At 66.7% G+C, this 54,722-nt stretch carries 58 protein-coding genes, 1 tRNA gene and 1 other RNA gene (1 of these 60 running past the window's edge); 34 read left to right on the top strand and 26 right to left on the bottom strand.

Translation table 11 applies throughout. The features are described from left to right. The 17 genes from QA609_RS00300 to QA609_RS00220 all read left to right on the top strand — a co-directional run. Positions 1 to 315 carry the end of an AIR carboxylase family protein gene (locus QA609_RS00300; protein WP_278300582.1) on the top strand. 318 nt of this gene lie to the left of the window's left edge, so 315 of the gene's 633 nt are visible here — the last part of the coding sequence; the start codon falls outside the window, past its left edge; its stop codon occupies positions 313 to 315. A gap of 306 nt (positions 316 to 621) precedes the next feature. Continuing rightward, positions 622 to 1,035 (top strand): NADH-quinone oxidoreductase subunit A, encoded by a 414-nt coding sequence (locus QA609_RS00295; protein ID WP_278300581.1) that lies wholly within the window; start codon positions 622 to 624, stop codon positions 1,033 to 1,035. Then, positions 1,032 to 1,739 (top strand): NADH-quinone oxidoreductase subunit B, encoded by a 708-nt coding sequence (locus QA609_RS00290; protein WP_278300580.1) that lies wholly within the window; start codon positions 1,032 to 1,034, stop codon positions 1,737 to 1,739. The genes QA609_RS00295 and QA609_RS00290 overlap by 4 nt, the downstream gene beginning before the upstream one ends. Further along, positions 1,736 to 3,400: an NADH-quinone oxidoreductase subunit D gene (locus QA609_RS00285; RefSeq protein WP_278300579.1), complete on the top strand. Its 1,665-nt coding sequence runs from the start codon at positions 1,736 to 1,738 to the stop codon at positions 3,398 to 3,400. Before QA609_RS00290 ends, QA609_RS00285 begins: the two co-directional genes overlap by 4 nt. Continuing rightward, on the top strand, positions 3,397 to 4,482 hold the full coding sequence (locus tag QA609_RS00280; RefSeq protein WP_278300578.1) for a complex I subunit 1 family protein: 1,086 nt from the start codon (positions 3,397 to 3,399) through the stop codon (positions 4,480 to 4,482). Before QA609_RS00285 ends, QA609_RS00280 begins: the two co-directional genes overlap by 4 nt. After that, positions 4,479 to 4,940 (top strand): NADH-quinone oxidoreductase subunit I, encoded by a 462-nt coding sequence (locus QA609_RS00275; RefSeq protein ID WP_015320303.1) that lies wholly within the window; start codon positions 4,479 to 4,481, stop codon positions 4,938 to 4,940. The genes QA609_RS00280 and QA609_RS00275 overlap by 4 nt, the downstream gene beginning before the upstream one ends. A 40-nt stretch (positions 4,941 to 4,980) precedes the next feature. Then, the gene (locus QA609_RS00270; protein ID WP_278300577.1) at positions 4,981 to 5,262 is read left to right on the top strand and encodes an NADH-quinone oxidoreductase subunit J; all 282 of its coding nucleotides are present in this window, start codon (positions 4,981 to 4,983) and stop codon (positions 5,260 to 5,262) included. Beyond that, positions 5,259 to 5,687, top strand: coding sequence for a hypothetical protein (locus QA609_RS00265; RefSeq protein WP_278300576.1), 429 nt, complete (start codon positions 5,259 to 5,261; stop codon positions 5,685 to 5,687). The genes QA609_RS00270 and QA609_RS00265 overlap by 4 nt, the downstream gene beginning before the upstream one ends. Further along, positions 5,684 to 5,989 carry an NADH-quinone oxidoreductase subunit NuoK gene (gene nuoK / locus QA609_RS00260; protein WP_005553423.1) on the top strand — a complete coding sequence of 102 codons (306 nt, stop codon included), beginning with the start codon at positions 5,684 to 5,686 and terminating at the stop codon, positions 5,987 to 5,989. The genes QA609_RS00265 and nuoK overlap by 4 nt, the downstream gene beginning before the upstream one ends. Before the next feature lies 1 nt (position 5,990). Beyond that, positions 5,991 to 8,027, top strand: a complete 2,037-nt coding sequence (gene nuoL, locus QA609_RS00255) for an NADH-quinone oxidoreductase subunit L (RefSeq protein WP_278300575.1) — start codon at positions 5,991 to 5,993, stop codon at positions 8,025 to 8,027. Next, the gene (locus QA609_RS00250) at positions 8,024 to 9,550 is read left to right on the top strand and encodes a NuoM family protein (protein ID WP_278300574.1); all 1,527 of its coding nucleotides are present in this window, start codon (positions 8,024 to 8,026) and stop codon (positions 9,548 to 9,550) included. The genes nuoL and QA609_RS00250 overlap by 4 nt, the downstream gene beginning before the upstream one ends. Continuing rightward, positions 9,550 to 11,079 (top strand): NADH-quinone oxidoreductase subunit N, encoded by a 1,530-nt coding sequence (locus QA609_RS00245; RefSeq protein WP_278300573.1) that lies wholly within the window; start codon positions 9,550 to 9,552, stop codon positions 11,077 to 11,079. Before QA609_RS00250 ends, QA609_RS00245 begins: the two co-directional genes overlap by 1 nt. Before the next feature lie 91 nt (positions 11,080 to 11,170). Further along, positions 11,171 to 12,652 (top strand): DHH family phosphoesterase, encoded by a 1,482-nt coding sequence (locus QA609_RS00240; protein ID WP_278300572.1) that lies wholly within the window; start codon positions 11,171 to 11,173, stop codon positions 12,650 to 12,652. 43 nt (positions 12,653 to 12,695) lie between these two features. Further along, positions 12,696 to 13,502: a CBS domain-containing protein gene (locus QA609_RS00235; RefSeq protein ID WP_278300571.1), complete on the top strand. Its 807-nt coding sequence runs from the start codon at positions 12,696 to 12,698 to the stop codon at positions 13,500 to 13,502. 64 nt (positions 13,503 to 13,566) lie between these two features. Next, positions 13,567 to 14,304, top strand: coding sequence for an NAD(P)-binding oxidoreductase (locus QA609_RS00230; protein ID WP_278300570.1), 738 nt, complete (start codon positions 13,567 to 13,569; stop codon positions 14,302 to 14,304). Positions 14,305 to 14,350: 46 nt separating this feature from the next. Then, positions 14,351 to 16,051, top strand: a complete 1,701-nt coding sequence (locus QA609_RS00225; protein WP_278300569.1) for a methylmalonyl-CoA mutase family protein — start codon at positions 14,351 to 14,353, stop codon at positions 16,049 to 16,051. Positions 16,052 to 16,122: 71 nt separating this feature from the next. Further along, positions 16,123 to 17,037 carry a cation diffusion facilitator family transporter gene (locus QA609_RS00220; protein WP_278300568.1) on the top strand — a complete coding sequence of 305 codons (915 nt, stop codon included), beginning with the start codon at positions 16,123 to 16,125 and terminating at the stop codon, positions 17,035 to 17,037. On the opposite strand, the gene QA609_RS00215 is transcribed toward QA609_RS00220, so the two are convergent. The 3 genes from QA609_RS00215 to QA609_RS00205 all read right to left on the bottom strand — a co-directional run bounded on the left by QA609_RS00215 (position 17,038) and on the right by QA609_RS00205 (position 19,193). After that, positions 17,038 to 17,319, bottom strand: coding sequence for a hypothetical protein (locus tag QA609_RS00215; RefSeq protein ID WP_278300567.1), 282 nt, complete (start codon positions 17,317 to 17,319; stop codon positions 17,038 to 17,040). It abuts the gene before it with no gap. Positions 17,320 to 17,401: 82 nt separating this feature from the next. Continuing rightward, positions 17,402 to 17,782 (bottom strand): hypothetical protein, encoded by a 381-nt coding sequence (locus tag QA609_RS00210; RefSeq protein WP_278300566.1) that lies wholly within the window; start codon positions 17,780 to 17,782, stop codon positions 17,402 to 17,404. A gap of 346 nt (positions 17,783 to 18,128) precedes the next feature. Beyond that, positions 18,129 to 19,193: a polyprenyl synthetase family protein gene (locus QA609_RS00205; protein WP_278300565.1), complete on the bottom strand. Its 1,065-nt coding sequence runs from the start codon at positions 19,191 to 19,193 to the stop codon at positions 18,129 to 18,131. A gap of 168 nt (positions 19,194 to 19,361) precedes the next feature. On the opposite strand from QA609_RS00205, the gene QA609_RS00200 reads away from it, so the two are divergent. Further along, complete coding sequence (locus QA609_RS00200; RefSeq protein WP_278300564.1) at positions 19,362 to 20,672, top strand: M28 family metallopeptidase; 1,311 nt, start codon at positions 19,362 to 19,364, stop codon at positions 20,670 to 20,672. 43 nt (positions 20,673 to 20,715) lie between these two features. Further along, the gene (locus tag QA609_RS00195) at positions 20,716 to 21,486 is read left to right on the top strand and encodes an ATP-NAD kinase (RefSeq protein ID WP_278300563.1); all 771 of its coding nucleotides are present in this window, start codon (positions 20,716 to 20,718) and stop codon (positions 21,484 to 21,486) included. A 136-nt stretch (positions 21,487 to 21,622) separates the two neighbouring features. Here the strand turns inward: QA609_RS00195 and QA609_RS00190 are convergent, their stop codons facing one another. Both QA609_RS00190 and nth read right to left on the bottom strand, forming a co-directional pair. Continuing rightward, a complete protein-coding gene (locus tag QA609_RS00190; RefSeq protein WP_278300562.1) occupies positions 21,623 to 21,868 on the bottom strand; it encodes a hypothetical protein in 246 nt (81 codons plus the stop codon). 88 nt (positions 21,869 to 21,956) lie between these two features. Then, complete coding sequence (gene nth, locus QA609_RS00185; RefSeq protein WP_278300561.1) at positions 21,957 to 22,640, bottom strand: endonuclease III; 684 nt, start codon at positions 22,638 to 22,640, stop codon at positions 21,957 to 21,959. A 120-nt stretch (positions 22,641 to 22,760) separates the two neighbouring features. On the opposite strand from nth, the gene mvaD reads away from it, so the two are divergent. Beyond that, positions 22,761 to 23,738 (top strand): phosphomevalonate decarboxylase MvaD, encoded by a 978-nt coding sequence (gene mvaD, locus QA609_RS00180; RefSeq protein ID WP_278300560.1) that lies wholly within the window; start codon positions 22,761 to 22,763, stop codon positions 23,736 to 23,738. Between the two features lie 115 nt (positions 23,739 to 23,853). On the opposite strand, the gene QA609_RS00175 is transcribed toward mvaD, so the two are convergent. The 3 genes from QA609_RS00175 to QA609_RS00165 form a co-directional block, all read right to left on the bottom strand. Further along, positions 23,854 to 24,159: a hypothetical protein gene (locus tag QA609_RS00175; RefSeq protein WP_278300559.1), complete on the bottom strand. Its 306-nt coding sequence runs from the start codon at positions 24,157 to 24,159 to the stop codon at positions 23,854 to 23,856. A gap of 259 nt (positions 24,160 to 24,418) precedes the next feature. After that, complete coding sequence (gene fen / locus QA609_RS00170; RefSeq protein WP_278300558.1) at positions 24,419 to 25,396, bottom strand: flap endonuclease-1; 978 nt, start codon at positions 25,394 to 25,396, stop codon at positions 24,419 to 24,421. A gap of 303 nt (positions 25,397 to 25,699) precedes the next feature. Continuing rightward, the gene (locus tag QA609_RS00165; RefSeq protein ID WP_278300557.1) at positions 25,700 to 26,266 is read right to left on the bottom strand and encodes a GNAT family N-acetyltransferase; all 567 of its coding nucleotides are present in this window, start codon (positions 26,264 to 26,266) and stop codon (positions 25,700 to 25,702) included. A gap of 164 nt (positions 26,267 to 26,430) precedes the next feature. Here QA609_RS00165 and QA609_RS00160 point away from each other — a divergent pair, with 164 nt between their 5' ends. Further along, the gene (locus tag QA609_RS00160; protein WP_278300556.1) at positions 26,431 to 26,718 is read left to right on the top strand and encodes an amphi-Trp domain-containing protein; all 288 of its coding nucleotides are present in this window, start codon (positions 26,431 to 26,433) and stop codon (positions 26,716 to 26,718) included. Between the two features lie 261 nt (positions 26,719 to 26,979). Here the strand turns inward: QA609_RS00160 and QA609_RS00155 are convergent, their stop codons facing one another. The 3 genes from QA609_RS00155 to QA609_RS00145 form a co-directional block, all read right to left on the bottom strand. Then, positions 26,980 to 27,450, bottom strand: a complete 471-nt coding sequence (locus QA609_RS00155; protein WP_278300555.1) for a hypothetical protein — start codon at positions 27,448 to 27,450, stop codon at positions 26,980 to 26,982. Positions 27,451 to 27,692: 242 nt separating this feature from the next. Then, positions 27,693 to 27,763: transfer RNA gene (locus QA609_RS00150), tRNA-Gly, on the bottom strand. 31 nt (positions 27,764 to 27,794) lie between these two features. Further along, positions 27,795 to 28,466, bottom strand: a complete 672-nt coding sequence (locus QA609_RS00145) for a class I SAM-dependent methyltransferase (RefSeq protein ID WP_278300554.1) — start codon at positions 28,464 to 28,466, stop codon at positions 27,795 to 27,797. A 168-nt stretch (positions 28,467 to 28,634) separates the two neighbouring features. On the opposite strand from QA609_RS00145, the gene QA609_RS00140 reads away from it, so the two are divergent. The 4 genes from QA609_RS00140 (at position 28,635) to QA609_RS00125 (ending at position 32,565) form a co-directional block, all read left to right on the top strand. Then, entirely contained in the window at positions 28,635 to 29,102 is a 468-nt protein-coding gene (locus QA609_RS00140; protein WP_005556229.1) for a DUF5793 family protein, read from the top strand. An 85-nt stretch (positions 29,103 to 29,187) separates the two neighbouring features. Further along, the gene (locus QA609_RS00135; RefSeq protein WP_278300553.1) at positions 29,188 to 30,360 is read left to right on the top strand and encodes an ABC transporter ATP-binding protein; all 1,173 of its coding nucleotides are present in this window, start codon (positions 29,188 to 29,190) and stop codon (positions 30,358 to 30,360) included. A 79-nt stretch (positions 30,361 to 30,439) separates the two neighbouring features. Then, a complete protein-coding gene (locus QA609_RS00130; RefSeq protein ID WP_008426477.1) occupies positions 30,440 to 30,718 on the top strand; it encodes a UPF0058 family protein in 279 nt (92 codons plus the stop codon). A 38-nt stretch (positions 30,719 to 30,756) separates the two neighbouring features. Further along, positions 30,757 to 32,565, top strand: coding sequence for a hypothetical protein (locus QA609_RS00125; RefSeq protein ID WP_278300552.1), 1,809 nt, complete (start codon positions 30,757 to 30,759; stop codon positions 32,563 to 32,565). 73 nt (positions 32,566 to 32,638) lie between these two features. Here the strand turns inward: QA609_RS00125 and QA609_RS00120 are convergent, their stop codons facing one another. Continuing rightward, positions 32,639 to 32,944 (bottom strand): hypothetical protein, encoded by a 306-nt coding sequence (locus QA609_RS00120; protein WP_005556221.1) that lies wholly within the window; start codon positions 32,942 to 32,944, stop codon positions 32,639 to 32,641. 329 nt (positions 32,945 to 33,273) lie between these two features. Between QA609_RS00120 and QA609_RS00115 the strand changes: the two genes are divergently transcribed. The 3 genes from QA609_RS00115 to QA609_RS00105 all read left to right on the top strand — a co-directional run bounded on the left by QA609_RS00115 (position 33,274) and on the right by QA609_RS00105 (position 35,572). Beyond that, positions 33,274 to 34,653, top strand: a complete 1,380-nt coding sequence (locus tag QA609_RS00115) for an adenylosuccinate synthase (protein ID WP_278300551.1) — start codon at positions 33,274 to 33,276, stop codon at positions 34,651 to 34,653. Between the two features lie 103 nt (positions 34,654 to 34,756). Beyond that, complete coding sequence (locus QA609_RS00110; RefSeq protein ID WP_005556217.1) at positions 34,757 to 34,951, top strand: methytransferase partner Trm112; 195 nt, start codon at positions 34,757 to 34,759, stop codon at positions 34,949 to 34,951. 15 nt (positions 34,952 to 34,966) lie between these two features. Next, on the top strand, positions 34,967 to 35,572 hold the full coding sequence (locus QA609_RS00105; RefSeq protein ID WP_278300550.1) for a hypothetical protein: 606 nt from the start codon (positions 34,967 to 34,969) through the stop codon (positions 35,570 to 35,572). A 2-nt stretch (positions 35,573 to 35,574) separates the two neighbouring features. Here the strand turns inward: QA609_RS00105 and QA609_RS00100 are convergent, their stop codons facing one another. From QA609_RS00100 to QA609_RS00090, 3 genes are all read right to left on the bottom strand, one after another. Further along, complete coding sequence (locus QA609_RS00100; protein ID WP_278300549.1) at positions 35,575 to 36,699, bottom strand: DR2241 family protein; 1,125 nt, start codon at positions 36,697 to 36,699, stop codon at positions 35,575 to 35,577. Positions 36,700 to 36,701: 2 nt separating this feature from the next. Continuing rightward, positions 36,702 to 37,604: a CbiX/SirB N-terminal domain-containing protein gene (locus QA609_RS00095; RefSeq protein WP_278300548.1), complete on the bottom strand. Its 903-nt coding sequence runs from the start codon at positions 37,602 to 37,604 to the stop codon at positions 36,702 to 36,704. Positions 37,605 to 37,714: 110 nt separating this feature from the next. Continuing rightward, entirely contained in the window at positions 37,715 to 38,062 is a 348-nt protein-coding gene (locus tag QA609_RS00090; protein WP_278300547.1) for a BsuPI-related putative proteinase inhibitor, read from the bottom strand. Positions 38,063 to 38,169: 107 nt separating this feature from the next. On the opposite strand from QA609_RS00090, the gene QA609_RS00085 reads away from it, so the two are divergent. Together QA609_RS00085 and QA609_RS00080 are read left to right on the top strand one after the other, a co-directional pair. Further along, complete coding sequence (locus tag QA609_RS00085; protein ID WP_278300546.1) at positions 38,170 to 38,766, top strand: class I SAM-dependent methyltransferase; 597 nt, start codon at positions 38,170 to 38,172, stop codon at positions 38,764 to 38,766. Positions 38,767 to 38,814: 48 nt separating this feature from the next. Next, positions 38,815 to 39,567: a DUF2797 domain-containing protein gene (locus QA609_RS00080; protein ID WP_278300545.1), complete on the top strand. Its 753-nt coding sequence runs from the start codon at positions 38,815 to 38,817 to the stop codon at positions 39,565 to 39,567. 82 nt (positions 39,568 to 39,649) lie between these two features. On the opposite strand, the gene QA609_RS00075 is transcribed toward QA609_RS00080, so the two are convergent. Next, on the bottom strand, positions 39,650 to 40,282 hold the full coding sequence (locus QA609_RS00075; RefSeq protein WP_278300544.1) for a hypothetical protein: 633 nt from the start codon (positions 40,280 to 40,282) through the stop codon (positions 39,650 to 39,652). Positions 40,283 to 40,516: 234 nt separating this feature from the next. Between QA609_RS00075 and QA609_RS00070 the strand changes: the two genes are divergently transcribed. Continuing rightward, a complete protein-coding gene (locus tag QA609_RS00070) occupies positions 40,517 to 40,876 on the top strand; it encodes a hypothetical protein (RefSeq protein ID WP_278300543.1) in 360 nt (119 codons plus the stop codon). Between the two features lie 84 nt (positions 40,877 to 40,960). Here the strand turns inward: QA609_RS00070 and QA609_RS00065 are convergent, their stop codons facing one another. From QA609_RS00065 to QA609_RS00050, 4 genes are read right to left on the bottom strand one after another with little or no spacing between them, the layout of a single operon-like run. Continuing rightward, a complete protein-coding gene (locus QA609_RS00065) occupies positions 40,961 to 41,797 on the bottom strand; it encodes a phosphatase PAP2 family protein (RefSeq protein ID WP_278300541.1) in 837 nt (278 codons plus the stop codon). Further along, positions 41,797 to 43,545, bottom strand: a complete 1,749-nt coding sequence (locus QA609_RS00060) for an ABC transporter substrate-binding protein (protein ID WP_278300540.1) — start codon at positions 43,543 to 43,545, stop codon at positions 41,797 to 41,799. Before QA609_RS00060 ends, QA609_RS00065 begins: the two co-directional genes overlap by 1 nt. A gap of 54 nt (positions 43,546 to 43,599) precedes the next feature. Beyond that, the gene (locus tag QA609_RS00055) at positions 43,600 to 44,463 is read right to left on the bottom strand and encodes a phosphatase PAP2 family protein (RefSeq protein ID WP_278300539.1); all 864 of its coding nucleotides are present in this window, start codon (positions 44,461 to 44,463) and stop codon (positions 43,600 to 43,602) included. Positions 44,464 to 44,467: 4 nt separating this feature from the next. Beyond that, complete coding sequence (locus QA609_RS00050) at positions 44,468 to 46,240, bottom strand: ABC transporter substrate-binding protein (RefSeq protein ID WP_278300538.1); 1,773 nt, start codon at positions 46,238 to 46,240, stop codon at positions 44,468 to 44,470. 159 nt (positions 46,241 to 46,399) lie between these two features. On the opposite strand from QA609_RS00050, the gene QA609_RS00045 reads away from it, so the two are divergent. The 3 genes from QA609_RS00045 to QA609_RS00035 are packed head-to-tail and all read left to right on the top strand — an operon-like array spanning position 46,400 to position 47,871. Beyond that, positions 46,400 to 46,678: a ribonuclease P protein component 4 gene (locus tag QA609_RS00045; RefSeq protein ID WP_278300537.1), complete on the top strand. Its 279-nt coding sequence runs from the start codon at positions 46,400 to 46,402 to the stop codon at positions 46,676 to 46,678. Between the two features lie 54 nt (positions 46,679 to 46,732). Beyond that, positions 46,733 to 46,981, top strand: coding sequence for a YhbY family RNA-binding protein (locus QA609_RS00040; protein WP_278300536.1), 249 nt, complete (start codon positions 46,733 to 46,735; stop codon positions 46,979 to 46,981). Next, on the top strand, positions 46,978 to 47,871 hold the full coding sequence (locus tag QA609_RS00035) for a mechanosensitive ion channel family protein (protein WP_278300535.1): 894 nt from the start codon (positions 46,978 to 46,980) through the stop codon (positions 47,869 to 47,871). Before QA609_RS00040 ends, QA609_RS00035 begins: the two co-directional genes overlap by 4 nt. 379 nt (positions 47,872 to 48,250) lie before the next feature. On the opposite strand, the gene ffs is transcribed toward QA609_RS00035, so the two are convergent. The 6 genes from ffs to QA609_RS00005 all read right to left on the bottom strand — a co-directional run bounded on the left by ffs (position 48,251) and on the right by QA609_RS00005 (position 54,655). Continuing rightward, an RNA gene (ffs, locus tag QA609_RS00030) (signal recognition particle sRNA) lies at positions 48,251 to 48,563 on the bottom strand. Between the two features lie 100 nt (positions 48,564 to 48,663). Next, on the bottom strand, positions 48,664 to 49,356 hold the full coding sequence (locus QA609_RS00025; protein ID WP_278300534.1) for a DUF2270 domain-containing protein: 693 nt from the start codon (positions 49,354 to 49,356) through the stop codon (positions 48,664 to 48,666). 94 nt (positions 49,357 to 49,450) lie between these two features. Beyond that, positions 49,451 to 51,088, bottom strand: a complete 1,638-nt coding sequence (locus tag QA609_RS00020) for a potassium channel protein (RefSeq protein ID WP_278300533.1) — start codon at positions 51,086 to 51,088, stop codon at positions 49,451 to 49,453. Between the two features lie 205 nt (positions 51,089 to 51,293). Continuing rightward, complete coding sequence (locus tag QA609_RS00015; RefSeq protein WP_278300532.1) at positions 51,294 to 51,806, bottom strand: hydrolase; 513 nt, start codon at positions 51,804 to 51,806, stop codon at positions 51,294 to 51,296. A gap of 96 nt (positions 51,807 to 51,902) precedes the next feature. Then, complete coding sequence (locus QA609_RS00010) at positions 51,903 to 54,155, bottom strand: CDC48 family AAA ATPase (RefSeq protein ID WP_278300531.1); 2,253 nt, start codon at positions 54,153 to 54,155, stop codon at positions 51,903 to 51,905. Between the two features lie 119 nt (positions 54,156 to 54,274). After that, positions 54,275 to 54,655: an Hsp20/alpha crystallin family protein gene (locus QA609_RS00005; RefSeq protein ID WP_278300530.1), complete on the bottom strand. Its 381-nt coding sequence runs from the start codon at positions 54,653 to 54,655 to the stop codon at positions 54,275 to 54,277. Between the last annotated feature and the right edge of the window lie 67 nt (positions 54,656 to 54,722).

Here is a 54,722-nt window from a genome sequence, read left to right as displayed (position 1 = left end):
GCGGGCGCGGGCGGCAAGTCCGCCGACCTGCCGAACATGACTGCGTCGATCGCCTACCCGCTACCGGTGATCGGCGTTCCGGTCCAGGAGAAGTCCGTCGACAGCGTCATCGGGATGCCTACGGGAGCGCCGCTGGTCGCGGTCGACGCTGGCAAATCGTTCAACGCCGCGTTGTCAGCTGCACAGATCCTCGCCCGACAGCACGAGCCGGTTCGGGAGCGACTCCTCGAGTACCACGAGGAGCTTCGGGGGGAGGTCGGCGAGGTCTCCCGCCGGCTCCACGACGGCGGGACTGCGCGCTTCTCGAGCGAGTGACATTCTCGGGGGCAGACGGCTCCGCTCTCGCCCGTTCGTATCGAGGGTACAACAAGTCATTCGAAATATCGGTAGTCTACACTCAACGAGCTGTATCTCGCATACGGGTGTCCATTCCCCGGATTTCTTCCGGAACGTAACTGAACGGTAACCTGTTCTTTACGGACAGATCGACCGCCGATCGGGCTCGAAGATCGTTCGGCCGAGTTTCCGAGCGGCGAAAACGGATGCTGATGCTCCTACCGGCCGAAACGGCGAGAATCAACCCTTATATGCGTGGGGTCAGAAGCTTCGGACGTTACCGAGATGAATGACTGGATCGCTATCGGCGCGCTCGCGCTCGTCGGACTGCTGATACCGTTCGGGATGATGGCGGTATCGTACCTCCTGCGACCGAGCGTCCCCGAAACGAGCAAACGTGCCACCTACGAGAGTGGCGAGGTGCCGACCGGCGGGACGCGCATCCGATTCAACATCCAGTACTACATGGTTGCGCTTCTGTTTCTCGTCTTCGACATCGAAACCGTCCTGCTGTTTCCGTGGGCGGTCGTCTACCAGGATGCGCTCGCGGCCGAGGAGTACGGTCTCGTCCACGCCCTCGGTCCGATGCTGGCGTTCGTCTTCATCCTGCTGATCGGGTTCGCCTGGGCGTGGCGCACCGGCGCCGTTCAGTGGGCACGGACGCCAGAGCAGGTCGAAGCCGGAGCTGATCGATCATGAGTAGTGACAAACCACGCCAAGATATCTACGACAGTACCGCCCCGTCGACCGACACTCGCGAGGCGCGGATGGGTGCCGGCCCCGACGACCGATTCAACTCGAAGCTTCGGGAGGCGTTCGGCGCGTCGCCGTTTATCCTCACGAAGTTCGACCAGTTCATGAACTGGGTTCGGGGGAACTCGATGTTCATGCTGCAGTTCGGGATCGCCTGCTGTAGCATCGAGATGATCCACACGTACGCGATCAAACACGACCTGGACCGCTTCGGTGCGGGCGTCCCTCGAGCGTCGCCGCGACAGGCCGACGTGATGATCGTTCCGGGAACGATCGTCTCGAAGTTCGGCCCGCGGATGAAGCGGGTCTACGACCAGATGCCCGAGCCCAAGTTCGTCGTCGGGATGGGATCGTGTACGATCTCCGGCGGCCCGTTCCAGGAGGGGTACAACGTCGTCAAGGGCGCCGAGGAGATCATCCCCGTCGACATCCACGTCCCCGGCTGCCCGCCCCGCCCGGAGGCGCTGATCTACGGCGTCGCCAAACTACAGGAGCGGATCCGCAACGGCGAGACCTCGCCCGTCGTGGTCAAACCGTACGAACTCGAGCAGTTCGGCGACCTGCCGAAGGACGAACTCGTACAGAAACTCGCCGACGACATCGACGAGGAGGACCTCGTCATGCGGTACAACTGGGCTGATTCGCCATGAGCACGGAACTCGAACGAGACCAGCAGGAGACCGGCGTCGAGGTCACCGAGGACGAACTCGAGGCGCTGATCGGTGACCGCGCGCTCAGACGCGACGATCACCTCAACGCGCCGGGGTTCGTCATCCGGCCGGACGCCGTTCAGGACGTCCTGTTCGATCTCCGGGACGAAGGAGGGTTCGACCACCTCTCCTGTCTGACCGCACAGCAGTACGAGGACCGCTACGAGTCGATCTACCACCTGAAGAAGTACGCCGACCCGACCCAGGAGGTGTCGGTCGTCGTTCCGACGTCGGTCGACGACCCGGTCAGTCAGTCGGCCGAACCCGCCTTCCGCACGGCCGACTGGCACGAGCGGGAGGCGTTCGACCTGGTGGGTATCGACTACGAGGGCCACCCGGATCCGCGTCGGATCCTCCTGCCGGAAACCTGGCAGGGCCACCCCCTCTCGAAGGACTACGATCAGGAGCAGCCACAGGTCGTCACCCTCGCCGAGCACGCCAACCCGATCCAGCCGGACCACCACGACGAGGAGTCGGATACGATGTTCCTCAACATCGGCCCACACCACCCGGCAACCCACGGCGTGCTCCACGTCAAGACGGTGCTCGACGGCGAGACCGTCGTCGACATCGACCCCGACGTCGGCTACCTCCACCGCTGCGAGGAACAGATGTGCCAGCAGGGCACCTACCGCCACCAGATCATGCCCTACCCGGACCGGTGGGACTACGTCTCCGCCGGCCTGTTAAACGAGTGGGCCTACGCCCGGACCGCGGAGGATCTGGCCGACATCGAGGTTCCCGAGTACGCCCAGATCATCCGGACGATGGGCGCGGAACTCTGCCGGATCGCCTCGCACTTCCTGGCGCTCGGAACCTTCTGTCTGGACGTTTACGGCGACTTCAACGCCGTCTTCCAGTACTCGTTCCGCGACCGGGAGGTCGTCCAGGACATCCTCGAGGACCTGACCGGCCAGCGGCTGATGTTCAACTACTTCCGGCTCGGCGGGGTCGCCTGGGACCTGCCCGAACCCCGTGACGAGTTCATCGAGAAGACCCGGGACTTCCTCGACGAGCTTCCGGCGAAGATCACCGAGTACAACAACCTGGTCACCGGCAACGAGATCTTCCAGGTTCGGTGTAACGACACGGGCGTCCTCCAGCCCGACGTCGCCAAGGACTACGGCTGTACGGGACCGGTCGCCCGCGCTTCGGGGATCGACTACGACCTCCGGCGGGACGACCCCTACGGCTACTACGAGAACCTGGAGTGGGACGTCATCACCCGACAGGGCTGTGACAACTACGCCCGTGTCCTCTGTCGGATGGAGGAGGTCGAGGAGTCCGCGAAGATCATCGACCAGTGTCTCGACCTGCTCGAGGACTGGCCCGAGGACGACCGCGAGATCCAGGCCAACGTCCCCCGGACGCTCAAGCCCGATCCGGACACGGAGGTTTACCGGGCCGTCGAGGGTGCGAAGGGCGAACTCGGTATCTACATTCGCTCGGACGGGACCGACAAACCCGCCCGGTTCAAGATCCGCAGCCCGTGTTTCCACAACCTCTCGGCGCTCGGGGAGATCAGTGAGGGTGACTTCATTCCCGACCTGATCGCCTCGCTGGGCAGCCTGGACATCGTGCTCGGAGAGGTGGATCGATGATCGAGGGGACGCTCCTCCAGGCCGGTGATACGGTCTTGCTCCCCGAGCGGATCGGCGACCTGACCGGACTCGACCAGTTCGGGCTCGCCGGAGAGCTGCTCGCGGCGTTCATTGCGGCCTTTATCATCGGCAACCTGATGCTGGCGATGACCGGCGTCGCCGGCCCGTGGGCGAAACGGAAGATCACCGCCGCGTTCACGGACCGGATCGCCGTCAATCGGCTCGGACCCGCCGGGTTGCTGATCATCGTCGCCGACTCGGTTCGACTGCTCTCGAAGGAGAACATCATCCCGGAGAACGCCGACCGACCGGCCTACGACCTCGCGCCGATCGTCGTCGCCTCCTCGGCGCTGCTCGGCTTTGCGGTTATTCCGATGGGAAGCGGAATCCACCTCGCCGACCCCGAGGTCGGCCTGGTGTTCGTCTTTGCGGTCGCCGGCATCGCGAGTCTCGGCCTGGTGATGGCCGGCTACTCGTCGGCGAACAAGTACTCGATGCTCGGCGGTCTCCGTGCCGTGGCACAGAACGTCGCCTACGAGATCCCGCTCGTCGTCACCGGGATGTCGGTCGTTATCTTCACCGGCAGCCTGCAGATGAGCGAGATCGTCGCCGTCCAGAACCAGCCGCTGGTCGACTTCGGACTGTTCGCGATTCCGGCCTGGTTCGCGATCGTCAACCCGTTCGCGTTCGTCCTCTTCCTGCTCGCGAACTTCGCAGAGGTCGGCCGCAACCCGTTCGACACGCCGGAGGCGCCGACAGAGATCGTCGCCGGCTACCAGACCGAGTACTCCTCGGTGTATTTCGTGCTGATCTACCTCGGCGAGTTCCTCCACATCTTCCTCGGCGGGGCGATCATCGCAACGATCTTCCTCGGCGGCCCCGCCGGACCTGGTCCCGAGTCGATCGGGATCGTCTGGTTTATCATCAAAATCTGGGGCGTCTTCCTGCTGACCCAGTGGATGCGGTCGGCGGTGCCGCGAGTTCGAGTCGACCAGCTGATAGAGATCGGCTGGAAGGGACTGCTCGTCCTTTCGTTTGCGAATCTCATCCTGACTGCGATAATCGTAGGGATCATCCAATGATCGGGCTACTCAAATCGATGGCAACGACGATGAAGCACGCACTGGACGGCTCGACGTTCACTGTCGAGTATCCGGAGACCGCACCGGACGTCTCCCCGCGGTTTCGGGGCGTCCACAAGTTCAGCCAGGAACGCTGTATCTGGTGTCGCCAGTGTGAGAACGTCTGTCCGAACGACACCATCCAGATCGTGATGGACGACCAGCGAAACGGCGAACAGTACAACCTCCACATCGGCCAGTGTATCTACTGCCGGCTCTGCGAGGAGGTCTGTCCCGTCGACGCGATCCTGCTCACCCAGAACTTCGAGTTCACGGGCGACACCAAACACGACCTGGTGTACAACAAGGAGCAGCTGAAGGCCGTCCCGTGGTACAAGGACATCGACCCGCTCGAGTCGCGCGAACCCGACCGGGGCGCGTGGATCGGTGAGGGTGACGGAGAGGTCGATTATCAGTAATCGGGCCGCCCGTCCCGAGAACGGGCAGACACTCACAACAATGACATATGAGCTGATCGCGTTCGCGCTGTTCGCGTTCGTCACGCTCGCCAGCGCGCTCGGCGTCGTGTTGCTTGCCGACCCGTGGCACTCGGCACTGATGCTCGGCGTGACGCTGGTCAGCGTCGCGGTCTACTACGTGATGCTGGCGGCGGAGTTCGTCGCCATGATGCAGATCCTCGTCTACGTGGGCGGGGTGCTCATCCTCATCACGTTCGCCGTGATGCTCACCCAGCGCGACGACGCGGGCGTAGACGAGACCGACGAGGTGGTACAGACATGACCAACGGGCCGCAACTCCGGCTCGGCGAGTCGCTGTTGCCCGGCATCCTCGCCGTCGCGCTGTTCGGCGTGATGGCGATGATCGCGCTCAACACCGGCTTCGCCGACGAGATGGTCGGCTTCCCCGAGGGGATCTCGGTTACCTCCGAGATCGGCTACGCGCTGTTCGACTTCACGGCACTGCAGTCGACGGAGGGGTCGATCGGTAACACCGAGCCGTTCCTCGTCTCGTTCCTGCTGATCGCAGTCGTCCTCGACGCCGCGCTGGACGCCGCGCTCGTGCTCGCGAAACGCGAGACCGAGGGCGAACCGATCGCGGCGCTCTCGAGCGTTTCGACCGGCGACTCGGCGAGCACACAACCCGCGGCGACCGATGGCGGCGCCGAGGGTGTGTCGTCCCGGTCGGACGGAGGTGAGCAGCGGTGAACGTTCCCATCGAGTACTTCGTGTTGCTGTCGATGGCGCTGTTCTCCATCGGTCTCTTCGGGATCCTGACGCGCCGAAACGCACTGATGTTCCTGATGTCCGTCGAGATCATGGTCAACGCGGCGAACATCAATCTGATCGCGTTCGCGCTCTATCACGGCAACCTCACGGGACAGGTGTTCGCGCTGTTCGTGATGGCGCTTGCGGCCGCGGAGGTCGCGATCGGACTCGGGATCATCCTGGTGTTGTACCGCAACTTCCGTGACGTCGACGTCACGGTTCCGACGACGATGAGGTGGTAAGATGGAAGGGTTATTCGACTACGCACCGGCGATCGCGCTGTTCCCGCTTGCGGCGTTCGTTATCGCCCTCGCCTTCGGGCCGAAACTCCCGAAGAAGGGGGCGATCCCGGGCATCGTCGCGACGGGTGGCTCGCTGCTGCTCTCGCTTGTGATGCTTGCGGCCGTCGCGGGCGGCGAAGAAGGGTACTATCACGAGACGCTGTTCACGTGGGCGGCCGGCGACGCCGCCGGCGAGGTCGGTGAAGGGATCGAGTTCACGTTCGGCATCCTGATCGATCCGCTCGCCGCGCTGATGCTCGTGATCGTCTCGCTGATCGCCTTCCTCGTTCACGTCTTCAGCCTCGAGTACATGAACGCCGAGGGCGAGACCGGCCTCCCGCGGTACTACGCCGGGCTCGGCCTGTTTACGTTCAGCATGCTCGCGTTCGTCTACGCGGACAACCTGCTGATGGCGTTCATGTTCTTCGAGCTGGTGGGGCTGTGTTCGTTCCTGCTGATCGGCTTCTGGTTCCGCACCCGATCGGCACCCTCGGCCGCGAAGAAGGCGTTCCTGGTCACCCGTTTCGGTGACTACTTCTTCCTGATCGGGGTCGTCGCCATCGCCGCGACGTTCGGCACGCTCCAGTTCGCCGGCGACGATTCCTTCGTCGCCGCGGCCGAGACGGCGATCGACGACGGCGGCCAGCTGTTCGGCTTCGACGCCGAGACCTGGGTGACGATCACCGGCCTGCTCGTGCTCGGTGGCGTCATCGGGAAATCCGCTCAGTTCCCGCTTCACACCTGGTTGCCCGACGCGATGGAGGGTCCCACCACCGTCTCCGCGCTGATTCACGCGGCGACGATGGTCGCGGCCGGGGTCTACCTGGTCGCCCGGATGTTCGGTTACTATGCCCTCTCGCCGACGGCGCTGGCGATCATCGCCTTCGTCGGCGGCTTCACCGCACTGTTCGCGGCGACGATGGGCGTCGTCAAAGACGACATCAAGCAGGTGCTGGCGTACTCGACGATCTCTCAGTACGGCTACATGATGCTCGGCCTGGGCGTCGGCGGCTACGTCGCCGGGGTCTTCCACCTGATGAACCACGCCTTCTTCAAGGCCCTGCTGTTCCTCGGTGCCGGCGCCGTCATCATCCTCATGCACCACGAACAGGACATGTGGAAGATGGGTGGCCTGAAGAACAAGGCACCCGTCACCTACTACACGTTCCTCGCGGGCGCGCTCGCGCTCGCCGGGATCATTCCGTTCTCGGGCTTCTGGTCGAAAGACGAGATCCTCTACGACGCCCTGATCGTCGGGACCGAGCAGCCCCTGATCATGGCAGCGTACGCGATGGGACTGCTCGCCGTCTTCTTCACCGGCTTCTACACCTTCCGGATGGTGTTCCTGACGTTCCACGGCGAGCCACGTTCGGACGTCGCCGAGGACCCCCACCCGGTCGGCTGGGCGGTGAAGTTCCCACTGATCGCACTCGGCGTCCTCGCGGTCGTCGCGGGCATCGCCAACCTCGCTCCGGTCGCGAAGCTGACCGGACTCGAGATCGAGTTCCTCAACGAGTGGCTCAGCGGCGGCGCCGAGGGGACGACCTACGCCGCCTACACCGACGCGCTCGCGGCGGTGTACGACACCGGCTACATCGGCACCGAGTCGACGACCGTGCTGATCGCGGCGGGGCTCTCCCTGCTGCTCGCCTTCTCGGGTGCCGGCCTGGCCTGGAAGCTGTACAACGTTCCGGAACCGGTCGCACACAAGGAGCGTCTCGGGAGCGTTCGCGAGACGATCGAGTCCAACTACTACCAGGACGAGTACCAGGTCTGGCTCGCGGAGGGACTGACCCTGCCGCTGGCTCGAGCCGCGGACCGGTTCGACCAGACCGTCATCGACGGCACCGTCAACGGCGTCTCGTCGGTGAGCCTGTTCGGTAGCGATCGGGTCAAACGGGTCCAGACGGGGATCGTGACTAACTACGCGGCGCTGATCGTAACCGGGTTTATCGCCCTGGTTATCGTGCTCGGCGTTCTCGGAGGCTGGTTCCTATGATGATTGAAGCGCTACTCGCGGTTACACTGATCGGCGCGCTGGCGACGTTTGTCGCGCCGAATCGTATCGCCGGCAAACTGGCCTTCGGTATCAGCCTGATCCCGGCTGCACTCAGCCTGTGGATGTTCACGGCGTTCGACGGCAGCGGCAACGCCTTGCTCGACGGCGAACTCGCCTTCGAATCCCAGTACGAGTGGATTCAGCTGGGCGACTACACCATCTCGTGGCTCGTCGGTCTCGACGGGATCAGCCTGCCGCTGGTCGTGTTGACGACGGTGCTCACCTCGCTCGCGATCATGAGCTCGTGGACGCCGATCGACGAGCGCGAGTCGCAGTTCTACGGGCTCGTGCTCTTTATCGAGGCCAACCTGATCGGCGTCTTCACGGCGCTGGACTTCTTCGTCTGGTTCATCTTCTGGGAGGCCGTGTTGATCCCGATGTACCTGCTGATCGGCGTCTGGGGCGGCCCGCGCCGAAAGTACGCGGCGATCAAGTTCTTCGTCTACACGAACGTCGCCTCGCTGCTGATGTTCGGTGCGTTCATCACGCTCGTGTTCGGCCTCGGTGACGTCACCAGCTTTGCGCTACCCGAGGTCGCCACGGCGATGCTCGACGGCGGTCCCGACGGCTTCGCCGGCCTCGGTGGCTCGGCGCTCGCCTCGGTCGTGTTCGTCGCGATGTTCCTCGGGTTCGCGGTGAAGGTGCCCATCGTGCCGTTCCACACCTGGCTGCCCGACGCTCACGTCGAGGCGCCGACTCCTGCGTCGGTGCTGCTGGCGGGCGTCCTGCTGAAGATGGGGACGTACGCCCTGCTGCGGTTCAACTTCACGATGTTCCCGGAACAGGTCGAGGCCTACGCGGTGCCGATCGCCGCGATCGCGGTCATCAGCGTCATCTACGGCGCGATGCTCGCGCTGGCTCAGACCGACCTCAAGCGGATCGTCGCCTACTCCTCCGTGTCGTCGATGGGCTACGTCATCCTCGGCCTGATCGCCTACACCCAGTTCGGAGTCGGTGGCGCCACCTTCCAGATGGTGTCCCACGGCCTGATCTCCGGGCTGATGTTCATGGCCGTCGGCGTCATCTACAACGCGACTCACACTCGGATGGTCACCGATATGTCAGGGATGGCCGATCGGATGCCAGTCGCCGTCGGCATCCTCGTCGCCGGCGCCTTCGGCTACATGGGACTGCCGCTGATGAGCGGCTTCTTCGGCGAGTTCGCCATCTTCTTCGGTGCCTTCGGCTCCGGGCTGCTGGCGTACTCGCAGATCTTCACCTCGCTGGCGATGTTCGGCATCGTCATCGTGGCGGGCTACCTGCTGTTTGCCCTCCAGCGAACCGTCTTCGGACCGTACCACCTCGAAACCGACTACGACGTGGGCCGCGCGCCGCTGCACGACGTCGCACCGATGTTCGTGCTGCTCGGCATCATCATCGCCCTCGGCGTCGCGCCCGAACTGATCTTCGACATGATTACCGACGCGGTCGATCCGATCTTAGAGAACGGAGGTGACGCCTGATGGCGGTGTTCGAGCTCCCCGACTGGGCCGCGCTCGCCCCGGCGTTGATCCTCGTGACGACAGCGCTCCTGCTGTTCGTCATCGACAGCATCAACCCGCACACGAAGAACCGATCGCTGCTCGCAGGGACGACTGCGGTCGGCTCGCTCGCGGCACTCGGCGTCGCAGTCTGGTTCATGGTCGCCGGCGTCGGCACGCCCACCGCCGCTGGCGGTCGTGGCGTCGTCGAGCTGTTCGGCGGCCAGCTCGTGGTCGACCAGATGGCGCTGTTCTTCATGACCGTCGTCTCGGTCGTCACCGCGCTCGTCGCCGTGGCGAGCTACGACTACATGGGCGACCACGCCTACCAGTCCGAGTACTACTCGCTGATGATGCTCGCGGCGACCGGGATGGCCACGATGGCCGCCGCGAACAGCCTGGTCACGATCTTCATCGCCCTCGAGCTGGCGAGTCTGCCATCCTACGCGCTCGTTTCGATCCTCAAGGACAACCGCGGCAGCGTCGAGGGGGGCCTGAAGTACTTCCTGATCGGGGCGCTCTCCTCGGCGATCTTCGTCTACGGGATCTCGCTGGTCTACGGCGCGACCGGTCACCTCCAGCTCGAGGCGATCGCCGACAACCTCCAGGGTGCCGGCGAGTACGGCGGCCTGCTCGGGCTGGGGATCCTGATGTTGATCGGCGGCTTCGCGTTCAAGACCGCCAGCGTCCCCTTCCACTTCTGGGCGCCCGATGCCTACGAGGGCGCGCCCGCACCGGTGGCCGCGTTCCTCTCCTCGGCCTCCAAGGCGGCGGGCTTCGTGATCGCCTTCCGCGTGTTCACGACGGCGTTCCCGCTCGAGCCGACGACCGCGGTGATCGGCGTCGACTGGACGCTCGCCTTCATCATCCTCGCGATCGTCACGATGACGCTGGGGAACTTCGCCGCGGCGACCCAGGACAACGTCAAGCGGATGCTCGCGTACTCCTCGATCGGCCACGCCGGCTACGCCCTGATCGGGCTCGCCGGGCTCTCGGCCGACGGCGGCGAGATCGTGATGGGCGCGGCGATGATGCACCTGCTCGTCTACGGCTTCATGAACACCGGCGCGTTCCTGTTCGTCGCGCTCGCGGAGTACTGGGGCGTCGGTCGCACGTTCGAGGACTACAACGGGCTCTCGAACCAGGCGCCGGTCGCCTGTTTCGCGCTCGGGATCTTCATGTTCAGCCTCGCGGGGATTCCGCCGCTGGGCGGCTTCTGGAGCAAGTACTTCCTCTTTACCGGCGCGATCGAAGCGGCGACGGCAAACAGCGCGATGTTGATCGTCGCCGCGGCGCTCGTAGTCAACAGCGCGATCTCGCTGTACTACTACGCGCGGCTGGTGAAGGCCGTCTGGATCGAGGATCCGGTCTCCGGGCGCGACACGCTCTCCCAGCCGACGGGTCTGTACGCGGCGATCATCTTCGCCGCCGTGCTGACCGTCGTCGCGCTGCCGGTGTTCGGCCCGATCGCCGACGCCGCGCTCGAGGCGGCAACCGTCGCGATCAGCTAACCTCGGCCGCGCCGGCGTCTCGTTCTCTCGGCCCCGTTCGCCGTCGTCCGAGCCGGTAGCTTTTACCCGACGGGGTTGCAAGCACCGACGTATGGTTTTTCGGCTCGTACTCGGGTGTGGCACCGTCGGTCGTCAGACGATCGCACGGCTGCCCGAGTGCGACGGCCGGCTGCTCGTCGTCACCGAGGACGGACAGACGGTCGAGACGTTACGCGACGAGAGCATCCCGGCTCGAGCGGCCGACCCGACCGATCCCGACCTCCTCGAGGGCGTCGAGACGCCCGACGTCGTCTTCGTCGCCGGGGATCGAACCGATTGCAACCGGCTCGCGCTCGAGCGTGCTCGGGAACGGTTCCCGACCGCGTCGATCGTCGCCTACCTCGGCGGGAAGCCGACGGATGAGGACCGGGCGGCGTTCGACGAGCTCGCGGATCGGGTCGTCGACCCCGAACGAGCGATCGGCGACGCCGTCCTCGAGGAGACGACGAGTTCGGCCGCCGACGCCGCGATCCGGCTCCGACGGCACCTCCAGGGACTCGACGGTCCGCTCGCGGTCGTGATGCACGACAACCCCGACCCCGACGCGATCGCAAGCGCGGTCGCGCTGGCCGGAATCGCCGAGTCGGTCGGCGTCTCGGCAGATCCCTGTTACTTCGGACAGATCTCCCACCAGGAAAACAGGGCGATGGTCAACGTCCTCGACCTGGACCTGCGGAACCTCGAGCCAGACGCCTCTCTCGAGGAGTACGGCGCCTTCGCGCTGGTCGACCACTCCCGGCCGGGTGTCAACGACCAGCTTCCGGAGGACCTCCACGTCGACATCGTCATCGACCACCACCCGCCGCGGGGCCCGGTGCCGAGCGACTACGTCGACCTCCGGGAACACGCCGGCGCGACGAGCACGGTGCTGACCGAGTACTTGGAGCGGTTCGAACCGGCGTTCGACCGAGCGGTCGCGACGGCGCTTCTGTACGGGATCCGCGTCGACACCGACGAGTTCACCCGGGAGATTTCTGCGGCCGACTTCGAGGCTGCAGCGACGCTGTGGCCCCACGTCGACACCGACGTGCTCCGCCGAATCGAACAGCCCTCCCTCGAGGGCGAGACCCTGGAGACGATCGCCCGCGCGATCAAAAACCGGGAACAACGGGGATCGGTCGCGGCCGCGAGCGCGGGCCGAATCGGCGACCGCGACGCGCTCCCGCAGGCGGCAGACCGGCTGCTCACCATGGAGGGCGTCGACACGTCGCTCGTGTTCGGCTTCATGGAGGAGATGGTGTTCGTCTCCGCCCGATCCCGGGCCGCAGATGTCGATCTCGGCGAAACCCTGCGGGACGCCTTCGATCGGATCGGCAGCGCGGGCGGCCACGCCGACATGGCGGGCGCCCAGCTCGAGATCGGAATCCTCGGCACCGCCGACGACGAGCAGGTCGACTCGATCGTCAGCGTCGTCGAGGAGGTCATCACGGACCGCTTCTTCGAGGCGATCGAGAGCCAGCCAGGCACGCCGGTCGGCTCCTACACCCAGACCAGCGAGGTGCTGTTCTCGCTCGAGGAGCCCGACGCCGAGTAGCGGCGACGACAGCGCTTTTGCACCGGGGTTGCGTTGGGACGGTATGGACGTAGCGTCGGACCGGACCAAACCTCAGGTCAAAGACTACATGACCCGCGACGTGGCGACGGTCTCGCCCGACACCACCGTCGGCGCGGTCGCGAACCGAATCGCCGAGACCGACAACCACAGCGGCTTTCCCGTCTGCGAGCGCCGGCGCGTGGAGGGCTTTATTAGCGCCCGCGATCTGTTGCTGGCCGACGAGGGCGACCCGATTTTCAAGGTGATGACGACGGACCTGCTGGTCGCCCACCCCGAGATGAAAGTCACCGACGCCGCCAGGGTGATACTTCGATCGGGGATCCAGAAGTTACCGGTCGTCGACGACGCGGGCAACCTCGTCGGTATCATCTCGAACGCCGACGTGATTCGCAGCCAGATCGAGCGCGCAACCCCACAGAAGGTCGGCAAGCTCGTCAACACCTTAGAACAGATCCACGGCGTCGACCTGCGCCAGGAGCGTCGAACGGTTCCCCTCGGGGAGCTCACCCCGACACAGGGGCGGGTGTACGCCGACGAACTCGAGGGCCGGCGCTACGAACTCGAGAACGGGCTGGCCGAACCGCTGGTCGTCATCGACAACGCCGGCACCCTGTTGCTGGCCGACGGCCACCACCGCGTGCTCGCGGCCGACCGCCTCTCGATCGACGAGATGGACGCCTACATCATCGTCATCGACGACCCGATCGACCTCGGGATGGCCCGCACCGCCAAAAAGGAGGGCCTCGAGCGAATCAGCGACATCGAGGTCGTCGACTACGCGCGCCATCCGCTGGTCCAGACGACTGAACGGCTCCAGGGCGAAGAGTAATCCGAACGTTTCGCTCCGTTGATCACTGGTCAGGGTTTTCCCGCTCCGGCGAGTACGCGGTTCGATGACCGATGACAGTTCAGCGAGCGTACTCATCGCGGGAGCGAGCGGCGACACCGGGACGGAACTGCTCGCCGTCCTCCGACCGACGGAGCTTACGGTTCGCGCGACGACCCGGTCGTACACGAACGTCGATCACCTCGAGCGACTCGGCGCCGACGAGGTCCTCGTCGCGGACTTCTTCGAACCCGGCGACGCAGTTGCGGCCGTCGAGGGCTGTGACGTCGTCTGCTGTGCGCTCGGGACGCCGCCCAGCTACCGCCACACCGTCGGCGGCAAGCTGGTCGATCGAACCGGCGTCAGCAACCTCCTGACGGCCGCCGTGAGCGAAGGGGTATCTCACTTCGTCCACCAGAGCGCGATCGGGGTCGACAGCTCGAAGGCGGGACTCCCGCTGCCGGCCAGACTCCTCATCCGGGGCTCGCTGAAGGCCAAGGCCGACGCCGAGACCGCGATCCGTCGGTCTGGGATCGACTACACGATCGTTCGGCCCGGGCGGCTCACGAACGAGCCGCCGAGCGCCGAAATCGTCGTCGGCGAGGGCGGCGACTCCGTCGTGGGATCCATTTCGCGGGCCGACGTCGCTCGCGTCATGGCCGCCGCGCCGTTCACTCCGGACGCGCGAAATCGGACCCTCGAGATCGTCAGCCGCGATGGGCTCTCCGGTCCGCCGAAGCGCGTCGTCGAGGTCGACTGGGCGTTCGACCGCGTCGAGGCCGACCGCGATCGGATGCGCCTGTAGGGAGCACCCGGAATCCTTAATGGATCGTCCGGCAAAAATTACGATCATGTACGACGATGAGGATCTCGAGTCGATCCGCCAGGCCGGCGAGGAGTGGGAAGAAGAAACCCTCGAGGCGACGCTCGAGGCCCACGGCGAGCGCCAGGACCGGTTCGCGACCGTCTCGAACCTCGAGGTCGATCGGCTCTACACGCCCGAGGACGTGAGCGATCTGGACTACCTCGAGGATCTCGGGTTTCCGGGCGAGGAGCCCTACACTCGAGGACCGTACCCGACGATGTACCGCGGGCGCACCTGGACGATGCGCCAGTTCGCCGGCTTCGGGACCGCCGAGGAGACCAACGAACGCTTTCACTACCTGATCGACGAGGGTCAGACCGGGCTGTCGACGGCGTTCGACATGCCGACGCTGATGGGGCTGGACTCGGACGACCCGATGAGCGAGGGCGAGATCGGCAAGGAGGGCGTCGCGGTCGACACGCTGCGGGACATGGAGATCCTCTTCGACGGGATCGACCTGGAGGAGATTTCGACGTCGTTTACGATCAACCCTTCCGCGCCGGTGATCTACGCGATGTACATCGCGCTGGCCGACGATCAGGGCGTCCCCCGCGAGAAGATCCGCGGCACCCTTCAGAACGACATGTTCAAGGAGTTCATCGCCCAGAAGGAGTGGGTGATCCCGCCCGAGCCCTCGCTGGATCTCGTGACCGACACGATCGAGTTCTCGACCGAACAGACGCCGAAGTTCCACCCCGTCTCGATCTCGGGGTATCACATCCGCGAGGCCGGCTCGACCGCGGTCCAGGAGCTTGCCTTTACGCTGGCCGACGGGTTCGGCTACGTCGAGGACGCGATCGATCGGGGCCTCGAGGTCGACGACTTTGCCCCTCGCCTCTCCTTTTTCTTCAACTGCCACAACTCCTTCTTCGAGGAGATCGCGAAGTACCGCGCCGCACGCCGGATCTACGCCCGCGTGATGGACGACTGGTACGACGCCGAGAAGGCCGAATCCAAGCGGCTCAAATTCCACACGCAGACGGCGGGTCAGTCCCTGACCGCCCAGCAGCCGCTGAACAACGTCGCCCGCGTGACGATCCAGGCGCTTGCGGGCGTCCTCGGGGGGACCCAGTCGCTGCACACCAACAGCTTCGACGAGGCGCTGGCCCTGCCCGGCGAGAAGGCGGTGCGGGTAGCGCTTCGCACCCAGCAGATCATCGCCGAGGAGTCCGGCGCCGCCGACATCGTCGATCCGCTGGGCGGGAGCTTCGCCGTCGAGGCGCTGACCGACGAGACCGAGCGGCGCGCGATGGAGTACATCGAGGAGATCCGCGAGATGGGCGAGGGCTCGGTCCGGGACGGCATCCTCGAGGGGATCGATCAGGGCTACTTCCTGCGGGAGATCCAGGAGGCCTCCTACGAGTACCAGGAACGTGTCGAACGCGGCGAGGAGGTCGTCGTCGGCGTCAACCAGTACACGATCGAGGAGGACACCAGCCCGGATATCCTCCAGGTCGACGAGGGGACGGCCGACCGCCAGCTGGGTCGACTCGAGGAGGTCAAGAGCGAGCGTGACGACAGCGAAGTCGAGGCGACGCTCGAGGCCCTCGAGGGAGCGATCGACCGCGGCGAGAACACGATGCCGTACATCGTCGACGCGGTGAAGGCGTACGCGACGATGGGCGAAATCATGGACGTCTTCGAGGCCGAGCACGGCGCCTACAGCGAGCAGATCGGCCTGGCCTGAGCGCCGTTCGGCCGCCCGCCCGCTCGACGATTCCCTGCGTTCTTAGTGATGCGCCGAGAGGTGGCTACCGGATGGTCTCGACGCGTTTCGTCGTCCTCGTCTCGCTGGTCGCGAGTACCGCGATCGCGATCGCGAAGTTCGTCGCCTACCTGCTGACGGGCAACGTGAGCATGCTGAGCCAGACGTACTACTCGCTCGCCGACGTGGCCAACCAGGGGCTGTTGTTGCTCGGCTTTCGGCTCAGCGAGGAGGGCGCGAGCCGCAAACACCCGTTCGGCCGCGGGAAGGAGCAGTACTTCTTCGCGTTCGTCGTCACCGTGCTCCTGTTCGGGATCGCCGGCTTCGCCTCGGTCCGGGAGGGGTACGCCGCGCTCGAGGCCGGCGGATCCGCCGCCGACGTCGACGTGACGATCAACTACATCGTTCTCGGCGTAGCGCTTCTGTTCGAGTCCTACGCGCTGTACACCTCCTACGGCGGCATGCAGTCCGAGCGCGAGGCGAAGGGGTTCGGCTCCATGTTCGAGACGTTCCGTCGCTCCAAGGACCCCTCGCTGCTGACCGCGGCCACGGAGAACTTCGTCGCAGTCGTCGGCGTGAGTGTCGCGATTCTCGGGATCTACCTCACCGACCGCACCGGCGCGGTCGTCTACGACGCGGCAGCGAGTATCGTCATCGGGCTCCTGTTGATGGGACTGGCGCTGGCGCTGGCCTGGGAGAGCCGCAGCCTCATCGTCGGCGAGGGCGTGACCCGCCGCGAGCGGATCGCGATCGTCGACGCGATCCGCGCGGTCGAGGACGTCGAGGAACTGCTCGATCTGCGGACGATGCATCTGGGTCCGGAGTCGGTACTCGTAGCGTGTGACGTCCGGTTCCGGTCGGATCTGGAGACGGCCGACCTCGAGCGAACGGTCGACGCCGTCGAGGACGCGATCAGGGAGCAGGTCCCCGAGGCCGACCGGATCTACGTCGAGGCCGAGTCGGCCTGATCAGTCGCCGTCCTCGAGGTGTGCGATCGACGCGAACACGAACGCCAGGGTCACCAGAAAGACCCCGACGGCAACGCCGGCGTACAGCGCTCCCATCGTCGGCGAGACGACGAACGTGATCTCGAGGACGGTCACCGCCTCGAGACCTCGCCACGCCGCCAGCGCGTAGCCGACGAGCGCACCGACGACGGCCGATGCGGCGATGAGCGCGAGTCCGAGGCCGACGACGAGACGCGGTCCTTCGAGCGGTCGGCCGCCGCGTCGGTCGGAGTCGGTAGCCACGCCCGGCGGTTCGACGGCGGACTATAGACTTTTGTCGGTTTCTCGTGTGGACACACGGGTAGGCCGCGTTCGTCGTGGACGGCTAGCCGCGACGGTACCGCAAGACGGCGGCGCCGACGATCGTCACGAGGCCGGCAGCCACGATCGCGACGCCGCGGGTCGCGAGGCCGAACGGGTCGTCGCTGCCGGCGGCGACCTGCTCCGTGCCGGCAGCGTACAGCCCCGCCCCCAGCACGACGAAGAGGGCGCCGAAGCCGATCGCGAGCGGCCATGGGCTCGAGACGTGGTCCGACTCCGTGATGAAGCCGGTGACGCTCGACGCGAAGAGCACGAGGCCGCCGATCGCGATCGGAAGGAGATCGACGAGGATGCCGACCTCCGAGAGGACGAGTCCGGTCGCGATCAGAACAGGCCAGGGGCTCGAAGTGGGCGGCTGTTCGGTTTCGATCGAACGATCGGTCACATCGGTCGTACGACCTCCTGCGTGTAGTATCTACCCGAACCGATCCGAACGGACCGATGCCGTGGGCGCGTCGTCGTCGCCCGAGACGTCCCTCCGAGCTACGTTCCGACCGAGTTCTCGTTCGTGTCGCCCTTGTACGAACTGTACGCGGTCAGTGCGAAGAGTCCGGGGGCGAATCCCGTGGAGAGTACGCCGTCCGTCCACTCGAAAACGGGCATACCGGTCGAGTTGCGAACTGGTCAAATATGCTTCTGTTGGGCTATCGTGATCGGGACTGGTGAGCTCGACCGAAAACGGGTCGGTGGTAGCTGGCCGAGTTCGGTGCTGACGGACGGGGCTCGCTTCCTCAGACGTCCCGATCGATGACGAACTCCGTAAACTCGCGGAGCTTTCGCTCGTTTTCGGGATCGAACTCGAGCCCGTCGATCGCCGCGCGAGCCTCGGCCGCCAGCTCGAGGGCGTGCTCGCGGGCGTACTCGATGCTGCCGGCCTCCTCTAAGATCGACAGCGCCTCGCCGATCTCCTCGTCGGTGTTCTCGTCGGCCTCGAGGATCGCTTCGAGCCGTGCGGCGGTTTCGGGGTCGCTCTCCTCGACAGCGTGGATCACCAGCAGCGTCTTCTTCCCCTCGCGGACGTCGTTACCGAACTCCTTGCCGAACTCCCCGGCCCGGCCAAGCGAGTTCTCGACGTCTAAGATGTCGTCGCCGATCTGGAAGGCGACGGCGGTCAACTCGGCGTAGCTGGCGACGGCCTCCTCGACGTCGGCGGGCTGGTCGGTGAGGATCGCCGCCAGCCGGGCGACGATCCGCCCCAGACAGCCGGTCTTGCAGGCGCACATCTCGAGATACTGCTCCGGCGTAACTCGCACCTCGCTCTCGTTGTGCCAGCAGATGTCCATCCCCTGGCCGAGGTGGGTCCGGTTGAGTTCGTCCATCAGCATCTCGTAGGCGGCCAGCCGCTGCTCGGCCGGCAGCTCCGCCTGCTCTCTGGTCAGGATCTTCAGCGGCAGGAAGTACATCGCGTTACCCGCGTTGAGCGCGATATCCTCGTCGAAGACATGGTGCAAGGCGGGCTCCCCCCGACGCATCGCGGCCTCGTCCTCGACGTCGTCGACGATGATCGTCCCGTTGTGCAGAATCTCCGGAATGCAGGCGTAGCGCAGGTACTCCTCGGGATCCTCGCCGAACGCGTCGATGAAGACCAGAAACAGTACGGCTCGCCAGCGTTTGCCGCCCCGATCGAGCAGCTCCCAGAGCGGGTCGGACAGCGCCCGCTGGATCCCCTCCGGGTCGTACTCGTAGGTCGGCTCGCCGAAGAAGTCCTCGAGGTACTCCCCCTCGACCTCGCGCGGTACGAGATCGGCGATCGCCTCGTCGATAGCCGGCTGCCACTCGGCAAGCGTCTCCCGCATACCACCCCCGAGTGGGAGCGAGGTAAAAAAGATTCAGTTCCTCGTGTCTCCCCACACTCGCGAACGGTCGCGCTCGTGGGAGTGCCACGCCGTGACGAAATGTCAACTAGCGTACTCGCGGTCGTCGAAGCCGATACCGTTACACGGCGGCGGGGAGACGATGCGAGCATGAGTACGTGGATCGGCGAGCTGTTTCGAAGCGATGTCGGATGGAATCACCTCGAGGACCTGGTCGACATCGGGAATCGGATGGCCGGCAGCGCGGGCGAGCGCGAGGCCGCCGAGCTGACCCGCGACGCCCTCGCCGAGGCCGGCGCCGAAAACGCCAGGCTCGAGCCCTTCGAGATCCAGGGCTGGAGCCGCGGCGAGAGTTCGATCGCCGCCGGCGAGACGACTCAGGACTGTATCGCGCTGCCGCGCAGCCCTTCCAACGGCGTCGAGGCGCCGCTGGTCGATCTGGGGTACGGCCTCCCCGAGGACTTCGAGGACGCCGACCTCGAGGGAAAAGTCGTCATGGTCCGCAGCGACATTCCCAGCTACGCGGATCGGTACGTCCACCGCCGGGAGAAGTACTACCACGCCGTCGAGAACGGCGCCGTCGGCTTCGTCTACCGGAATCACGTCGAGGGCTGTCTCCCGCCGACGGGCAGCGTTGGAACGGAAGAGGACCCGATCGGCGAGATTCCCGCCGTCGGCGTCTCGAGCGAGGTCGGGGCGCGCCTGGCCCGCCGATTCGACGGCGAACCGATCGAGGTCTCGGTCGAGGCCGGCGTCTACGATGCGGAGAGCCAGAACGTCCACGCCGAACTCGGCCCCGACACCGACGAGCGCGTGCTCGTGACGAGCCACGTCGACGCTCACGACATCGCCGAGGGGGCGCTGGACAACGGTGCGGGCACCGCGATGGTCGTCGAACTCGCGAACGCGCTCGCCGACCGGGAGGACGAACTCGAGACTCGTATCGAGTTCGTCGCCTACGGCGCCGAGGAGGTCGGACTGGTCGGTTCGAACTACCACGCCGAGACGGCCGACCACGACTCGATCGCGGCGATCGTCAACAACGACGGCGTCGTCCGCGCTCGAACGCTCGAGTTCACGACCCACGGCTTCGACGGGCTCGAGGACGCCGTCGAGACGGTCGCCGATCGGTACGATCACCCCGTCGACGTCGTCCCGCGACTCGGCCCACACAGCGACCACTGGCCGTTCGTCCAGTGGGGCGTTCCGGGCTACCACGTCATGTCCACCTCCGGCGACGTGGGCCGCGGCTGGGGCCACACGTTCGCCGACACGCTCGACAAGCTCGAGAAGCGCGACCTGCGCGAGCAGGCGATCCTCCTGACGGATCTCGTGGTCGATCTGGCGAGCGAGGACCGAACCGTCGAGCGCCGCTCGCCCGAGGAGATCGCCGCCGACCTCGAGGCACAGGATCTCGCCGAGGGGATGCGGGTGACCGGTGACTGGCCGTACGACGAGTAGCGGGAACCGTATCCTTTTGGATCGGCCGCGCGAACGCCGAGCCATGGACGTCGCGTGGGAACCGCCCGAGGACGATGCCGTCGTCGGGATCGTCGCCGAGGAAGCCGCCCGTCGGAGCGCAATCGCCGACTCGCTGAGTGGCGCCCTCGGGCGCACGGGGTCGACCGTCGTCGAAGGATCGGCGGCGACGCTGACGGAGGCCGACGCCTCGGTGCTGGTCGCCGTCGGCGAGCGCGCGCTGTCGGCACTCGCCCGCGAGCGTCCCGACGCTCCGGTACTCCCGGTCGGGGAGGACCTCGGCCTCGAGTCGGTCGCAACCGAGCGGGTCTCGGACGCACTCGAGACGATCCTCTCGGCTACCGCCCGCGTTCGCTCGCATCCGATCTTCGAGGTCGCCCTCGAGGGCGAGCGCTACCGCGGACTGTTCGACGTCACGCTGGTGACCGCGGAGCCGGCCAAGATTTCGGAGTACAGCGTCCGATCGGGCGACGAACTCATCGGCTCGTTCCGTGCGGACGGCGTCGTCGCGGCGACGCCCGCCGGTACTCACGGCTACGCGAGCGCCGTCGACGCGCCCGAACTCTCGCCCGCGCTCGAGGCCGTCGCTGTCGCCCCGATCGCGCCGTTCGCGACGCACGCTCGCCAGTGGGTGCTCCCGCCCGAACTCGAGTGGCGGGTCGAACGCGACGAAGGTCCCGTCACGCTAGTCGTCGACGACCGCTCGGTTCGGTCCGTTCCCGTGGGCTCGCCGGTCGGACTGACGTTCGAGGACGAACTCCGAACGCTGGTTCCGCCGGCGGACTGCCGGCGATAGCTCGGCTCAACCGCCTCGAGCGCCGGTCCCGGATCCGACTGCTCGAGGTAGTCAGGGATACGAATAATTTGTCGAACAACCGATTCCGGCCGAGAGGACAAAAGAAGGCAAACGTGCGAGACGGCGGAAACGAACGTTAGCTCTCGAAGGGTTCCTCGTCGCGGTGGTTGTCCGGGTTCTGGTGCTCGAGAGCGTCGTCCTCGCGGTCGTCGGACTTGTGCTCGATGTCCTGACGGCGCTGCTCCTCGTCCTGTCGTTCGCGAGCTTCCTTCTCCTCCTCGGTCAGTTCCTCCTCGTTCTCGCCCTCGGCGTCCGCGTCCTCGTGGGTCAACTCGACGTCCCGTCCGTGCTCGTCCTTACCGGTTTCGTCGTTGTCGGACATAGTGATCTCGGGCGTGGATTCACGCGGACGGCGAAAAGACGTTGGGCTTGCAACGGACGGCTGCGATCGACGGCTCCGATCGGCGCGGCTACCAGGGCTCGCCCGAGGCGAGGTCGACCTCGCTGTCACCCTTTTCTGAGGGACAGATATCCGCGAGCACGCAGTCGCTACAGTCGGGATTCCGGGCTGTACAGGTCGCTCGCCCGTGATCGATACAGAGGTGCGTAAACTGCTGCCAGTACCCCTCCGGAACGAGCTCTATCAGCTCCTGCTCGATCGCCTCCGGGCGCTCCTCCTCCGTGAGCCCGAGTCGGCGAGAGAGCCGCTGGACGTGGGTGTCGACGACGATCCCCTCGACGACGTCGTGGCCGTGCTGGAGCACGACGTTCGCGGTCTTCCGACCGACCCCCGACAGCTCGGTCAGCTCGTCCATCGTGTCGGGCACCTCGCCGTCGTGTTCCTCGAGGATCGTCTCGCAGGAGCTCTTGATGTAGCCGGCCTTGCTGTTGTAGTAGGTAATCGAGTTCAGGTCTTCGGCGAGTTCCTCCTCGTCGACGGCGACGTAGTCCTCGGCGCCGTCGTACTTCTCGAAGAGGTGCTCGGTCTCGCTGTTGACGCGCTCGTCGGTACACTGCGCCGAGAGGATCACGGCGATCAGCAGTTCGAGTCGGTTCGAGTACCGCAGCGAGATCGTCGAGTCGGGGTACTCGGCCTCGAGCCGATCGACGACCTCGACGGCCTGCTCCTCGGGGGTCTCGAGCGGGGTTCCCATGGGCCGTCTTTCGATGGCGTCCATTTCAGGGGTTCGGTTCCGCGAGCCTCGGCTCGCCACCCGACTCGGCGAGCACCCGGATGCCGTGGGTTTTAAGCGCGCTTCGGCCAGCTATCCGGTATGAAAGCGACCGCGATCGCCCACCCCATCCAGGGACTCGTCAAGTACCACGGGATGCGCGACGACGAGAAGCGCCTGCCGTACCACGACAGCATCAGCCTCTGTACGGCGCCCAGTCACACGAAGACGACCGTCGAGTTCTCGAGCGAGTTCGACGCCGACACGTTCGTCGTCGACGGCGAGACTCTCGAGGGTCGGGCCGCCGAGCGGGTCGACAGCGTCGTCGCGAAGGTTCGAGAGCAGGCTGACGCCGACCACGCCGACGATCCCGTTCGGCTCGAGAGCGAGAACAGCTTCCCGACGAACGTCGGGCTGGGCTCCTCGTCGTCGGGCTTTGCGGCCGCGGCGATGGCGCTCTCCGAGGCCGCGGGCCTCGAGGCCGACCTGGAGACGGTATCGACGATCGCCCGCGTGGGGTCGGCCTCGGCCTCGCGTGCGGTGACGGGCTCGTTCTCCCAGCTTCACACCGGGCTGAACGACGAGGACTGTCGCTCCAAGGAAATTCCGAGTGACCTCGACGAGGACGTCAAGATCGTGGTCGGACTCGTCCCCTACCACAAGGAGACCGAGGACGCCCACGACGAGGCCGCCGACAGCCACATGTTCCAGGCCCGCAACGCCCACATTCACGGCCAGATCGCGGAGATGCGCGACGCACTCCGTAGTAACGAGTTCGATCGGGTCTTCGAACTCGCCGAGCACGACTCGCTGTCCCTGGCCGCGACAACCATGACCGGCCCGTCGGGATGGGTCTACTGGCAGCCGGCCACCCTCGAGATCTTCAACCGGGTGCGCCAGCTTCGCGAGGAGGAGGACGTGCCGGTCTACTTCTCGACGGACACCGGTGCGAGCGTCTACGTCAACACTACCGAAGAGTACGTCGACCGCATCGAGGACGAAGTGAGCGACTGCGGAGTCGAGACGATGGTCTGGGACGTCGGCGGCCCGGCGCGGACTGTCGACGACCACCTGTTCTGAGCGAGCGCTCGGATCGAAACTCGGCTGTTCGACGGTCGGAGACGCCGCTTCTCGGGATCGTTCGTGTAAAGAATGGGTGAGCGACGACTACGTCGATCGGATTAGACTCGGCGCGCTACCGAGGCCGCGCGAAGCTCATCGCTCGCAGCGCCGCGATGACGAGGATCAACGCGAGCACCGCCACCGCGAGCCACTGTCCGGTGTGGGTGGCGAGCGCGTCACCGATCATACCGAGGAGGTCGGCGCCGACCGCCTGCCCTACGGCGAACAGGACGACTGCGAGACCGACGAGGATGACGACCGTCTGGACGGCGGTCGAGGCCATCCACGCCCCGGGAGCAAACCGGGAGCCGCGCGGCTGTTCCTCCGGCGGACGACTCTCGTTCGACTCGGAGCCACCGCGTTCGGTCTGTTCGGACATAGGCGTTCACCCGACCAGGGATACCGCCACGCCACGGATTATTATGTCGCAGGTAAGGCGATCCCCCCGAGCCGTCTCGAGCGACCTATCCGACTGCTAACGGCGATCCGATCGGCGAAACTATGGGATGATTGTTCCTGATGATTGGCGCGGACACCTGTGTATGTCCGGCACGTTTCGTTCGAAACCGGTCGTTCGATCATCGAAACAGTCGCCGACGAGGGACGGACGGCTCCGTCGACCCCGATGCCGCGTCGACTCACGTCCAGCGATCCAGTCCCGTCTGAGTGGCCTGCTCCTCGATGCGTTCGAAGCTGCGCTCGACCTCGTCGGCTGCGACGCCCCACTCGTCGGTGACGTACGCACGGGCGGCCTCGAGGTCCGGCTCGAGCGTCGTCTCGAGGCTGTAGTCGTCGGTGACGTTCGGCTCCCGAAACAGTTGGCGAACCCGATCGCCGTACTCGACGGTATCCCCGCGGGCCTCCAGGACGCTCCAGAGGTCGCCGTGCTCGGTGATCTCGCTGATCGCCGTCTTCGGGCCGATGCCCGAGACGCCCTCGTTGAAGTCCGTCCCGATCAGGATCGCCGCATCGATCAGCTGCTCCAGCGTGAGGTCGTGGCGTTCGAGGGTCGCGTCGAGGTCCATCAGCTCGGGGTCGCCCTTGCTCGTCAGCTGGCGCAGCGTCAGCGGCGCGCCGAACAGCAGGGCGTCGTAGTCCTCCGAACCGACGTAGTCGGCGTCGCCGCGTTTGGCCATGTGGGCGGCCTGGGCCTCGCCCTCCGCGGGGGCCTCGACGACGGGGACGTCGAGCAGCTCGAGGAGCTCGCGGCTGGTCTCCTGAATCGTCGGCGTCAGCCGCTGGGTCCGGGACTCGAGCTGGGCGATGGCGACCTCGTCGCCCTCCTCGCGGGCGGTCTCGAGCTGTTCTTCGTACGTTCGGCGTTGCTCCCGGCGGGACTCGATCTCGTCTTCCTTGAGCTGGGAGGGACCGCCGTCGAACACCATGATGGGAGTGACGTCGTGTTCGAAAAAGCGCGCGACGCCCTGGACGATGCCGATGAGGTTCGCGACCTCGGTGCCGTCGGGCGTCGTGTACTTCTCGCTGGCGGTCCACTTGACCGTCGTCGTCAGGTAGCGGTAGAGCCAGTTGTGGGCGTCGACGGCGATCGTCCCCTCGACCTCGTCGAACGGCACGTCCTCGATGACCGCGATGTCCCGCAGTGCAGCGTTACCCATTGGTGGTCGTTGGGCGCGTCGGGGTTTGAATCGTTGGCTTCCGTATCGTGGCCGTCGACGACGAACGTCTCGAACCGGTCCCTCGAGTCACACGCCCCCTCACGAGCGCGGAGGGAGGACGGACGCGGACGAGACCGCCTCGCACGGGCACGGGGAGACGGCCGCGCCCTCCCCAGCCGGCTCGCTCGCCCCTCGCGGTTCGCGGCGCGTCTCGCTGCGCTCGCCGCGCCGCTGCGCGCCAGCGAACGGGTGGTCCGTCGGCCGCAGCCACCGGGTCGGTCGAGGACTGCCTCGCGGGGCCGCTCACCCGTCGCGAGCGCCCGAATCGGGCGGGTCACGGTCCCGACGGGCCTCGAGGAACGCCTCCTCCTCGGTCGAGAGGTCGCGCTCGCGGAACTCCTCGAGTCCCGCCTGGTAGCGCTTGCGGCTCGCGTGTCCGCCGTTTGCGCCCTCATTGCCCGTATCGTCGACGGGAGCGGGGTACTCGAGGATTAGCTCCGCGATTCCGGTCGTCTCGCTGGTGTAACCGAAGCCCGCTCGGTACAGCGCTTCGTAGGCGAAGGGGTTGTTGACGGCGATCCGCAGGCGGTCGTACCCGCGCTCCGTCGCGCGGTCCCGAACCAGCCCGACGAGTTCGGGGCCGATCCCCTCGCCGCGGCGGTCGCCGGCGACCGTCACGTACCGCAGCCAGAGGGTCGCCTCGTCCGTACGGTCCTCGTTGAACGCGATCGCTGCGACGACCTCGCCGTCCTCGCGCGCGACGGCCTTGCCGGTGTTCGTCATGACGAACTTCCCGGCGTAGCTGAACCACTCGTGGTCGAGGCGCAGCTTCGGCCCGTCCGGCGGCCAACCCAACAGTTCGTACTCCACGGGTGACCGTTCGTCCACGCGACTCCTAAGGGTCACGCCTGCCTCCACCCACGCGGTCTCGATCGAGACGACCGGAGTACCCACACGGCTGCCGTCGCCTCGGATTCTAACGGTGGCGAATTCAACGGGCGGATTTTTCCGATCTCGGCGCCTCGGTACGGGTGATGACGGACGAAGAAGAAGATCACGAGGAGGAACTTCTCGAGGCGGAGCTCGAACAGTCACCCGAACAGGCCGCCGACTGGCTGCGCAACCTCGCGGACGAACTCGAGGACGGCGAGGAGCTGACGGTCTCGACCGACGACGACTCCGTAACGGTCGCGTTACCCGAGGACAACCTCGAGTTCGAGGTCGAACTCGAGCGCGAACCCGAGGACGACGACCACGACGAGATCGAACTCGAGATCGAACTCGAGTGGCTCGTCCCGAGTTCGGACGCCGACGAGGAGTAACGGACCGGTCCGCCCGGACCGCCGTGGCACCGTCTACAGCAATGACCGTTTTTTCGACACGTTGGTTCGAGACGACAGCCGCGGGTCCGTCGGTCGCCCCGTGATTCGGTACCGAACGCGATAGCCCCGGCTGTCGGATACTGAAGGTGGTTATGAAGAGTGGGAGCTCGCTACTCCACACTCGGTACGAGGGGACGTTCCCGGATATCCCTGGCCCCAAAACAGATTGGGTCCGCTTCGGCCGTCCGCGAGAGGGGCGGCTCAGAACCGGTTTCGCCAGCGCTCGCTTCGAATCACTTCGTCTTTCATCGCCGAGCAGTGTTCCTTCGCGCGTTCCTCCCCGAACTCGTCGGTCACGTCGTCGACGCAGGACTCCCAGGAGCCGCCGATCGACGACCAGAACTCGAGGACGCTGTCCCGATCCCAGCCCTCGGGCAGGTCGTCGAGTCCGTTGACGTCCTCGTCGACGACCTCGGTCAGCGCCTCGTCGTCGGTCTCCTGGGTTGCGTCCTCGTCCTCGAGGTCGCTCGCCTCGAGGGCCGACGCCCGGTAGACCGCCGAGCCGACGGCCTCGAGGCCGACGACGTACGCCGGCTGGTCGTCGTTCGCCGAGACATCGGCGAGCTCGTCCCCGTTCTGTGGGAACTCGAACGATTCGGCCAGGACGGCCGCGACGACGCCGCGTCCGTCGGGCGTCGCGACGACGTCGCCTTCCTCGTATCTGGTGCCCATACTCGGTCCTCCGACGGCCGTTTCAGTAGTGGCGGTGCCGGGAGCTGCAAGGGGTGGATTCGGGAGAGTGCTCGAGTCAGGAGCGGTCGTTCGATCGCTCGAGGTGTCGTCTTTTGGAGGAGGTGGACCGGGATTTGAACTACGCGAAGACGGTCGCGCTCGCTTCGCTCGCGCGCTGCGTCTTCTCTACTTCAAATCCCTCGTGCGATTTCTGCTGCTCGCGGAATTGCTCGCAGCAGAAATGCGCGGACCGGGATTTGAACCCGGGCCATGAGCTTGGAAGGCTCAGGTCCTACCACTAGACCATCCGCGCGCACTCTTTCGTTTTCGTTCCTCGTTTAAGGCTATTCCGTTTCGGCTCGAGAAACGCGGTCTCCGCTCGCGACCGTCGCGTAGCAGTTCCCGCTCGAGAGCTCCCACTCCACGATCTCGAGGTCGCTGTCCTCGAGGTCGCGCTCGAACTCCGCGGGGTCGTAGATGTGGTAGAAGCGGTCGACGGCCTCGCCGCCGGGGAGGGTCCACTCGACGGTCGTGTCGAACCCCTCGGTCTCGTCGAATCGGTCGTGGGCGGTCGACCAGGCGCTGACGAGCGCGCGGCCGCCGGGAGCGAGGACGCACGCGAGCTCGTCGAGGCTCGCCAGTCGGCTCGCTCGCGTCGGGAGGTGATGCAGAGTCGCGACGTAGACGGCGACGTCGACGCTGTCGTCGGCCAGCGGCAGGCTCGAGGCGTCGCCCTGGATCAGCGAGACGTCGAACTCGCGCTCGCGGGCCCGTTCGCGCCCGGTCTCGAGCAGGCCGCGGCTGACGTCGAGGCCGATCGCGCGGTCGATCCCGTCGGTGTCGGCCAGCAGCTGAGCGTGGCGGCAGTTGCCACAGCCCAGGTCGAGCCCGACGGCCCCCATCGGAGCGGGTTCCTCGAGGAAGGATTCGACCTCGGGCCAGGCGTACTCGCGGGTCGAGGCGAAGTGGGTCGCGATTCGATCGTACGTGTCGCGGACGGCCCGCCGGTGGTCCATCTCGGTCGCACGGAGAGCGCGAGCGCGCAAAAAGCGTTCGATGAGCCGAGCGTTCGCCGTCTGCAACTACGTTTGCCCACGCGAACCGGTTCCGTCGACGGATCTGTCGAAGGCCCGAGTAGTCTTGCGTTACGTTCATACGGCGGGAGTACCAAGCGAGGGTACGGAATGAGGCGCGAGCACTTCACACTGGACGTTAGCAATGTCGACTGGGTCGAGACCGACGGCGAACCGGCGAAACCGTCGGTATCGATCGACTTCACCGGTCCAGCGACGGCACTCCGTGAGCGCCTTACCGCTCCCGACGGGGACGTCCTCGAGGCGAGCGAGACCGACGCCGCCCTCCGTCTCCAGGGCCCGCTCGGAGAGGAAACCGACGGCGTCGTGAGCGTCGCCAACCGAACCACAGGCGAGTTCCTGCTGGAACTCAACGAGGACGCCGACAACGTCCTGCGGTTCATTCGGGCCGCACGCGGCTACGGCGAGAACGGAAGCGGCGACGGTCGGTACGAGATCGAGATCCTGTTCGACGGCGAGGAGTTCGTCAGCTACGACAAGGGAACGTTCCTGGTCTACGACGAGGACGGCAACCTCCTTCGCCAGCACAGTCTCATCCCCAGCGGCGTCGAACTCTAACCCGGACCGCGGGAATCGACCGGCAATTATAAGTGTTTTAGGCACGCCTAAATCGAATGTACGCCGGCAGACGCCGGAAATCGATATGGCGAACGGACAACAACTCACGTCGGCGACCGACGCAAGACAGTCGAGAACCCCATCTCCGGACTCCGTCGAAGACGTCGTGCTCGAGCTCAATGGCGTCGCGAAACGGTACGGTACCGAGGACGTGATCTCGGACCTCTCGCTGTCCGTTCGCGACGGCGAAATCCTCACCCTGCTCGGTCCCTCCGGCTGCGGGAAAACGACGACACTGCGCCTGATCGCAGGGCTGGAGCGACCGAACGCGGGCACCGTCCGACTCCAGGAGACCCCGGTCGCAGGCGAGGGTCGGTTCGTCCCGCCAGAGGAACGCGGAACGGGAGTCGTCTTTCAGGAGTTCGCGCTGTTTCCACACCTCACCGCCCGCGAGAACGTCGCGTTCGGACTGCAGGAGTGGGAGGAACCCGACCGCGAGGCGCGGGTCGACGAACTGCTCGAGCTGGTCGGTCTCGAGGCCCACGGCGAGGACTACCCGGAGGAGCTCTCGGGGGGACAACAGCAGCGGATCGCGCTCGCCCGATCGCTGGCGCCCGAACCCGAGATGTTGCTGCTGGACGAGCCGTTCTCGAACCTGGACGTCGACCTGCGCGTCGAGATGCGCGAGGAGGTTCGCCGGATCATCAAGGCCGCCGGCGTCACCGCCGTCTCGGTCACCCACGATCAGGAGGAGGCGCTGTCGATCTCCGACCGGGTCGCCGTAATGAACGAGGGCGACATCGAGCAGATCGACACGCCAGAACAGGTCTTCCAGCAGCCCGAGTCGCGCTTCGTTGCGGGCTTTCTCGGCCACGCGAGCTTCCTTTCGGGGGACGTACGGGGAGACCACGTCGATACCGCGCTCGGACGAGTGTTACGCGATAACGTCAACGGCCTCGCCGAGCAGTACAACGGAACCTCGGTCGATCTACTCGTTCGCCCGGACGACGTGACGGCCTACCCGGCCGCCGACACCGACGCCCCCGCCGACGGCACCGTGGTCTACCGCCGGTATCTCGGGCCGACCGTGCTCTACCGGGTCGAACTCGACACCGGCGAGACGATCGAGTGTATGCACAACCACTCCGATCGGATCAACCTCGACGAGCGCGTCGCGGTGCGGGTCACCGCGGACCACGAACTCGCCTGGTTCCCCGCCGGCCAGCGCGAGCGCATGCCCTCGGTCGCGGCCGACTGAGCCCCTCTCCGTCCGACGCGACGGTTTTGCGACGCGTCGCCACACAATGCTTAAACCAAAACCCTCCCTACAGGTGGGTATGCACAAGGACGAACTCCTCGAACTCCACGAAGAACTCGTCGTCATTATGGAGTACTTCTCGGAGCGCGAGGAGGTCGACGAGGAGTTGTTCGATCCGTACCGCCAGCTCGATGTCGATCCCTCACACGTCCACAAATCGAAGAGCGAGCACAAACACGCCGTCTTCGTGCTGGGCAACGCCCTGGCGAAGGCGATGAGCGAGGACGAGTTCTCGAGCGCCGGTCGGATCGGCAAACGGATGAAGGAACTCGCCGAGGACGCCGAGTCGAAGATATAGACGAAACGTATTTGTCCCGTATCCTGGTTGTTGGCGGTATGGATTCGCGCACGCAAGAGCGCGTCGAGCGCTGGGATTCTCGCCCGTTCGACGGGGATCTTCACGCGCTGGCCGGCGCCGATTTCTCCGGCGCCGTCGTCGCCGGCGACACCTGGCTATTCCTGCTCGGGGGGCGTATCGTCGGCGTTATCGGCGGCGAACTCGAGGGGGTTGCGGGCGGCTCCGGAACCGTCTACGAGGCACCCCACCGGGCGCTCCCGTTGCTCTGTTCGATGGAGGCCCAGCGCGGCGCGCCGCGGGGCCAGTACTACACGAACGAGACGCCTCTCGAGGAGGTCGACGACACCCTTCAGGAGGGAGGGTTCACCGGTTACGTCGAACTGAGCGAGAACGTCCTCAGCGGGGACTACTACCTGGTCTACTACGGCGGCCGACGGATGGCGATCGCGTACATCGGCAACGCCGAACGGCTGCTCGTCGGCGAGGAGGCCTACGAGCGAGCGGTCGACGAGGTCGGCATCTACGACGTGATCGACGTCGAGGTCGAGGTCACGGACGTCGCCGACGCAGTCGATGCGCCGTCGGCGGCCGACACCGGAGACGCCGGCGCCCTGGAAACCCATACGCAGGTCGACGAGTCGGCTCCGGAACCCGATCGCGAGCAGCGGGCGACCGTCGGCCCGGAGCCGGCTGGATCGACTGCGACAGCCGCTGCGAGGACACAGAGTGCGACCGACGACGAACCGGCCGGGACGGACGACCTCGAGGAGGACGAGACGCGATGGCAGGAGTCGCGAACCGTTCCCTCGGTTGATCCGGAAGGGGCCAGTGACGTCGCGGACGCCCCGGATACGGAGGCCGTCGCCGCCGAGGAGACGCCGGAACCGGACGCCGACGTTCCGTCCGACTCCGAGGAGCCGTCCGCGGCCGAGACGGCGACGCCCGCGGAGGCGTCCGCTCCCGGTGCCGAACGCGACGTCGAGGCCCCTGTCGAGCGCCTCGAGGCCGAACGCGAGCGACTTCGCGCGCGAAATCAGGAGCTGTCGGCGACCGTCGACGAACTTCGAACGCGGATCGAGCGCCTCGAGGCGGAACTCGAGGAGGCCCGCGGCGGCCAGTCACCCTCGTCCGGACTCGACCTCGGGATCGACGAGGCGCTCTCGCAGACGAACCTCTTCGTCCGGTACGACTCGCGGAGCCAGCCCACCCTCGGGACGGCCCACGAGGACCGCGTCGACCGCAGCGAGGTGGATGCGAACCTGCGACTCGAGTACCACACGCGGTTCGACGACGTCGGCGCCACCGTCGACGGCGTCCCCTTCGCCGAGGCACTGACCGATTCGATGGAGTTTCGGTTCCTCGAGTGGCTCACGACGGAGCTGTTCTTCGAGATCCGGGACACGGGTCGCGCGGACGCCCTCGGCGACCTCTACGAGGGACTCGCGCGGATCGACCGCGTCGAACTTCGAAGCGAGGTTCCGACCGGAACCGGCACCGAGGACGGCGCCGAAACGGTCGCGTTCGACGTCGTCGCCTACGACAAGATGGGCCACCCGTTGCTCGTGGCTGAACTGAACGACTCCCGGGAGCCAGTCTCGCGGGACCGACTCGAGGCGGTCGCGGCCGACGCCGCGGCTGTCGCCGACCACCACCCGGAGCTGGCGGCCGCGCTCGTCGTCACCCGGAGCTACTTCGAGCCCGGCGCGCTCGAGGTCGTCGAGGAGGCGACCAAGAGCGGCTTTCTCAGCCGCGGCTCGCGGCTGAGCTACGTCAACAACGCGGGGTATCACCTCTGTCTCGCCGAGTCGCGATCGGAGGGGTTCCACGTGACCGTCCCCGAGCTGTAAGTCGGGTCGTCGCTTGCCAGCAACCGTCCGCGACGCTACCGACGCTGCGAACAAAACGACGAGAAAAGAGAGACTACCCTTCGATCTCGGCGACGTCTTCGATCTTCATCCCATCGAGCTTGTCGACGATGTCGTCGATCTTGCCGTCGAGGTCGTCGACGAACTCGGCGGTGCGCTCGGTCTTGATCGCGCCCTGGCTCGAGGGCTCGATGAGGTTTTCCTCCTCGAGGACTCGCAGCGAGTAGCGGACCTTGTGGTGGGGGTAGCCCGTCTCGTTCGACATCTTGACGATCCCGATCGGCTCGTTCTCGATAACCATCTTCAGGACCTGCAGATGTCGTTCCAACATATCGACTTCCTTCTCTAGTCGGTCTATCATGGCATTTGTTAACTTGTCTTTGGGGCCTTTAAAAGTTACTCTCTGCGAGTGAAACGACCACTCTCAACAGTGTGTCAATTCCTGTCAGTAGTTAACGCTTCCGGTCGCACGTGCCCGCAGGCGGTCGCCGTCACGAACCCGTTCGGTCCGCTGAACCGGTTCGGCGGGGGAGCGGCGGCGGGCGCGCGGCCGTTGCACGGAGATGGGAGGACGATCGGCGCTCGAGCCGCTCGGTCGCGATGCCTATTCGCGTTCGTGGATATCGTTCCCGTTGATCGTCCGCACAGACCGTAATCTGTTTATCGACCGGGCAAGAATCCGCCGCTGTTATGACCGTCACAATCGTCGGGTCTCAACTCGGCGACGAAGGCAAAGGCGGGGTCGTCGACCTCTACGGGGACGCCGCCGACGTCGTCGCCCGCTATCAGGGAGGCGACAACGCAGGCCACACCGTCGTTCACGGCGGCGAGAAGTACAAGCTGTCGCTCGTTCCCTCCGGCGCCGTCCGGGGGAAAGTCGGCGTGCTGGGTAACGGCTGCGTCGTCAACCCACGGACGCTGTTCGACGAAATCGAGACGCTCCGTGAGAAGGGCCTCGATCCCGATGTTCGGGTCGCAGAACGCGCCCACGTCATCCTGCCGTTCCACCGCGTCCTCGACGGTATCGAGGAGGACGTCAAGAGCGAGGACGATCAGGAAGTCGGCACGACCGGTCGCGGCATCGGCCCGACCTACGAGGACAAAGCCGGTCGCCGCGGCGTCCGCGTCGGTGACCTGCTCGACCCCGACGTGCTCCGGGATCGACTCGAGTACGTCGTGCCACAGAAGCGCGCGCTCGTCGAGGACGTCTACGGCGCCGACATCTCGGACCTCGAGAACCCGGACGCGTTCGATATCGACGCGCTCTTCGAGGAGTTCCGCGAGATCGGTGAGCGCCTCGCCGAGGGGAACATGACCGTCAACGCGAGCGCGTTCCTCACGGACGCGATGGCCGACGGCGAGACCGTCATGTTCGAGGGTGCACAGGGAACCATCATCGATATCGACCACGGGAACTACCCCTACGTCACCTCCTCGAATCCGACCGCGGGCGGCGCAGCGGTCGGCACGGGAGTTAGCCCCAACGTCATCGCAGACGGCGAGATCATCGGCATCGTCAAGGGTTACCTCACGCGCGTCGGGAGCGGCCCGCTGCCGACCGAACTCGGCGGCGTCGTCGGCGATACGCCCGACTACGACGAACAGGGCGACGGCGAGAACGAGGAGCTCGCGACGTACATCCGCGAGGAGGGCGGCGAGTACGGGACCGTTACCGGTCGCCCGCGCCGCGTCGGCTGGCTCGACATGCCGATGTTGCGCCACTCCGCGCGCGTCAACGGCTTCACCGGCCTCGCGATCAACCACATCGACGTGCTCGCCGGTCTCGATGAGGTGAAGGTCGGCCACAGCTACGAACTCGACGGCGAGGAACTGCTCGCAATGCCACCGACGACCGAGGAGTGGGGTCGCTGCGAGGCGAACCTGCGCTCGTTCGACGGCTGGGACGACGTCGACTGGAGCGCGGTCGCCGACGAGGGGTACGAGGCGATTCCCGAAAACGCCCGCACCTACCTCGAGTACGTCGCCGACGAGCTCGAGGCCGATATCTACGCGGTCGGCGTCGGTCCCGGCCGCGAGGAGACCGTCGTCGTCGAGAAACCCTACGAGTAGAGCCGCTCGGCGTCTCGGTTCGGCGGGCGGCGCGCTCGAGGGAATCCGGCCGCCACCGAGGCGTTCCCGAAGCCTTTTGCTGTATGCGTTCGCCTGTCGTAGTATGAAGGAGTCGCTGCTGGAGATCCTCTGCTGTCCACTCGATAAACACGAACTGGAGCTCGAAGACGCCGAATACGAGGGCGACGAGGTCATCGACGGAACTCTCGTCTGTACCGAGTGTGGCGAGCGATACCCCGTCGAGGACGGGATCCCGAACCTGCTGCCGCCGGACATGCGCGACAAATCCCCCGCCTGAACGCCTCACTGAACCGTGTTCACCCCAGCGGTCACCGTCCACGTCAACCGCGACTCGCCCGAGCGCCTCGAGGCAGCGACCGCCACGTTCGAGACCGCCGAGTCGTTCACCCTGCTTCTCGAGGGCCACGACTCCCCGACTCACGTCCACTGCCGACTCGACGACGAACTCGCCCGCGTCGCCTCGCTCCCCCAGTCGAACTACTACGTCGAGACCGACGCGCGAACCCCGGTTCCGATCGACGTCGACGCGGGCGGTCTCGAGGAGTCGGTTCAGGGGTATCTCGAGGTCTCGACGGGGTACGGCGCCGAGTCGGCCGCGATCGCCATCACCGTCGAGCCCGGGCCCGATCGGGTCGAGATCGACGAATCGCTCTCGAAGCCGAAACAGTCCTCGATCGATCAGTCGCCGTCGCCGTCCGAGCCGCTGTTTGGCGATCTTGACCTTCTCGGCGATGTGGGACCGGTAGCCCTCGCCGCGATCGCGTTCGGGGCCGTCGTCGTCGCGCTCGCGTCCGCGCTTGCCGTCGCCGCCGTGGCCGGCGGAACGGCCGCAGTCGCCGTCTTCGCCATCGTCGCGGTGGCCGTCGTCGCCGCGGTCGGGTTGCGATTCCGACCGTAGTTTTACTCCCGTTTCGTCGCCTCGAGCCCGCCGTTCTCGTCGAACCGCTTCGCCCGGAGATACCGCGCCCGGTAGCGGTTCGCCCCGTCGTTGACGTCGGCCTCGCGGATCTCGTCGGTCCGGCCGTCCGCGACCGCGTCGATCAGCTCGGCGAGCTGGTTGAGTTCGCTCGTCGTGAGCTCGAGTTCGTACGTGCGCTCGGCTTCCGACTCGAGGATCGCCCACTTGCGCGCGGCCGCGACGACGAGCGAACAGGGTTCCCGACAGGGGAACGGGCCGTCGCCGCCCGGCGCCTCGAGGGCGTCGTCATCGTCGTACTCCCACTCCCGACGGCGGAGACACTGCGAGTCGACACAGCAGGCCTCGGCCATCCAGTCGACGGCCTCGCGGGGCAGCTCGTCGATCACGTCGTAGATCCCCGTCTGGCGCTCGGCGGTCTCGAGCCAGTGGTCGACGTCGAGCTCGCCGCGTCGCTCGCGGTGCCAGTTGGCGATCGTCGCCGGGTAGAAGAAGTCGACCGCCTCGACGAGCGCTCGGCCCGTGAGATCCGGGAGGACCCACCCCGACCGAAGCGTCGGTGCGGTCTTTAGCGGGCGGTAGCGCCCCTCCTCGTCGTACGTCGAGAGCTCACGGGCGTCGCGGGGATCCTCCCGACGCTCGAGCTCCTCGCGGGCGCGGTCGGCGTCGTCGACGTGGCGGAGCTCGTACCGGCGTTCGCCCTCGCCCCCGTCGGCCAGCCGGACGGCGATCCGGAGCTGGCCCCACTCCCGGACGATGCCTTCCTCGAGGGCGTCGTGGCGCTCGGGCACCTCGAGGGGTTCGTCCCCGAGTGTTTGCCCCTCGGTCGTCGCGTCGGCGATCGGCGCCCGCTCGCACCACCGGAGGAAGGTCCGCCGGGCCGTTCCCTCGCCGCCGATCGCGTCCCAGTAGCGCCAGTTCGAGACGAACGCCGGGATCGACTCGAGGGCGCGCTCGAGCTCCCCCTCCTCGAGGGTGGTTTCGCGAGCCTCGGGCGTCTCGAGAGCGTACGTCCCGTCGTCGGTTCGCTCGAGGACGAAGCCGTCGAAGTCGACTCCCTCCTCTGCGGCGGCGAGCAGGGACTCGTGGTCGGGGAGCGAGTCGGCCACGATCAGTCCCCCGCCTTCGGCTCCGACTCGTCGGTCGCCGCGCCGTCGCTTCCGGCCGTCATCGCGCGAACGCGCTCGACGGCGTCGCCCAGCTCCGCGCCGGCGTCGGCCGCCCGCTCGAGGAGGACGTCGGCCATCAGTCCCTCGGTGCCGACGGCACCGGCGTACCAGATCCGGTGGCCGTCGACCTCCGCTGGGACGTCCCACCCCAGGCGGTAGTCCTCGGTCAGCCCCATGTCCTCGGGGATGTCCTCCTGGGTGTGGTAGCCGTCGGCGACGAACAGCGGGACCACCACGACGTCGTCGCTTTCGAAAAAGTCGGTGACGTCGTCGACCTCCGGCTCCTCGTCCATGAACAGGGCCTTCACCTCGTCGAAGCGCTCGCGCTCGCGGATTCGGTCGGCGTGGTACTCGATGGCTTTCGCCGAGTTCTCGTTTCGCTCGGTGCCGTGGCCGACAACCGCGAGGCCGACACCGTCGCCGACGTCGGGGTCCTCGGTGACGCTCTCGGCGCGCTGGACGATTACGTCGGTCATCGCGTCGTGGGTACCGACCGGACCGCAGTAGTGGATCGTCTTCCCGACGTCGGTCGCCTCGAGGGTTACCTGCGAGGCGTCGGTCCCATCAGAATCCCACTTCTCGGGATCCCAGTCCTCGAGGCGAAGCTCGCGGGGGATCACCTGTTCGGTGAAGTACCCCTCGCTGATAAAGAGGGGAACGACGAACACCTCGTCGGACTCGAGGGTGCGGATCACCTCGCGGAAGTGCGGTTCCTCCTTCCAGAACGCCTCGCGGACCTCGTCGAACGCCCCCGTCTCGCGGACGGTGTCGGCGTGGGCGTAGGTCGGATCCGAGGCGTCCGGATTCAGGTGCGACCCGTGTGCCGCGACGACCAGCGCTTGCATACGCGGCCGTTAGGAGGGGTGCCGTTTATGGACTTCGCTGGGGGCGCGGGTCGCTGACGTTCCCGACGACGCGAGCGACGGCCCGTCGACCGCGAGCCGTCGGCGGTCGGCTACGGGACCGAGAACTCGGTGCGTGCCTCGCAACTCCCTTCCTGGGCGCGCAGCTCCGCGACCGCGGTGTACTCGCCGGAGCGGGGCTCCTCCCACTCGGTCTCGTAGGTCGCGGTCTCGTCCGGAGCGATCCGCTCGGAGCTGATCATCTGGGCGAACATCCGACCGTCGGTGTACCGCCACACCTCCCGACCCTCGTCCTCGACGACGAACTCGGCCTTGCAGGCGTTGGAGAACCGAAGCTCGACGGGGTCGGTGCCCGCGTTCGTCACGGCGAACTCGAACCGAACCGCATTGGCTCCCCCGTTCGACGATACGTCCGCCTCGAGTCGTCCCTCGAGTGCCATACTCGGACCTGTGCCGGCTCACCGTATAGTTCTTCAGCCAGCACCGACCGTTCGCGTAATCGACGCGCGAACGGAACGCATACGAACTGCCGGGTGCGACCTCCCGTATGGATCCGTTCCGGAACACGGGCCAGCCCGACTGGGACTGGTGGGGGAAACTCTGGCCGACGCCGGGGGCGACGCTTCGCGAACTCGGGATCGACCGCGGGACGACCCTCGCCGAGGTCGGCTCCGGCGACGGCTACTTCGCGCTGCCGGCCGCCCGGATCGTCGAGCCCGCGCCGGTGTACGCCGTCGACCTCGAGCCCGACCTGCTCGCGGCCCTCGACGACGTCGCTTCCGCGCAGGGGATCGAGAACGTCCGCACGGTCCGCGGCGACGCCCGCGACCTGGACGGGATCCTCCCCGAACCGGTCGAGACAGTGTTGCTCGCGAACGCCTTCCACGGCGTCGACGACCGCGACCGGCTGCTCGAGGCCGTCGCGAACTCGCTTCGATCCGGCGGCTCGTTCGTCGTCGTCAACTGGGCCGGCCGCCCGCGCGAGGCGACGACCGTCGCGGGCGAAGCCCGCGGGCCGCCCACCGAGCTTCGGGTGAGTCCCGACGAGACCCGCGAGACGGTCCTCGAACACGGCGCGTTCGCCGTCGACCGCGCGCTCGAGCTTCCGCCGTACCACTACGGGCTGGTCTTCGAACGCGAGTGAGGACCCGGGAACGGTACGCCTATCCGCGCCCGGCGCCAACCCCGTCGCGTGCAATTCGTCGGCTACGAGCCGAGCGGACGCGGGTCGGCGCTGCTGGTTAGCGACGCCGACGCCGTCGAGCCCGTTCCGCTCGAGCCCGGCACGGAGCTCTCGTACGCCCTCGGCTCGCGGCGCTGTGCCGGGACGATCACCGACGGCGAACACGTCTCCTGCGACCGCTCGAGGGCGCCCTACTGCGAGTACCACACGAGTACGTGGGTCTGTGCCCGCTGTACCGGGGACTGTCTCAAACCGGAGATGGACTGCTACCAGGAACACGCCGTCTACCTCGCCGCGTTCGCCCCGGACACGTTCAAGGTCGGCGTCACCAAGTCCCGACGCCTCGAGACCCGCCTCCGCGAGCAGGGCGCCGACCGGGCGGCCCACGTCCACACGGTCTCGAACGGCCGGATCGCCCGCGAACTCGAGGCCGAGATCGCCGACTGGCTGGTCGACCGCGTCCGAACGGGTTCGAAGGTCGCCTCGCTGGCCGATACCGTCGACGAGGCGGCCTGGGAGGCCGTCCTCGCGGAGTTCGACGTTATCGATCGGTTCGACCTCGAGTACGGGCTCGCACTCGAGAGCCGACCGGTTCGGGAGACGATCGCTTCAGGGACGGTCCGCGGGGTGAAGGGACGGCTGCTGGTCCTCGAGATGGGCGGGACGACCTACGCCGTCGACATGCGCGACCTCGTGGGCTACGAGATCGCGGAGGGAGAGACGAGCCGGAACCTCCAGTCGTCGCTCGGTTCGTTCGGCTGATCGAGTTCTACGATCGCACCTCCCCGACGACCCATCTCCTCCGTCGAGAACTCCTCGTCCCGCGAAACGTCTCCGTGGGCGGTCAGTACTTCAGTTTCGCGTCGCCCGTCTCGCCCCAGCGCTCGAGGCGGGCGTCCTCGACGCCGTAGTCGATGTCGTAGGGCGTTCGCTCGCTCCATCCCTCGCCGGTCAGGTGGGCCACGACGTCCGCAGCCGCCTCGCCGTACTGGGCACCCCGATGGAAGTGTGAGGAGGTCAGATCGAACACGTCGAGGTGGGCGTGGATCGCGGCCCGGTCGTCGTCGACGCGCCAGACGTGGACGTGGTCCCACTCGTCGCCCGCCTTCGGCCGCCGGTAGGAGGCCTCCGGCGGGACGAGTTCCTCCGTTTCGGGATCCCACGCCTTCGCCGTTGCGTCGGGGAGGGCGGGCGTCCACTCGAGGTTGCCCAGTCCGGTGAAGCCGTCCTCGACGGCCTCGAGCGCCGACTCGGAGCCGTCGGCGCGGGCGTGGACGTTGATCGGCAACGCGGGGTGCCACTCGCCGTTATCGTTCGGTTTGTACAGACACAGCGGGTAGTCGTTCTCAGCCTCGCGGTCGGCGTCGACGACCGCGTCGGTCGGCTGCGCGCTCGCGCTCGCACTCGCGGCGGTGCCGACGGCGACCGCGCTTCCGATCCCCGCGATCGTCTGCCGTCTGGTGGGGTTTCGGTCCACGGGTGATCACCGGCGCTCCGTGTCGACCGCGTCGGTCTTGGGATCGACGTTCGGTTGCACTCTCGGCCGTTCGGCGAGGTTCCAAAGAAGCGTTCGGCTTGAGTGTTCGTGGACGCCTCGGTGAGACGGCGTCTGCGCCGTCGTGCCGGCTACCCGGGCTCGAGGAGCCCGATAAACGCGTCGGCGATCGGTAACATGGCAATCCTTTTCCGCTGTGCTACGGAACCCGAAGGTATGGCTGACGAAAACGAACCCGACGCCGGCGACGAGGGCGAGGAGAAGTCGTTCCGAGAGCGAGTCGAGGAGATCCGCGAGAAGCGCGCCGAGGAGGGCGAAGGCGAGGGCGAGCCGCCCGAGAGCCCGTTCGGCGGCGGCGGTGGCGGCCCCGGCGGCATGGGCGGTGGCGGCGGCAACCCGTTCGCACAGATGATGGGCGGCATGATGGGCGGCGGCCCCGGCGGCGGCCCGGGCGGCCCCGGCGGTCAGGACGAGGGCAACGAGGAACTCGTCCGTGAGGTCCGACAACTCCGCGACGAGATGCGCGACCAGACCCGCGCGCTCAAGCGCATCGCCGACGCGCTCGAGGACCAGTAACGACCCGTCTTTTCGGCGTTCTTTCCGTTCCCGTAGCGACGCGGCCGGTTTCTCCGGAGCGAGACCCCCAGATCGCTCGAGCGTTCAGCGCAGCCGGGAGAGCGGGTTTCCGACGTCGAATCGGTCGCTGATCGCCCACCGACCGACGAGGACGCCCGCGAGCTTGACGCAGACGTACGCGAGGACGATCCCCGCGACGACATCGATCGCCCAGTGGATCCCCAGGTACATCGTCGAGATCGCGACGCTGATCGCGAGCGGGACCGCGACGATCGCCCACCGCGGGTAGACCTCCCGGGTCTGGTAGGCGAGGACGCCGACGGTGGCGGCCAGCGAGGTGTGTAGCGACGGGAAGACGTTGGTGTTGCGGTTGACCTGCCGGGTGAGGTGCTGGTAGCGCGGGTAAGTGTCGTACATCAGCGCGTCGACCAGCTCTGGCATCATGTTTCGGGGGCCGTAGGCGATGACGAACGTGTACAACACCAGCCCCAGCACGTAGTTGAGCGTGTAGGCGGTCAGCAGCTCCCGCAGCGGTCGCGTGTTCGACAGCGCGAAGTACGCGACCACGGGGAAGACGAGCAGGAAGACGTAGCCGTAGATGTAGACGAACGAGAAGAAAGCCGTCAGCGCCGGCGTCTCGAAGGACTGTAGCCAGAGGATGAACTGGCCCTCGAGATCGTAGATCGCCCACGTGAGGTTCCAGCCGATCATCCACGAGAGGTCGGGAACGACCTGCCTGGCGACGCTGTTGGCGAGAAGGACGACGGCGAGGACGACCGTGATCGGCGTGGCCGCGCGGAGTCGGGACGCCCACTCGCGGCGCGTGTCTCGGAGCCGATAGCGACCGACGACGACGGCGATCCCCGCGAGCGTCAACAGGGAGACGACGACGGCCAGCTGGAGCAACACCTGGACCAACATTAGCGTCTCACCCGAAGTGCGCCGTCGTCGTAGCTGAAGCCGGCGTCCTCGAAGGCCTCCCTGGCGGCCTCGACGTCGAGGTCGCCGTCGGAACCGAAAAACGGCGTCGCCGGATCCTCGCCGTTCCAGGCGAGTCCCTCGGGCGTCCACTCCTCGGTGACCGGCGTCGCGGTCGGTTCGGCGTAGCCGTGGAAGACGTCGTCGACGAGCCAGTCCTTGTCGAGCAGCCCCGCAACCGCGCGTCGGAATCGGGCGTTGGCGAACGGCGCCCGACGGGTGTTGAACCCGAGGTGGTAGAACGTCCACGACGGCGACTCGAGGGACATCGTCTCCTGGGCCGGCTCGAGGTCGTCGAGAACGTACGTCTCGAGGATCGCGCTCGTGATATCGGCGCCGTCAGTGTTGACGAGCTCGATCGCCGACGTGCTCCGCGGATCGATCCCCACCCGAAGCTCCTCGACGCTTGCCTCGGGGAGATCGACGCCCTCGCGACGGGTGAAGTGGTCGTCGAACCGCTCGAGGGTCACGTGTTCCCGTTCGGTCCGGCTTCCGAAGCGGAACGGACCGCTGCCGATCGGTGGGACGTTGTCCGTTGTCACCGCCTCGGTGGCACCCTGGGCGACGCTGACGCCGCGAACGGTGGCGGGCGCGGCTCGCTCGCTCCAGACGTGTTCAGGGAGGATCGGCACGGTGAGGACGCGCTCGGCGACGGCCTCGCCCGCCTCGAGTTCGAACTCGAGGTCGAGGTCGCCGTCGACGTCGATCGCCTCGACGGCCGCCGCCAGCCCCCTGTACCGCGGCGGGGGCGACGACGACTCTCCTCCCCCAAGTTCACTATCCTGCAGCAACCGGTAGGTGAACTCGACGTCGCCGGAGTCGAGCGGTTCGTCGTCGTGGAACCGGCAGTCCTCGCGGAGCCGGACTCGAAGGGTGCCGTCGTCGTAGGCCCAGTCCTCGGCAAGCCAGGGCTCGATCTCGCCGTCACGCTCGGTCGCCAGCGAGTCGTACACCAGCTCGAGGAACGGCTCGTAGTCGCGGTACTCGGCCGTGAGCGGGTTCAAGTTCTCGGAGATGCGCGCGTCGGTGTGGGCCGTCCGCAGCCGATCGACGTCGTCGCCGGGCTCGAGGTCGAGATAGCCCAGTCGGGTCGACGGATGGGCCTCGCCCCAGCCGTCGAAGCGGTCGGTCCTGACGAAGCGGTGCTCTTCGGGCACGCAGATCGGAGCGAACGGCTGTTCGCGGGCCAGCTCCTCGAGCAGCTCGGCGAGGATCGCCTCGCGCTCCTCGCCGTCGGCCCGACGCTGGGCCTCGAGGAGGTCGTCCAGTTGCAGGTTCGCGTAACCGAAGGGGTTCTGCCAGCCGGACTCCTCGGCGTAGACCGAGTGCAGCGCCTCGTAGAGGAAGTCCGGGTCGGTGCTCCCGGGGTGGCGACCGACGTAGAGGTCGAACTCGTGGTTGATCAGGACCGCCCGCAGGAACTCCTCGTTCGAACGCATGTCGATCGAGACATCGACCCCGACGGCCTCGAGGACGGCGGCGACCTCACGCGCGAGGCGGATCCCCTCGCGGTCGCCGTCGGCCGGCAGGGTGACGATGGTCACGGAGAGCTGGTCGACCGCCTCGCGGTTGACGACGGTCCGAACCTGGCGAACGCAGCCGCTGGTCGCGACGGCGAGCCCGGCCGTCCCGGCGAGAACCGCGCGCCGACTTCGGGGGCGTTCGGACGGTGCCGGCGTTCCGTCGGTCATTCGGTGGATACCTTCAGTTCAGCCAGTGTCGGTATAACAGTATTGCGTTCGGGCTCACTCGCGGTCGTCCGGCGAGGCCGGCCGTCGATCGAGGTACCGACGGAGTCGGGCGATCGGTCGTCGGCCGACGAGGGTCCCCGAGAGCCGGACGCAGACGCCGGCGAGTACCAGCCCGGCGACGACGTCGATCGCCCAGTGGATCCCCAGATACATCGTCGAGATCGCGACGCTTGCCGCGAGGACGGCCGCGACGGGGAACCAGTAGGGGTAGCTCGAGCGCGTCTCGTAGGCGAAGATGCCGACGGTGGCGGCGAGCGAGGTGTGCAGCGAGGGGAAGACGTTGGTGTTGCGGTTGACCTCGCGGGTGAGGTGTTGGTACTCGGGGCTGTTGTCGTACAGCATCGTCACCGTCAGCTCCTCGGGCATCACGTTTCGTGGCCCGTAGGCGATGATCAGCAGGTAAAACGCCAGCCCGATCACGTAGTTCAGCGAGTACGCCGTCAGCAGCCGGCGGAAGGTCCGGGTCTCTGACAGCGCGAAGTACGCGACTCCGGGGAAGATCAGCAGGAAGGCATAGCCGTAGACGTAGATAAACGAGAAGTACGCCGTCAGCTCTCCGGTCGCGATCGACTGGAAGACGAGGACGAACTCCCCCTCGAGGTCGTAGAACGTCTCCGTCATGTGGAGCCCGATGCGTTCCGAGATCCCCGGTCCGGCCTGTCGCATGACCCGATTGAGCCACAGCACGACGACGAGCACCGCGAACGCGGGCGCCGACGCCCGGATACGGGGTCGCCACTCGCGGGCCGTCGCGACGAGGCGGTCGCGACCGACAAACGCCGCAATCGAGACCGCCAGTAGGAGTCCGACGACGACGGCGACCTGCGTCAGGACTCGCGTGAGGACCTCGCCGTCCATCGGACTACTGGTGGAGCCGCCCCTGCTCGTCGTATCGGTATCCCGCGTCCTCCAGCGCCGCCCTGGCGGCCTCGGCATCGAGCTCGCCGTCAGCGCCGAAAAACGGTGTCACCGGATCCGTCCCCTCCCAGATCAGCTCCTCGGGCTCCCACTCCTCGGGCAGCGGCGTCGCGGTGGGGGTCGCGTGGCCGTCGAAGATCTCGTCGACGATCCACGACTTGTCGAGCAGTCCGGCGACCAGTCGACGAACGTGGGGGTTGCTGAACGGCTCGATTCGCGCGTTGAACCCGACGTGATAGAACGACCGTGACGGCGACTCGAGGTGGTCGACCGCTGGATCGTCGGGGATCGTCTCGAGCGCGTGAGCCTCGAGCATCGACGCCGTCACGTCGGCGCCGTCGTTCGCGACGCGCTCGATCGAGGACGCGCTGCCCGGATCGATACCGAACTGCAGCCGTTCGACGTCGACCGCGGGCAGGTCCACGTCCTCGCGCCCGGTGAAGTGGTCGTCGTAGCGCTCGAGAGTGAGGTGTTCACGTTCGCTCCGGCTCTCGAAGCGGAACGGACCGCTCCCGATCGCCGGCACGTTGTCCATCGTCACGAGCCCCCACTGGCCCTGGGTCGCGGTGAACGCCTCGGCGTTCCCGACGCGAGCCTCGACCTGTTCGCGCCACCGGTGTTCGGGGAGGATCGGGACGGTGAGCGCGCGTCTCGCGGCCTCGAGACCTGTCGCGAACTCGAGACGGAGTTCGCGGTCGCTCTCGACGGTGACGCCCTCGAGCGTCGAGACGTGACTTCGGTAGCGCGGGGCCGGCGACGGGAATTCGGACCGACCCAGTGCGGTGTCCTCGAGGAACCGATAGGTGAAGGCGACGTCGTCGGCGTCGAGGGGCTCGTCGTCGTGAAAGCGGCAGTCCTCGCGGAGCGTTATCGTCGCCTCGGCGACGTGGTCGTCGTCCCCGTCGGCACTCCGCAACTCCACGTCCTCTGCCAGCCAGGGGACGAGGTCGCCGTCGTGTTCGGTCGCGAGCGAGTCGTAGACGAGGTCGATCGTCGAGCCGCGCTCGCGAAGCGTCGCCGACAGCGGGTTCAGGTTCCGCGAGATCCGGGAGTCGGTGACCAGCACGCGCAGTCGGTCGACGTCCTCGTCGGGTTCGAGTTCGAGGTAGCCGTGACGGCTCTCGGGGTGGTCGGCACTCCAGCCCTCGAAGCGGTCGGTTCGTGCCACGCGGTGTTCTTCGGGGAAACAGATCGGGTCGAAGGGGTTCTCCTCGGCCAGTGCCTCGAGCAGGGTTGCGACCCGCTCCCGGCGTGGCTCCCCGTCGACCCGCCGCTGGGCCTCGAGGTGGTCGTCGAAGGGGATGTTGGCGAACCCGAACGGGTTCTGCCAGCCCGACTCGTTCGCGTACGCCGAGTGTAGCATCTCGTAGAGGAAATCGGGGTCAAAGTCGGCGGGGTGGCGCCCGACGTAGAGGTCGAAGTCGTGGTCGATCAACACCGCCTCGAGGAACTCCGAGCGCGAGCGCATGTCGAGCGAGGCGTCGATTCCGACCGCCTCGAGGTTCGCCTCGAGCTGGCGGGCGATCCGGACGGCCTCTCTGTCGCCGTCCGCGGGGACGGTCGTGATAGAGAGGGCAAGGCGGTCCGTCTCCTGTCCGACGGCGCTCTCGACGCGATCGATACAGCCGCTGGTCGCGAGGGCGAGTCCGGTGGCACCCGCGGCCAGCACCGAGCGCCGATCGACGCCGTTCGGTCGAGTAGTTGACTGACGATTCATTCTGCTTCGCTACTTCGGTTTGGTGTAGCTACATAACAACTTTGTGCTCTATGTGCGTCCTAAACGGGATGCCTGAGGACATATACGGCCAATAATCTCCGTTTCATCAGTCCAACCCGTTCCGTAACATCAATATAAAGATGCGCGAAACACGCAGCCATGAGCGTCGCCGCCGAGCGGATCGATCGCCTTCACGAACTGGCTCGAGCGGCGGCCGCCGACGGCGACCGGGAGCGGGCCCGATACTACGTAGCGCTCGCGCGCCGGATCGCGGAGCGAAACCGGCTCACGCTCCCCCGCGAGTTTCGCCGGTTCACCTGCGACGCCTGCGATGCGTACCTCAGACCGGGGAAAAACGCCCGCGTCAGAACTCGAGACGGCCACGTAGTCATCACGTGTGACTGTGGCGCCCAGGCGAGATACCCCTACGGGGAGTAGGACGCCCGTCCGATATTGCTAAGATTCAAACGGTTTGCGTTGCTATGCGGGGGTATGGATACCGAAGAGCGAAAGCGAAAGGCCCACGACCTCGACGTCACCGTCTGGGTCGGCAAGAGCGGCCTCGAGGCGGTCGTCGACGAACTCGACGATCAGCTCTCGAACGAGGACCTCGTGAAGGTAAAGTTCCTGCGAGCCGCTCGAGCCGGAGACTCCACTGACGACAAGGCAGCCGACCTCGCCGAACGAGTTAACGCCGAACTCGTCGACGTCCGCGGCCACACGGCGGTTCTGTACCGATGAGCGCCGCAGGAACGCTCGCCCAGGTCGAGGGTATCGACGCGCTCGAGACGGCGACGCTCGTGGATCTCGCGATCACGGGGCTCCGATTCCTCGTCGCGTTCGCCGTCGTGGTGATGATCGGACGACTCGTCCTCGTGCCGCTGGTCAACCGCGCGTTCGATCGGCGCGAACTGGACGAACACGTCCGGAACCCGCTGTTGATGCTGACGCGGTTCGGCATTCTCTTCGTCGCCGTCGCAGCTGCGTTCGGCTTCGCCGGCTTCGAGAACTTCCTCGTGTCGCTGGCCGGGATCGCCGCGGCCGGGGCGCTCGCGGTCGGGCTGGCGATGCAGAACGTCATCTCGAACTTCGTCGCGGGAATCTTCATTTATGCTGACAAGCCGTTCCGGATCGGCGACTGGATCGAGTGGGACGGCGGCGACTATTCTGGGGTCGTCGAGGACATCAGCTTCCGCGTGACGCGGGTCCGAACGTTCGACAACGAGTTGCTGACCGTTCCCAACTCCGCGCTCACCGGCGGGGTCGTCAAGAACCCCGTCGACGGCGACAAGCTCCGGCTGAAGTTCGTCTTCGGCATCGGCTACGGCGACGACATCCAGCAGGCGACCGACATCATCGTCGAGGAGGCGAAACGCCACCCCGGGATCATGGACGACCCCGAGCCGGCCGTCCGACTGACCGAACTCAACGACTCCGACGTCGGCCTCCAGTCGCGGATCTGGATCTCCAATCCCTCGAGAGCCGACTTCGTCCGCACCAAAGGCGAGTTCATCACCGCCGTCAAGCAGCGCTTCGACGAGGAGGGGATCGACATCCCCTACCCGGTTCGGACGCTCGAGGGCGGGCTCGAACTCGAGGACCGACAGCAGGTCGCCGAGGCCGCCGAGTAGCGCAGTACTGACCGCGGTTTCGTCGACTCTGCGAGCCGACTCGCCTTCGATACGGACCGGTTCACGAACCAAGGCCGACTCTCATCGAAGCCAAGATCAGATTTACTGGCCGAGAGCCGCGCGTGCCGGGAGACCTTCGGTCTCCCGTACTTCGCAGCTTCACCGCGAGAATCCGGCGAAAGGCAGGCGTCCCGCCGAACTCGCCACGAGCGAGTGAAGCGACAAGCGAGCAGACGACCGACCCGGAAGCCGCGTTGTACGCGGCTGTCGGGGAAAGAGAACGGTTTTGCTCAACCCTTTATCGAACGTCGACACGCCATGCGGCAACGACGCTGTCGCTGGCGAGATATGAGTATCGTGGAAAAGTTCGGTGGTTATGAATGTGGAGGGTCGCGGTTGCCCGGCGTTCCGGCCGGGGGAATCCCGGTTGCCTTCTCCACCCCGCGACCCGTCGAGCGACAGGTGTCCGGCGGTCCACTGCTCGCTTCCGCGCCTGATGGGCTGTCGCCGACTAACCACGATGGGGCGTCCCTGCGGACGGCCACCGTAGACCGCTGTCCCCGACGGACGAGGCTTCTCTGTTGGCTCCCGGGGCCCCGGCCGGTCTGACCGGACGCCCGCGGCGTTCGGTCCCCGCTAATGACCATAGCGCGGGTGACGAGCAGGGCCAAACTGCCCGACCTATCCATCTTTACGTAGGAGGCTGGAACTTAAGGGCCTTTCGTCTCGAGCACTGCCCGAGAACCGCTCGAGGGCACAACGACGGCGGACGACCTCGCGGATCACGAGGGCTCAGTCGATGTCGCCGTGGTCTGCCTCGCCGGACTCGCCGCGCTCCTTCGAAGAGAGCGGGACCGCGAGGACGAGCAGGATCGCGTAGTAGATCCCGACGGCGGCGGTGACGACGACGCCGCTGACACCCGGCAGGCTGGCGCCCTCGAGGAACGTCTCGTCGGGATTGAACGCCCAGACGTGAAACACCCAGCCGACGAGCATCGCGGTTATCAACGGAAGGTACACCCGCCGCAATCGGTGGCTGAACGCGCCGCGGTAGCTGATCTTTCGCTCCGGATCGCGGTAGTCTCGGCTCAGCTCTTCCCGCCAGGCGTCGTGTTCGATGCCCTGGGAGGGGTCGAGCGCGTTCGCGAAGAGGTTCTCCTGGAGCACCCGGACGCGCGAGCGCCAGATGTCGTAGTCGCGAAACCGTCTGGCCTCGATGAATAGGAACACCGTCCCCATGATGAGCCCGGCGAGGATCACCGCGTGGGAGACCTCGCCGGAGAAGGCGTACGCGACGATTGCCGACATCACCGTCACGGCCCAGTTAGTGGTCGTGTCGAGTCGGTCACGCCACTCGACCATCCGCTCCATCTCTCCCCGGTAGAGGTGGGCCGCGACGGAGCCGAGACCGGTGCTCTCGTCGACCATCTCCCGGCCGATCTCCGCCTGCTCCGGATCCTCGGGATCGAACTCTGAGTCTCCCATACCGTCCGTACGACTCCGAACCGAATCGCTGTTTGTACCGTCCTCGGAGCGGACGTGTCCGCGCGACTGCCAGCACCGACCCACCGTTCTCCGGTCACCCGTCGATGTACGTTTCCTGGAACCGGTCGATCTGCCCGTCGGTGCCGGCGATCACGAGCGAGTCGTCGCGCTCGAGGCGGGTCCCCGCGACGTTGGAGCGGTACTCCTCGTCCCGCTCGATCCCGATGACGATACAGTCGGTGTTCTCGCGGATCGTCGCCGGCTCGAGTTCCGTGCCGACGAGCGCCGGGGCGACGAGCTGTCGCAACTGGAGCTGCTCGCTCAGCGGCATCACCTCGCGTTCGAACGCCCGCAGCGCGATCATCCGGCCCGCGACGTTCGGCAGGGCGAGCACGTGATCGGCGCCCGCGGTCCGCAACGCCCGCAGGCTGTCCGCGGTGTCGGCGCCGACAACGATCTCGACGGCCGCGTTGAGGGCGTTCGCGGTCAGCGTTACCAGCACCGCGTCCTCGTCGCGTTCGAGCGCGATGACGACCGTTCCCGCGTCCTCGATCCCGGCTGCCAGCAGCGTCTCCTCCTCGGTCGCGTCGCCGACGACGTCGACGATTTCGCCGTCCTCGCGGTCGACGACGGTCGTCTCGAGGCCGGCTCGCTCGAGGGTGCCGGCGGCGGTCCGCCCGACGAGTCCAGCGCCGACCACGACAACCGGTTCCTCGGCCGTTCGGTACGGGCTCCCGGTCGATCCGGTCCGGTCGGCGACCGCCTCGAGCGTCGACTCGGTGCCGGCGACGAGCAGCGACGTGTTCTCGTCGACGTGGACTTGCTCGGAGAGTTCGGTCACGAAGTCGCCGCGGACCCACGCGCCGACGACGGTCGCGCCGGTGTCCTCGAGTTCCCGCGTCGAGGCCATCGTCTCGCCGAAGAGTTCGCTTTCGGAGTCGACGTAGAACTCGGTGAGGTCGATGTCGTCGCCGAGGGTGAACTCCCCCTCGGGCGCCGGCGCGATGATCGTCCTGACCCGGTCACCCAGGGCCTTCCCGAGGCGGTGTTTCGGCGAGAGTACCTCGTCGACGCCGGCGTACCGGAAGTACCGTGCTCGCGAAGGGTCGGTGACGAGGACGAAGAGGTCGGCGGCTGGACCCCGGTCCTCGATCGCGAGCACCGTGTCGACGAACTCGCGTTCGGTCGCGTCGACGACGACGGCGGTCGCGTCCTCGAGCTGGGCGGCGTCGAGGACCTCGTCGGTCGCCGGCTCGCCGTGGAGGACGACGAGCCCGTCCTCGTGGAGTCGCTGGGCGCGGTCTTTGTCGTCCTCGAGGATCACGTACGGCGTGCCGTCGGCCTCGAGTTCGTCGACCAGCGTGTCGCAGAGGGCGGTGTAGCCGACGACGACGACGTGGTCCTCGATCCGATCGATCTCCCCGGGCGGAGACGGCTGGACGAGCGTCTCGAGCCAGGGGACGACGAACTGCGGGATCGCGACCGCGATGTAGGCGATCCCGGTGACCTGCACCAGCAGGACGAGCGCGGTCATCTCGAGCGTCTCCCAGGGGGCGTCCTGGCCGTACCCCGTCGTGGTCATCGACTGGACGACGATCTCGAGGGACTGGTACCAAGTCCGGGTCTCACCCTCGTAGACGGCCATCCCCCACCGGTAGGCGAGCGTGTACAGCGCGATCAGGGCGATGAGGGAGCCGACGTACACCGCTAGTCGACGGGTCAGTTTCACCACGGCCGCTCATCCGTGGGTCGGTCACCCGCGGCTCGTCTCGAGGGGGCGCGATCCGAGCGCCACGCGCGAAGCATAACGAGATCGATCACCCCAGGGGATATCGTTCTTGTCCGCCGAAACGGACCGGTCGAGCCGCGGGCTCGGCGAGGACTCCCGAAGCGCGATTCGGGGTTCGCTCTCGAGGACGAACTCGCGGCGACGTCGATCAGTCGGCCCTGGCGCCGCGAACCCTGCTCAGGACGCTTCGCTCCCGGAGAATCGCGACGACTGCCCAGCCGAGGACCACGACCTCGAGGGCCAGCACGACCGGGTGGAGCGTGTGCGTGATGTCGGTTACGGGAAGGACGATCGTCACCGTCTCGAACGCCGCCTGCTCGTCCGGGGGTGGCCCGAGGAAGAACACGTAGTACGGCGTCGCGGAGAGCCCCTGGGTCGTCGCCACGTTCAGGAAGTCGGTCCCGATGTGAACCAGCCAACCCAGCGACAGCGCTGCACCCCGACGGCCGAACAGGGACGTGAGGAGGAGACTGGCGGGAACGGCGACCGCGACCGAGTGCGCGACGGTGTGGGTAAACGGCGTCAGGCCGAGCCAGTACAGCGGTCGATCCACGAGGTCGGGCAGCACCGAGCCGACGACGAGGTACGCGATCGGAAATCGCGTGTAGACGCCGAGCAGATACCCCATCGCCAGGTGTGTCGGAAAGGTAAGGTGGAGCATCGCAGGGACGGCTACGAGATAGCAGGGGCTCGCGGGACTTCAACCGTCGGTACGCGAACGAAGCACGAAAAACCGAACCGATTCAGGTCGCGTCGATCAGGCCGCGTCGCTCGGCTCGAACTCGTCGAACCCGCCCGTCTCGAGACCGGACTCGAGGTTGGCGACCGCGTCGGGCGAGATCTCCTCGAGCGCGCGCTCGAAGTGGTCGGCGGTGAGTTCGATCGCCTCGACGTCGGCGTCCTCGCCGGCGGCCTCGCGTTCGACGTGTTCCCGGACGGCGATCGTCGCGGCCTCGCGGCAGACGGCCTCGACGTCGGCACCGGTGTAGCCCTCGGTCTCCTCGGCCAGCGTGTCGAGGTCGACGTCCGCAGCCAGCGGCCGGTTCTGGGTGTGGATCCGGAAGATCTCGCGGCGGGCGTCCCTGTCGGGTTCGGCGACCTCGACGTGGCGATCCAGTCGACCGGGTCGCAACAGGGCGTCGTCGATCAGCTCCGGTCGGTTCGAGGCCGCGACGACGACGACGTCCTCGAGCTCCTCAAGCCCGTCGAGTTCGGTCAGCAGCTGGGAGACCACCCGTTCGCCGACGTTCGAGTCGCCGCCCCCGCTGCCACGTTTGGAGGCGATGGCGTCGATCTCGTCGAAGAAGATGATCGTCGGGGCGTTCGCGCGGGCCTTCTCGAAGACCTCGCGGACCCCCTTCTCCGACTCGCCGACGTACTTGTCGAACAGCTCCGGCCCCTTGACCGAGATGAAGTTCGACTGCGATTCGTTGGCGACGGCCTTCGAGAGCAGCGTCTTCCCGGTCCCCGGCGGGCCGTGGAGCAACACGCCCTTTGCGGGGCTGAGATCGACCTGCGCGTAGGCGTCGGCGTGTTCCATCGGCCACTGGATCGCCTCGCGGAGCCGGCCCTTCGCCTCCTCGAGCCCGCCGACGTCCTCCCAGGTAACGTCCGGGATTTCGACGAACACTTCCCGCATCGCCGAGGGCTCGACGCCCCGGAGCGCGCTCCGGAAGTCCCCTCCGGTGACCTCGATCTTCTCGAGGACCTCGGCGTCGATCTCGTCGGCCTCGAGGTCGAGTTCCGGGCGGAGTCGCCGCATGGCGGTCATCGCCGCCTCCTTCGCCAAGTTCTCGAGGTCGGCGCCGACGAAGCCGTGGGTGTTCTCGGCGAAGCGCGCTACGTCGACGTCCTCGGCCAGGGGCATGCCGCGGGTGTGAATCTGGAGGATCTCCTCGCGCCCGCCCGTGTCGGGGGCACCGATTTCGATCTCGCGGTCGAATCGGCCGCCCCGGCGAAGCGCGGGGTCGATCGCGTCCACGCGGTTGGTGGTCCCGATGACGGTGATCTCGCCGCGGTCCTCGAGGCCGTCCATCAGGCTGAGGAGCTGGGCGACGACGCGTCGTTCGACGTCGCCCTGGACGTCCTCGCGCTTGGGCGCGATCGAGTCCAGTTCGTCGATGAAGACGATCGCCGGCTCGTTCTCGGCGGCCTCCTCGAACACCTCCCGGAGCTGCTCCTCGCTCTCGCCGTAGTACTTCGACATGATCTCCGGGCCGGAGATCGAGTGGAAGTGGGCGTCGACCTCGTTGGCGACCGCCCGCGCGATGAGGGTTTTCCCGGTGCCCGGCGGACCGTGTAGCAGAACGCCCTTCGGGGGGTCGATGCCGAGCGTCCGGAACAGCTCCGGGTGGCGCATCGGCAGCTCGATCATCTCCCGAACCTGCTCGAGCTCGTCGTCTAACCCGCCGACGTCCTCGTAGGTTACCGTCGGCGTCTCGCCGTCCTCGCCGTCGCCGCCGTCGATCGGGCCCTGGGCCTCGATCTCGAGCTGGTCGGGCGTGCGGTCGACGAGTTCGACGTCGGTTCGGTTGCCGACGACGACGGTGCCGGCGGGCTCGGTGTCGACGACGGTGATCGGGAGCTGGCGCCCCGAACGGCTCGTCAACAGGCCGAAGCCGAGCGACACCGTGAGGGTGTCGCCGGGGCTGACGGCCCGGTCTGCGAGCTTGCCCCGCAGGTACGAGCCGATATCTCCCTGAATGCGAACGTTCTCTGGGAGGGCGACTCGAACCCGCTCGGCGGGTTCGACGTTGGCCGCCTCGACGGAGACGGCGTCGTCGATCCGCGCGCCCGCTGCCTGTCGAAGCTGGCCGTCGATGCGGACGATGCCTCTCCCGGTGTCCTGGGAGCGGCCGGGCCAGACCCGCGCGATGACTCGACTCTCGCCGCCCTCGATGGCGACGAACTCGCCGCTCGAGACGCCGAGTTCGTCCATCGCTTCTCTGTCGATCGATGCCAGACCGCTGCCCGCGTCCTTCCGTTTGAGTGGTTTTACTCGAAGTTGCATACGTATCAGTGATAGCTGTCGCTGTCGGCCGACGCGAACGCGTCCGGCCGGAGTGGTCGGTTCGCCGGCGGAGCCGGGTATCGGTACGACGTCGTTCGGGATGCCGATTCGGTCAGGGGTTACTCGGCGGTTTCATCCTCGAGGGCGATCTCCCTGCCGCAGGTCTCGGGACCCGCGGTCGGAGGCGTCACCTCGAGGACGCCGTTCGTGTACGTGGCCGCGATCTCCTCATCGTCGACGATCCCGGGGAAACGGAATCGACGGTGGTGCGTCTTCTTCCGTCCGCGATCGTCGTCGACGTGTTCGGCGGCGACGTTCAGGACGCCGTCGTCCCACGATAGATCGATCTCCTCGGTTTCGAACCCCGGTAGGTCGATCGTGAGGACGAACTCGCCCTTTTCCTCGCACAGTTCGTAGTCGCTGCCTCCCTGCTGTCCGAACAGCCGAGACGGCATCTCGAGGTTCTGCGTCCAGGTGCTCGTCGTCGGTGGGAGCACCATGGTTGGTCACCTCGTGTGCATTAGTTGATTGTTCGCGGTTCTATATAAATCTTTCCCCCCAAACATC

This window comes from Natronococcus sp. A-GB7 (genome assembly GCF_029688865.1).
In the GTDB taxonomy this organism is placed as follows: Archaea; Halobacteriota; Halobacteria; order Halobacteriales; family Natrialbaceae; genus Natronococcus.
This window is presented reverse-complemented; position numbering and strand designations above follow the sequence as displayed.

Bases quoted from the DNA above. Each gene is read 5' to 3' on its own strand.
- mvaD (WP_278300560.1), top strand. From the start codon at position 22,761: ATGAAAGCGACCGCGATCGCCCACCCCATCCAGGGACTCGTCAAGTAC.
- nth (WP_278300561.1), bottom strand. From the start codon at position 22,640: ATGGGAACCCCGCTCGAGACCCCCGAGGAGCAGGCCGTCGAGGTCGTC.
- QA609_RS00280 (WP_278300578.1), top strand. From the start codon at position 3,397: ATGATCGAGGGGACGCTCCTCCAGGCCGGTGATACGGTCTTGCTCCCC.
- QA609_RS00235 (WP_278300571.1), top strand. From the start codon at position 12,696: ATGGACGTAGCGTCGGACCGGACCAAACCTCAGGTCAAAGACTACATG.
- QA609_RS00005 (WP_278300530.1), bottom strand. From the start codon at position 54,655: ATGGTGCTCCCACCGACGACGAGCACCTGGACGCAGAACCTCGAGATG.
- QA609_RS00285 (WP_278300579.1), top strand. From the start codon at position 1,736: ATGAGCACGGAACTCGAACGAGACCAGCAGGAGACCGGCGTCGAGGTC.
- nuoL (WP_278300575.1), top strand. From the start codon at position 5,991: ATGGAAGGGTTATTCGACTACGCACCGGCGATCGCGCTGTTCCCGCTT.
- QA609_RS00010 (WP_278300531.1), bottom strand. From the start codon at position 54,155: ATGCAACTTCGAGTAAAACCACTCAAACGGAAGGACGCGGGCAGCGGT.
- QA609_RS00295 (WP_278300581.1), top strand. From the start codon at position 622: ATGAATGACTGGATCGCTATCGGCGCGCTCGCGCTCGTCGGACTGCTG.
- QA609_RS00155 (WP_278300555.1), bottom strand. From the start codon at position 27,450: ATGGGCACCAGATACGAGGAAGGCGACGTCGTCGCGACGCCCGACGGA.
- QA609_RS00095 (WP_278300548.1), bottom strand. From the start codon at position 37,604: ATGCAAGCGCTGGTCGTCGCGGCACACGGGTCGCACCTGAATCCGGAC.
- QA609_RS00125 (WP_278300552.1), top strand. From the start codon at position 30,757: ATGGATTCGCGCACGCAAGAGCGCGTCGAGCGCTGGGATTCTCGCCCG.
- QA609_RS00265 (WP_278300576.1), top strand. From the start codon at position 5,259: ATGACCAACGGGCCGCAACTCCGGCTCGGCGAGTCGCTGTTGCCCGGC.
- QA609_RS00160 (WP_278300556.1), top strand. From the start codon at position 26,431: ATGACGGACGAAGAAGAAGATCACGAGGAGGAACTTCTCGAGGCGGAG.
- QA609_RS00085 (WP_278300546.1), top strand. From the start codon at position 38,170: ATGGATCCGTTCCGGAACACGGGCCAGCCCGACTGGGACTGGTGGGGG.
- QA609_RS00220 (WP_278300568.1), top strand. From the start codon at position 16,123: ATGGTCTCGACGCGTTTCGTCGTCCTCGTCTCGCTGGTCGCGAGTACC.
- QA609_RS00225 (WP_278300569.1), top strand. From the start codon at position 14,351: ATGTACGACGATGAGGATCTCGAGTCGATCCGCCAGGCCGGCGAGGAG.
- QA609_RS00065 (WP_278300541.1), bottom strand. From the start codon at position 41,797: ATGTTGGTCCAGGTGTTGCTCCAGCTGGCCGTCGTCGTCTCCCTGTTG.
- QA609_RS00110 (WP_005556217.1), top strand. From the start codon at position 34,757: ATGAAGGAGTCGCTGCTGGAGATCCTCTGCTGTCCACTCGATAAACAC.
- QA609_RS00275 (WP_015320303.1), top strand. From the start codon at position 4,479: ATGATCGGGCTACTCAAATCGATGGCAACGACGATGAAGCACGCACTG.
- QA609_RS00060 (WP_278300540.1), bottom strand. From the start codon at position 43,545: ATGACCGACGGAACGCCGGCACCGTCCGAACGCCCCCGAAGTCGGCGC.
- QA609_RS00195 (WP_278300563.1), top strand. From the start codon at position 20,716: ATGGACGTCGCGTGGGAACCGCCCGAGGACGATGCCGTCGTCGGGATC.
- QA609_RS00200 (WP_278300564.1), top strand. From the start codon at position 19,362: ATGAGTACGTGGATCGGCGAGCTGTTTCGAAGCGATGTCGGATGGAAT.
- QA609_RS00175 (WP_278300559.1), bottom strand. From the start codon at position 24,159: ATGTCCGAACAGACCGAACGCGGTGGCTCCGAGTCGAACGAGAGTCGT.
- QA609_RS00140 (WP_005556229.1), top strand. From the start codon at position 28,635: ATGAGGCGCGAGCACTTCACACTGGACGTTAGCAATGTCGACTGGGTC.
- QA609_RS00270 (WP_278300577.1), top strand. From the start codon at position 4,981: ATGACATATGAGCTGATCGCGTTCGCGCTGTTCGCGTTCGTCACGCTC.
- QA609_RS00250 (WP_278300574.1), top strand. From the start codon at position 8,024: ATGATGATTGAAGCGCTACTCGCGGTTACACTGATCGGCGCGCTGGCG.
- QA609_RS00130 (WP_008426477.1), top strand. From the start codon at position 30,440: ATGCACAAGGACGAACTCCTCGAACTCCACGAAGAACTCGTCGTCATT.
- QA609_RS00090 (WP_278300547.1), bottom strand. From the start codon at position 38,062: ATGGCACTCGAGGGACGACTCGAGGCGGACGTATCGTCGAACGGGGGA.
- QA609_RS00120 (WP_005556221.1), bottom strand. From the start codon at position 32,944: ATGATAGACCGACTAGAGAAGGAAGTCGATATGTTGGAACGACATCTG.
- QA609_RS00040 (WP_278300536.1), top strand. From the start codon at position 46,733: ATGGATACCGAAGAGCGAAAGCGAAAGGCCCACGACCTCGACGTCACC.
- QA609_RS00245 (WP_278300573.1), top strand. From the start codon at position 9,550: ATGGCGGTGTTCGAGCTCCCCGACTGGGCCGCGCTCGCCCCGGCGTTG.
- QA609_RS00035 (WP_278300535.1), top strand. From the start codon at position 46,978: ATGAGCGCCGCAGGAACGCTCGCCCAGGTCGAGGGTATCGACGCGCTC.
- QA609_RS00240 (WP_278300572.1), top strand. From the start codon at position 11,171: ATGGTTTTTCGGCTCGTACTCGGGTGTGGCACCGTCGGTCGTCAGACG.
- fen (WP_278300558.1), bottom strand. From the start codon at position 25,396: ATGGGTAACGCTGCACTGCGGGACATCGCGGTCATCGAGGACGTGCCG.
- QA609_RS00025 (WP_278300534.1), bottom strand. From the start codon at position 49,356: ATGGGAGACTCAGAGTTCGATCCCGAGGATCCGGAGCAGGCGGAGATC.
- QA609_RS00190 (WP_278300562.1), bottom strand. From the start codon at position 21,868: ATGTCCGACAACGACGAAACCGGTAAGGACGAGCACGGACGGGACGTC.
- QA609_RS00045 (WP_278300537.1), top strand. From the start codon at position 46,400: ATGAGCGTCGCCGCCGAGCGGATCGATCGCCTTCACGAACTGGCTCGA.
- QA609_RS00070 (WP_278300543.1), top strand. From the start codon at position 40,517: ATGGCTGACGAAAACGAACCCGACGCCGGCGACGAGGGCGAGGAGAAG.
- QA609_RS00230 (WP_278300570.1), top strand. From the start codon at position 13,567: ATGACCGATGACAGTTCAGCGAGCGTACTCATCGCGGGAGCGAGCGGC.
- QA609_RS00145 (WP_278300554.1), bottom strand. From the start codon at position 28,466: ATGGACCACCGGCGGGCCGTCCGCGACACGTACGATCGAATCGCGACC.
- QA609_RS00050 (WP_278300538.1), bottom strand. From the start codon at position 46,240: ATGAATCGTCAGTCAACTACTCGACCGAACGGCGTCGATCGGCGCTCG.
- QA609_RS00015 (WP_278300532.1), bottom strand. From the start codon at position 51,806: ATGCTCCACCTTACCTTTCCGACACACCTGGCGATGGGGTATCTGCTC.
- QA609_RS00290 (WP_278300580.1), top strand. From the start codon at position 1,032: ATGAGTAGTGACAAACCACGCCAAGATATCTACGACAGTACCGCCCCG.
- QA609_RS00135 (WP_278300553.1), top strand. From the start codon at position 29,188: ATGGCGAACGGACAACAACTCACGTCGGCGACCGACGCAAGACAGTCG.
- QA609_RS00115 (WP_278300551.1), top strand. From the start codon at position 33,274: ATGACCGTCACAATCGTCGGGTCTCAACTCGGCGACGAAGGCAAAGGC.
- QA609_RS00055 (WP_278300539.1), bottom strand. From the start codon at position 44,463: ATGGACGGCGAGGTCCTCACGCGAGTCCTGACGCAGGTCGCCGTCGTC.
- QA609_RS00205 (WP_278300565.1), bottom strand. From the start codon at position 19,193: ATGCGGGAGACGCTTGCCGAGTGGCAGCCGGCTATCGACGAGGCGATC.